Source organism: Empedobacter sp. UBA6305 (assembly GCF_002440405.1).
Lineage (GTDB): Bacteria > Bacteroidota > Bacteroidia > Flavobacteriales > Weeksellaceae > Empedobacter > Empedobacter falsenii_B.
This window is the reverse complement of the sequence record NZ_DJTP01000032.1, coordinates 1-52,670: the sequence shown is the minus strand read 5'-3', so window position 1 is coordinate 52,670 and position 52,670 is coordinate 1. Positions and strand designations below refer to the sequence as shown.

General features: G+C 30.5%; 49 protein-coding genes. 24 read left to right on the top strand and 25 right to left on the bottom strand.

The genetic code is table 11. The features are described 5' to 3' along the window. Nucleotides 1-36 precede the first annotated feature (36 nt). Complete coding sequence (locus B3M86_RS08265; protein ID WP_286495783.1) at nt 37-564, bottom strand: GNAT family N-acetyltransferase; 528 nt, start codon at nt 562-564, stop codon at nt 37-39. A 221-nt stretch (nt 565-785) separates the two neighbouring features. On the opposite strand from B3M86_RS08265, the gene B3M86_RS08260 reads away from it, so the two are divergent. The 3 genes from B3M86_RS08260 (at nt 786) to B3M86_RS08250 (ending at nt 3,807) form a co-directional block, all read left to right on the top strand. Then, nucleotides 786-2,066: a UDP-N-acetylmuramoyl-tripeptide--D-alanyl-D-alanine ligase gene (locus tag B3M86_RS08260; protein ID WP_291048912.1), complete on the top strand. Its 1,281-nt coding sequence runs from the start codon at nt 786-788 to the stop codon at nt 2,064-2,066. Between the two features lie 111 nt (nt 2,067-2,177). Continuing rightward, nucleotides 2,178-2,612 (top strand): hypothetical protein, encoded by a 435-nt coding sequence (locus tag B3M86_RS08255; RefSeq protein WP_291048915.1) that lies wholly within the window; start codon nt 2,178-2,180, stop codon nt 2,610-2,612. Between the two features lie 85 nt (nt 2,613-2,697). Then, a complete protein-coding gene (locus tag B3M86_RS08250; protein ID WP_291052384.1) occupies nt 2,698-3,807 on the top strand; it encodes an endonuclease in 1,110 nt (369 codons plus the stop codon). Nucleotides 3,808-4,193: 386 nt separating this feature from the next. Here the strand turns inward: B3M86_RS08250 and fsa are convergent, their stop codons facing one another. Next, nucleotides 4,194-4,850, bottom strand: coding sequence for a fructose-6-phosphate aldolase (gene fsa, locus B3M86_RS08245; RefSeq protein WP_125349844.1), 657 nt, complete (start codon nt 4,848-4,850; stop codon nt 4,194-4,196). An 83-nt stretch (nt 4,851-4,933) separates the two neighbouring features. Beyond that, entirely contained in the window at nt 4,934-5,686 is a 753-nt protein-coding gene (locus B3M86_RS08240) for an SDR family NAD(P)-dependent oxidoreductase (RefSeq protein WP_291048923.1), read from the bottom strand. 188 nt (nt 5,687-5,874) lie between these two features. Between B3M86_RS08240 and B3M86_RS08235 the strand changes: the two genes are divergently transcribed. The 3 genes from B3M86_RS08235 to B3M86_RS08225 are packed head-to-tail and all read left to right on the top strand — an operon-like array spanning nt 5,875 to nt 9,481. Next, on the top strand, nt 5,875-6,633 hold the full coding sequence (locus B3M86_RS08235) for a hypothetical protein (protein WP_291048926.1): 759 nt from the start codon (nt 5,875-5,877) through the stop codon (nt 6,631-6,633). Nucleotides 6,634-6,640: 7 nt separating this feature from the next. After that, the gene (locus tag B3M86_RS08230; RefSeq protein ID WP_291048929.1) at nt 6,641-7,402 is read left to right on the top strand and encodes a hypothetical protein; all 762 of its coding nucleotides are present in this window, start codon (nt 6,641-6,643) and stop codon (nt 7,400-7,402) included. Nucleotides 7,403-7,438: 36 nt separating this feature from the next. Then, on the top strand, nt 7,439-9,481 hold the full coding sequence (locus B3M86_RS08225; protein WP_291048932.1) for a S9 family peptidase: 2,043 nt from the start codon (nt 7,439-7,441) through the stop codon (nt 9,479-9,481). Between the two features lie 95 nt (nt 9,482-9,576). On the opposite strand, the gene B3M86_RS08220 is transcribed toward B3M86_RS08225, so the two are convergent. Together B3M86_RS08220 and B3M86_RS08215 are read right to left on the bottom strand one after the other, a co-directional pair. Beyond that, on the bottom strand, nt 9,577-9,882 hold the full coding sequence (locus B3M86_RS08220; protein ID WP_291048935.1) for a hypothetical protein: 306 nt from the start codon (nt 9,880-9,882) through the stop codon (nt 9,577-9,579). Next, nucleotides 9,860-10,408, bottom strand: coding sequence for a hypothetical protein (locus tag B3M86_RS08215; RefSeq protein ID WP_291048938.1), 549 nt, complete (start codon nt 10,406-10,408; stop codon nt 9,860-9,862). The genes B3M86_RS08220 and B3M86_RS08215 overlap by 23 nt, the downstream gene beginning before the upstream one ends. A 68-nt stretch (nt 10,409-10,476) precedes the next feature. Between B3M86_RS08215 and B3M86_RS08210 the strand changes: the two genes are divergently transcribed. From B3M86_RS08210 to B3M86_RS08200, 3 genes are all read left to right on the top strand, one after another. Continuing rightward, nucleotides 10,477-12,339 (top strand): RecQ family ATP-dependent DNA helicase, encoded by a 1,863-nt coding sequence (locus tag B3M86_RS08210; RefSeq protein WP_291079008.1) that lies wholly within the window; start codon nt 10,477-10,479, stop codon nt 12,337-12,339. A gap of 2 nt (nt 12,340-12,341) precedes the next feature. After that, nucleotides 12,342-13,283, top strand: coding sequence for a methionyl-tRNA formyltransferase (gene fmt / locus B3M86_RS08205; protein WP_257468211.1), 942 nt, complete (start codon nt 12,342-12,344; stop codon nt 13,281-13,283). A 132-nt stretch (nt 13,284-13,415) separates the two neighbouring features. Next, nucleotides 13,416-13,703: an HU family DNA-binding protein gene (locus B3M86_RS08200; RefSeq protein WP_019975917.1), complete on the top strand. Its 288-nt coding sequence runs from the start codon at nt 13,416-13,418 to the stop codon at nt 13,701-13,703. Nucleotides 13,704-13,828: 125 nt separating this feature from the next. Here B3M86_RS08200 and B3M86_RS08195 read toward each other — a convergent pair whose 3' ends face one another. Genes B3M86_RS08195 through B3M86_RS08185 form a run of 3 tightly spaced genes read right to left on the bottom strand, consistent with a single transcriptional unit; the run spans nt 13,829 to nt 16,552 of the window. Further along, entirely contained in the window at nt 13,829-15,211 is a 1,383-nt protein-coding gene (locus B3M86_RS08195) for an MFS transporter (RefSeq protein WP_291061634.1), read from the bottom strand. 15 nt (nt 15,212-15,226) lie between these two features. Continuing rightward, nucleotides 15,227-16,060, bottom strand: a complete 834-nt coding sequence (locus B3M86_RS08190; protein WP_291069439.1) for a hypothetical protein — start codon at nt 16,058-16,060, stop codon at nt 15,227-15,229. A 45-nt stretch (nt 16,061-16,105) separates the two neighbouring features. After that, entirely contained in the window at nt 16,106-16,552 is a 447-nt protein-coding gene (locus B3M86_RS08185) for a hypothetical protein (protein WP_291069441.1), read from the bottom strand. 588 nt (nt 16,553-17,140) lie between these two features. Between B3M86_RS08185 and B3M86_RS08180 the strand changes: the two genes are divergently transcribed. Beyond that, nucleotides 17,141-17,980, top strand: coding sequence for a GNAT family N-acetyltransferase (locus B3M86_RS08180; RefSeq protein ID WP_291076172.1), 840 nt, complete (start codon nt 17,141-17,143; stop codon nt 17,978-17,980). 51 nt (nt 17,981-18,031) lie between these two features. On the opposite strand, the gene B3M86_RS08175 is transcribed toward B3M86_RS08180, so the two are convergent. Continuing rightward, nucleotides 18,032-19,840 carry a chloride channel protein gene (locus B3M86_RS08175; protein ID WP_125349835.1) on the bottom strand — a complete coding sequence of 603 codons (1,809 nt, stop codon included), beginning with the start codon at nt 19,838-19,840 and terminating at the stop codon, nt 18,032-18,034. A 163-nt stretch (nt 19,841-20,003) separates the two neighbouring features. Between B3M86_RS08175 and B3M86_RS08170 the strand changes: the two genes are divergently transcribed. Continuing rightward, entirely contained in the window at nt 20,004-20,471 is a 468-nt protein-coding gene (locus tag B3M86_RS08170) for a DUF6265 family protein (protein ID WP_219034918.1), read from the top strand. On the opposite strand, the gene B3M86_RS08165 is transcribed toward B3M86_RS08170, so the two are convergent. Then, on the bottom strand, nt 20,472-21,665 hold the full coding sequence (locus B3M86_RS08165; RefSeq protein ID WP_219034917.1) for a Pycsar system effector family protein: 1,194 nt from the start codon (nt 21,663-21,665) through the stop codon (nt 20,472-20,474). Between the two features lie 24 nt (nt 21,666-21,689). On the opposite strand from B3M86_RS08165, the gene B3M86_RS08160 reads away from it, so the two are divergent. Next, a complete protein-coding gene (locus B3M86_RS08160; RefSeq protein WP_291076174.1) occupies nt 21,690-25,412 on the top strand; it encodes a metallophosphoesterase in 3,723 nt (1,240 codons plus the stop codon). 33 nt (nt 25,413-25,445) lie between these two features. Here B3M86_RS08160 and B3M86_RS08155 read toward each other — a convergent pair whose 3' ends face one another. The 9 genes from B3M86_RS08155 to B3M86_RS08115 form a co-directional block, all read right to left on the bottom strand. After that, the gene (locus B3M86_RS08155) at nt 25,446-25,859 is read right to left on the bottom strand and encodes an SRPBCC family protein (RefSeq protein WP_286495774.1); all 414 of its coding nucleotides are present in this window, start codon (nt 25,857-25,859) and stop codon (nt 25,446-25,448) included. A gap of 3 nt (nt 25,860-25,862) precedes the next feature. Continuing rightward, nucleotides 25,863-28,181 carry a hypothetical protein gene (locus B3M86_RS08150; RefSeq protein ID WP_291048954.1) on the bottom strand — a complete coding sequence of 773 codons (2,319 nt, stop codon included), beginning with the start codon at nt 28,179-28,181 and terminating at the stop codon, nt 25,863-25,865. A gap of 66 nt (nt 28,182-28,247) precedes the next feature. Further along, nucleotides 28,248-29,003 carry a peroxide stress protein YaaA gene (gene yaaA / locus B3M86_RS08145; protein ID WP_038336050.1) on the bottom strand — a complete coding sequence of 252 codons (756 nt, stop codon included), beginning with the start codon at nt 29,001-29,003 and terminating at the stop codon, nt 28,248-28,250. A 268-nt stretch (nt 29,004-29,271) separates the two neighbouring features. Beyond that, nucleotides 29,272-30,021, bottom strand: a complete 750-nt coding sequence (locus tag B3M86_RS08140; RefSeq protein WP_291048958.1) for a GLPGLI family protein — start codon at nt 30,019-30,021, stop codon at nt 29,272-29,274. Between the two features lie 14 nt (nt 30,022-30,035). Further along, nucleotides 30,036-30,761: a GLPGLI family protein gene (locus tag B3M86_RS08135; RefSeq protein ID WP_291076176.1), complete on the bottom strand. Its 726-nt coding sequence runs from the start codon at nt 30,759-30,761 to the stop codon at nt 30,036-30,038. Nucleotides 30,762-30,767: 6 nt separating this feature from the next. Next, the gene (locus tag B3M86_RS08130; RefSeq protein WP_291048962.1) at nt 30,768-31,520 is read right to left on the bottom strand and encodes a GLPGLI family protein; all 753 of its coding nucleotides are present in this window, start codon (nt 31,518-31,520) and stop codon (nt 30,768-30,770) included. Nucleotides 31,521-31,664: 144 nt separating this feature from the next. Then, nucleotides 31,665-32,444, bottom strand: a complete 780-nt coding sequence (locus B3M86_RS08125; RefSeq protein WP_291048964.1) for an HAD family hydrolase — start codon at nt 32,442-32,444, stop codon at nt 31,665-31,667. 60 nt (nt 32,445-32,504) lie between these two features. Continuing rightward, entirely contained in the window at nt 32,505-33,794 is a 1,290-nt protein-coding gene (gene lat, locus B3M86_RS08120) for an L-lysine 6-transaminase (RefSeq protein ID WP_291052399.1), read from the bottom strand. 12 nt (nt 33,795-33,806) lie between these two features. Further along, the gene (locus B3M86_RS08115; RefSeq protein ID WP_115000947.1) at nt 33,807-35,336 is read right to left on the bottom strand and encodes an aldehyde dehydrogenase family protein; all 1,530 of its coding nucleotides are present in this window, start codon (nt 35,334-35,336) and stop codon (nt 33,807-33,809) included. A gap of 141 nt (nt 35,337-35,477) precedes the next feature. Here B3M86_RS08115 and B3M86_RS08110 point away from each other — a divergent pair, with 141 nt between their 5' ends. Both B3M86_RS08110 and B3M86_RS08105 read left to right on the top strand, forming a co-directional pair. After that, nucleotides 35,478-36,644, top strand: coding sequence for an acyl-CoA dehydrogenase family protein (locus B3M86_RS08110; RefSeq protein WP_115000948.1), 1,167 nt, complete (start codon nt 35,478-35,480; stop codon nt 36,642-36,644). A gap of 73 nt (nt 36,645-36,717) precedes the next feature. Next, nucleotides 36,718-38,394, top strand: a complete 1,677-nt coding sequence (locus B3M86_RS08105; RefSeq protein WP_291076178.1) for a PNGase F N-terminal domain-containing protein — start codon at nt 36,718-36,720, stop codon at nt 38,392-38,394. 24 nt (nt 38,395-38,418) lie between these two features. Here B3M86_RS08105 and B3M86_RS08100 read toward each other — a convergent pair whose 3' ends face one another. Next, nucleotides 38,419-39,345: an alpha/beta fold hydrolase gene (locus tag B3M86_RS08100; RefSeq protein WP_291076180.1), complete on the bottom strand. Its 927-nt coding sequence runs from the start codon at nt 39,343-39,345 to the stop codon at nt 38,419-38,421. 188 nt (nt 39,346-39,533) lie between these two features. Beyond that, the gene (locus B3M86_RS08095; protein ID WP_286495762.1) at nt 39,534-39,731 is read right to left on the bottom strand and encodes a hypothetical protein; all 198 of its coding nucleotides are present in this window, start codon (nt 39,729-39,731) and stop codon (nt 39,534-39,536) included. A gap of 26 nt (nt 39,732-39,757) precedes the next feature. On the opposite strand from B3M86_RS08095, the gene B3M86_RS08090 reads away from it, so the two are divergent. Then, a complete protein-coding gene (locus B3M86_RS08090) occupies nt 39,758-40,174 on the top strand; it encodes a hypothetical protein (protein ID WP_291048981.1) in 417 nt (138 codons plus the stop codon). On the opposite strand, the gene B3M86_RS08085 is transcribed toward B3M86_RS08090, so the two are convergent. Next, entirely contained in the window at nt 40,086-40,865 is a 780-nt protein-coding gene (locus B3M86_RS08085; protein WP_286495760.1) for an amidohydrolase family protein, read from the bottom strand. The genes B3M86_RS08090 and B3M86_RS08085 overlap by 89 nt on opposite strands. A 359-nt stretch (nt 40,866-41,224) precedes the next feature. Between B3M86_RS08085 and B3M86_RS08080 the strand changes: the two genes are divergently transcribed. Genes B3M86_RS08080 through ribD form a run of 6 tightly spaced genes read left to right on the top strand, consistent with a single transcriptional unit; the run spans nt 41,225 to nt 47,698 of the window. Next, nucleotides 41,225-41,962: a DUF4290 domain-containing protein gene (locus B3M86_RS08080; protein ID WP_038336666.1), complete on the top strand. Its 738-nt coding sequence runs from the start codon at nt 41,225-41,227 to the stop codon at nt 41,960-41,962. 24 nt (nt 41,963-41,986) lie between these two features. Next, nucleotides 41,987-43,297 (top strand): UDP-N-acetylglucosamine 1-carboxyvinyltransferase, encoded by a 1,311-nt coding sequence (gene murA / locus B3M86_RS08075; protein WP_115000020.1) that lies wholly within the window; start codon nt 41,987-41,989, stop codon nt 43,295-43,297. 10 nt (nt 43,298-43,307) lie between these two features. Then, nucleotides 43,308-43,985 (top strand): VTT domain-containing protein, encoded by a 678-nt coding sequence (locus tag B3M86_RS08070; protein ID WP_291048985.1) that lies wholly within the window; start codon nt 43,308-43,310, stop codon nt 43,983-43,985. Continuing rightward, complete coding sequence (locus tag B3M86_RS08065) at nt 43,982-44,719, top strand: shikimate dehydrogenase family protein (RefSeq protein ID WP_219034901.1); 738 nt, start codon at nt 43,982-43,984, stop codon at nt 44,717-44,719. Before B3M86_RS08070 ends, B3M86_RS08065 begins: the two co-directional genes overlap by 4 nt. Before the next feature lie 54 nt (nt 44,720-44,773). Next, nucleotides 44,774-46,636 (top strand): DUF349 domain-containing protein, encoded by a 1,863-nt coding sequence (locus tag B3M86_RS08060; RefSeq protein ID WP_286495758.1) that lies wholly within the window; start codon nt 44,774-44,776, stop codon nt 46,634-46,636. 9 nt (nt 46,637-46,645) lie between these two features. Beyond that, nucleotides 46,646-47,698, top strand: coding sequence for a bifunctional diaminohydroxyphosphoribosylaminopyrimidine deaminase/5-amino-6-(5-phosphoribosylamino)uracil reductase RibD (gene ribD / locus B3M86_RS08055; protein ID WP_219034899.1), 1,053 nt, complete (start codon nt 46,646-46,648; stop codon nt 47,696-47,698). A gap of 41 nt (nt 47,699-47,739) precedes the next feature. Here ribD and B3M86_RS08050 read toward each other — a convergent pair whose 3' ends face one another. Continuing rightward, nucleotides 47,740-48,108 (bottom strand): hypothetical protein, encoded by a 369-nt coding sequence (locus B3M86_RS08050; RefSeq protein ID WP_219034898.1) that lies wholly within the window; start codon nt 48,106-48,108, stop codon nt 47,740-47,742. A 190-nt stretch (nt 48,109-48,298) separates the two neighbouring features. Between B3M86_RS08050 and B3M86_RS08045 the strand changes: the two genes are divergently transcribed. Beyond that, on the top strand, nt 48,299-48,904 hold the full coding sequence (locus B3M86_RS08045) for an IMPACT family protein (RefSeq protein WP_219034897.1): 606 nt from the start codon (nt 48,299-48,301) through the stop codon (nt 48,902-48,904). After that, nucleotides 48,904-49,953 (top strand): acyltransferase family protein, encoded by a 1,050-nt coding sequence (locus B3M86_RS08040; RefSeq protein ID WP_291076182.1) that lies wholly within the window; start codon nt 48,904-48,906, stop codon nt 49,951-49,953. Before B3M86_RS08045 ends, B3M86_RS08040 begins: the two co-directional genes overlap by 1 nt. A gap of 246 nt (nt 49,954-50,199) precedes the next feature. On the opposite strand, the gene B3M86_RS08035 is transcribed toward B3M86_RS08040, so the two are convergent. After that, entirely contained in the window at nt 50,200-50,697 is a 498-nt protein-coding gene (locus B3M86_RS08035) for a hypothetical protein (protein ID WP_244957947.1), read from the bottom strand. Between the two features lie 29 nt (nt 50,698-50,726). Beyond that, nucleotides 50,727-51,254, bottom strand: coding sequence for a hypothetical protein (locus B3M86_RS08030; RefSeq protein ID WP_180904659.1), 528 nt, complete (start codon nt 51,252-51,254; stop codon nt 50,727-50,729). 173 nt (nt 51,255-51,427) lie between these two features. Here B3M86_RS08030 and B3M86_RS08025 point away from each other — a divergent pair, with 173 nt between their 5' ends. Beyond that, the gene (locus B3M86_RS08025) at nt 51,428-52,645 is read left to right on the top strand and encodes a LuxR C-terminal-related transcriptional regulator (protein WP_180904660.1); all 1,218 of its coding nucleotides are present in this window, start codon (nt 51,428-51,430) and stop codon (nt 52,643-52,645) included. Nucleotides 52,646-52,670: the final 25 nt, after the last annotated feature.

The window sequence follows — 52,670 nt, the reverse complement described above, 5'->3', positions numbered from 1 at the left end:
ATTTTTTCAGGACGTTACATTAAATTCTTTCTGTTCTCAAGATTGGATCAATGACCAATACACAAATTCTTTGTATTCAAAAATCTTTTCAAAACCAAGCTTTTTCAATAAATTAATCGATTTGACATTATCTGAAAAAGATTTGGCTGTTATTTCTTTTACTATTTCTTGAGAAAATGCCCATTTTATAAGACCTCTACACGCCTCTTCTGCAAATCCTTTTCTTCTTTCTTTACGGATGATTCCATAACCAATGTCTACACTTTGTTCCTCCGCATTATACCCTTTAAATCCTACATCACCTATTATTTCTTTCGTATCCTTTCTTATAATCATCCAGGATTCGAAGCCTGTCACGTAATTATGAATTAATAATTTCTGAATAATTTTAGGCACTGTATCCATCATATCTTTATCCGGCCAGTCTTTGCTTTTTACAAAACCTTTGTCATACAACATATTAAAATCATTATACAGCATATTTTCACAAATATCAATCGTAAAAGGAACAAGAATCAATCGTTCAGTTTCTAATTCGTTAATGGTAATTTCTTTTATTTTCATACTTTTATCAAAGTCCTAGAGATATTTTTTTAATATAATAAATAAAATAGAGAAACTTGTGCTACCAAGATTAATCTCATCTAATTTATTTGCAATTATCGTAAATTACTTCGTTAAATGTCAAAAATAGAATCATAAAATTTTATATTTGTACGAAATAAAAAGAATAATTTCTTTCTATTTTTTTTAAAACAGAATCTCATCTATTTTATTTAGATAACATGAATACAACAGAAATATTCGATCAATTTCTTAAATCGAAAATCGTTACGACTGATACACGCAACATCTCACAAAATTGTATCTTTTTTGCTTTAAAAGGAGCTAATTTTAATGGAAATACTTTCGCTCAAGAAGCGATCAATCAAGGAGCTGCAATGGCAATTGTTGACGAGAAAGAATTTGAAAATACATCTCAAAATATTTTTTTGGTTAATGATGCTTTAGAAACTTTACAAGATTTAGCGAGAACTTATCGTAATTATCTTAAAATACCATTTATTGGATTGACTGGTTCTAATGGGAAAACAACGACAAAAGAATTGATTTCAGCTGTTTTAAAAGAGAAATTCAAAACGCATTATACTTTCGGAAATCTGAATAATCACATTGGGGTTCCTTTAACTATACTATCTATTCCAGAAGATACAGAAATGGCTGTGATCGAAATGGGTGCGAATCATCAAAAAGAAATCGAGTTATTAGCTTCTATTTCTCAACCAGATTTTGGATATATCACTAATTTTGGTAAAGCTCATTTAGAAGGTTTCGGAGGAATTAAAGGTGTGATTAAAGGTAAATCTGAGTTATATGATTTTTTGAGAGCAAGTAACAGAACTGCTTTTGTTAATTTTAATGATCCAATTCAAGTTGAAAAAACTGAGGATATTAATCGAATTACATTTTCTGATCAACATAATGCTAATGTTCAAATCGAATTGATAGAAAATGAAACTGAATATTTGGCGGTTAAATACCAAGATTTAGAAATTCAATCACATTTAACAGGAAACTATAATTTTAGCAATATTTCGTGTGCAATTGCAATTGGACAACATTTCGGGATTGACGCTAAATCTATTCAAAACGGAATCGAAAATTATTTTCCATCAAATAATCGTTCACAAATTATCAATAAAGAAAATTACAAAATTGTGATGGATGCGTACAACGCAAACCCAAGTAGTATGGAAGCTTCGTTAAATAATTTTGCAAAATTTGAAGGTTCTAAAACAATTATTATTGGTGATATGTTTGAGCTTGGAGAAGAATCCAAAGCTGAGCATCAACGTATTTTAGATTTAGCTGAAAGTTTAGATTTTGATCAAATTTATATTCTAGGACATAATTTTGGTGAAACAATTACGAATAATCCGAAAGTACAAAAATTTGAAAACCGCGTTGCATTTGAAGAATGTTTAAAAGAAAATCCAATCAAAACTCGAAATATTTTGATAAAAGGTTCTCATGGCATGAGACTTGATTTGTTAGAAAATATTTAAAATCAACACCTTGATTATCTGATGAATAAATCAATATTTTTTTTTATTATAATTACTCTTTTCACTTCTCATTCTCTTCAGGCTCAATCTGTAATTGAATGGAAAAAAGATATGAAACTTAATTACGAAAACTTTAAAAAGAAACCTATTCAAACAAAGGTTCCTCAAGGATTTTTAGATTCAAAATTAGGTTGGCAAATTGCAGAATCTACTGGAGAACTTCCTGAACTTTGGGTTACCAATAAATTTGATGAAAGTAATTCGTGGCTATCTATGCAACATGCAGAAATTTTAAAAGAAATGCAGTTGCAATTTGACTTATCTGAATTATATGCACGAAAAATCAGAAAAGATTTTAAAGATTTACAAGCCAAAAAAGTCATGGATAAAGATTCTTATCGAGCAAAATTTTTGTCAGGTTCTAAGAATTTTCAGAAAAAATTGAAATCGATAGCTGGAGTTTCATTAAATCAACCAGATTTATATAAATTATTAAATAAACAAATTCAAGATTCATTGGTGATTTATCAAAATTACAGTAAGTAATTTAACAATTAGTAAACTTTAAATTTCATAAATTTATACAAAATAAAAGCTGTGAAAATCACAGCTTTTTTTAACTAAATTGTTTATGAAAAAAATCTTATACACTTTATCCATATTTACAGTAAGTATTTTAGCCTCAGCTCAAGCTCCAAGTAACTATTACGAAAATGCAACTGGTAGCAGCTTTACCTTAAAAACACAGCTATATGAAATAATAAAAAACCACACAGATTTAACGTATGGAGGATTATGGACGCTTTATAATAGAACAGATTCTGATAATGGTTTTTTAGATAAATATGATGAAAAAGATAATTCTATTTATGATATTTATTCAGAGATACCGAAAAAAATTGATCCTTATAATTTTATAAAATCTTCAGATCAATGTGGCAGTTCTGGTTATAAAAATGAAGGAGACTGCTACAACAGAGAGCATATTATTCCTCAAAGTGTTTTTAATAAAAACTCTCCTATGGTTGCAGATGCATTCCATATCTGGCCAACTGATGGTTATGTTAATAATAAAAGAGATAATTTTCCTTATGGAGTTGTTGAAAGTGCAACATACACTTCTTTAAATGGCTCTAAATTAGGAAGTAATAAAAACTCTGGATACTCTGCGGGATTTTCTGGAACAGTTTTCGAACCAATTGATGAGTTTAAAGGTGATATAGCTCGTGCTTATTTTTATTTTGCTACTCGTTATCAAGAAAATGGTATTCAGAGTTGGTCTTATGCTATGTTTAATAAAACAAAAGATAAAGTTTTTACAGATACTTTCTTGAAAATATTAATGACTTGGCATTTAAATGATCCTGTTTCTGATCGTGAAAAAGATATTAATAATTTAGTCTACAGATACCAAAAAAACAGAAACCCATTTATTGATCATCCTGAATATGCAGAAAAAATTTGGGGTTCGAATTTAGGAACTGGAGATTTCGAATATCAAAAGCGTGATGATATTTCAGTTTACAATGTAACAAATCGTTCGATTAAAATTAAACTTGAAAATAATTCGAAATCAATTCAGAAAGTTTCTGTTTTTAATTTCAATGGACAATTAATTAATGAAGTTTCAAATTCGTCAAATCAAAAAGAAGTTGAAGTTAATTTCAAAAACCCAGGTATTTATATCATCAAAGTTGTTGGAAAACAAATGGAAATCAACAAAAGAGTTGTAATAAAATAATCATTAATCAAACCATCATAAAAAAATCCTTCGCTCATACAAGTGAAGGATTTTTTAATTTAGTAAATGGAAAAAATTATTAGTCATTATTGATATTTTTCTTAAAAAATGTGCTTCCATAAAGAAACATGATTAATACAAAAGGGATACCAAGCGTGACTGATAATAAAATAAATGTTTTTAACATACTAATAAAAAATATTTTAGTTTCTAATACTTTTATCAATTTACAATTAATAATTTTATATTATTCATAATAAAACATCTTTTTTTATTTATTAACACTATTTTTATCAACTTGATAATTAAAAGCTTTTCATTAATATAAATTCATAAAAAAAGTCGCTTAAAATTAAGCGACTCATATATAGAAAATTCTATTCAATTTATTGATTTCCTTTAGCGTAATCAGCTAAGAATTGTGCTAATCCAGAATCTGTTAATGGGTGTTTTAACAATCCTAAGATTGATGATAAAGGTCCTGTCATAACATCAGCACCAATTTTTGCACAATTAACAATATGCATTGTATTACGAACTGAAGCTGCTAAAATTTGAGTTTCGTACAAATAGTTATCATAAACCAAACGAATTTCTTCGATTAAGTTTAAACCATCTGTCGAAATATCGTCTAAACGTCCGATGAATGGAGAAACGTAAGTTGCACCAGCTTTTGCAGCTAATAATGCTTGTCCTACAGAGAAAACTAAAGTAACGTTAGTTCTGATTCCTTTTGTAGAAAAGTATTTACACGCTTTTACACCATCTTTCGTCATAGGAATTTTAACTACGATTTGAGGATTTAAAGCTGCTAAAGCTTCACCTTCTTTTACCATTCCTTCGAAATCAGTAGAAATTACCTCAGCAGAAACATCTCCGTCAACTAATTCGCAAATTGCTTTGTAGTGATTCAAAATATTTTCTTGACCTGTAATTCCTTCTTTTGCCATTAAAGATGGATTTGTTGTTACACCATCTAAAACTCCTAAATCTTGGGCTTCTTTAATGTCAGCTAAGTTAGCTGTATCGATAAAAAATTTCATTGTTTGTTTGTATTTCGTTCAGGCAAAATTAAGGATTAAATTATAGAAAACCATTTAATCTTAAAGATTCGATCAAAAATATTTTAAACCGCTGTATATCCTCCATCAACAAGGTAATAACCGCCTGTCATAAAGGATGCTTTGTCCGAACTTAAGAATAAAACCAACTCCGCAACTTCTTCTGGCTGTCCCAAACGACCCATTGGATGTTTTGTAACAAGCAACTCTAAATGATCTGCACTCAAATTATTCGACAACAAAGGCGTCATAATATAACCTGGTCCAACTGCATTACAACGAATATTTTTTGGTCCGTATTCCGCTCCAATGTTTTTCGTCAAACCTACAACTCCATGCTTTGCAGAAGTATAAGCCGAACTCATTGGCGCAGCGACAGTACCATGAATAGAAGCCATATTAACAATAGAACCTCCTCCATTCTTTTCCATTGCTTGTAATTGATATTTACATCCGTAAAAAACACCATTAAAATTGATATCTATTACTTTTTTCCAACCATCTAACGGATAATTTTCAGTCAGCTCGGCAGGACCACCAATTCCAGCATTGTTACAAGCTATATCAAGTTTTCCATAAACTTCAAGCGTTTTATTTACTAATGCTTCATTATCTTCTGGCGAAGAAGTATCAACTTTGAAAAATATCGCTTCTCCTCCATTCTTTTTGATAATTTCTACTACTTCATTTCCACCTTCTTCATTAATATCCGAAACCACAACTTTCGCACCCTCTTTGGCATATAATTCAGCAACAGCTTTCCCAATTCCAGAGCTAGCTCCAGTTACAATCGCAACTTTATCTTTTAAACTTGACATAATTTTATGATTTTAATTTAAATAAAGTTAATCATTTATAATCAGATCTATAAATCATTTCTTACAAATAATATTATTTTAAATGATTCAATTTTATTAACTATTTTGGAATGAAAAATTCAGCATAACAAATATATTTAGGTTAAAACAATTCTATTTTTTTATATTTGATACAAATAACTTTTTAAATGAAAAATTTAATAGCTGCTATACTTTTATGTAGTTTTTCTACGATAAATGCACAAGAAACAAGTGATTATAAGTACATCAATATTCCTGAAAAATTTTCTAGTTTTGATAAAGATGAATATCAATTAAATAATCGATTAAGATATATTTTGACGCAGAAAAAATATGAAGTTTTACCTTCTGATAAATCTTCTTGGCCACAAGAAGTTGTGCAAAATCCTTGTTTAGCTTTGAATGCGGATATTTTAAAAGTTAAAAGTTTTTTGAATAATAAATTAGAGGTAAGTTTTACAGATTGTTCTAATAAAAGTATTCAAAAATTTGAAGGAACTTCTAAGATTAAAGAATATGACAAAGGTTACCAAGAAGCTATAAAACTAGCTTTAAATCCTTTAAAATCTCAAAATGCGAAAGCTTCTGTTCCGATGGTAAAATTAGATAAATCCCAAACAGAAACAACAACTGCATATATACCAGAACCAAAAGGAACTCAGGTAACAGCTACTAATTTGCTGACAGATGGAACAACTACGTATCAAAAAATAGAACTGCAAAATGGTGGTTTTATGTTGATGTCCGAAAATGGAAATCAAGTTGTTGCAAAATTTGAACCGACCCTAAAAAATGGAATTTACAGAGTAATTGTTACTAAAGGAAATTCGAATTATTTTTCGGTAGGATACATCAGTGGAAATACGATTTCCTATGAGGTTTCTGAAAATAATAGTTGGAAAGAAGTTAAATTATCGGCTAAATAATCTTATAATGAAAACTATATTATCAAGTTTATTTCTTATTGCTTTATCGTCATTACAAGCACAAAATGTAGCTGATTATAAATATGTTATCGTTCCTCAACTCTTTAAAGATTTCGTAAAAGAAGATTATCAATTGAATACAGGATTGAAAACTGCTTTGAGAAAAAAAGAATATGAAATAGTAAATGAAAATTCTATTCCGTTAGATGTGCAAATCAATCCTTGTTTAGCTACAAAAGCAAATATTGAAAATACTTCTGTTGCTTTTAAAAATAAATTAAAAGTAACGTTTACAGACTGTAATAATAATGTGATTTCAACTTATGAAGGTTCGTCAAAGGAAAAAGATTTTACAAAAGGTTATCAAGAAGCCTTAACATTTGCTATGAATCAGGTTGGAAAACAAAATGCGAAAGATTTACCTGTAACTAAAACAGAAAATACAACAACTACAACCGTTAAAGAAACAACGAATAAAGTCGTTACGCAAGTGTCAAAAAAAACTGTAGAAAACAAAAACGTTTACAAATCGAACGGAAAAAATTACACAACAGCAAGTACAAATAACAACGTATTTGTATTAATCGACCAAGAAAATTCACAAGTTATTGCACAATTTTATCCAGCTGCTCAACAAAATATTTTCCATGTGACAGTGATTTCTCAAAACGGAAATTATCAAACAATTGGTTATTTAAACGAAAATAATATCATCATCGAATATAAAACAGGTGATAAATCTTGGTCAACTACAACTTATTCAAAGTAAGTTTTTATAGTACATTTGCACCTTAAATTTTAGAAAATGCAAGCACCTATTGCGAAAAAAATAGAACAAAAATTAGAAAAACACGGAGATATCCGCATCGATAATTATTATTGGTTGAATGATCGTGAAAACTCTGAAGTTATCAATTATTTGAACCAAGAAAACGAATACACAAAAGCTATTCTACAACCAACAGAAGCTTTACAAACCAAACTTTTTGAGGAAATGAAAGCGCGAATCAAAGAAGATGATTCGTCTGTTCCGTACAAATTGAATGGTTATTGGTATTTGACGGAATATCAAAAAGGAAAAGAATATCCGATTCACAAACGTCGTAAAGATAGTTTAGAGAATCCAGATGAAATTCTTTTTGATGTCAACACAATGGCTGAAGGTCATTCGTACTATCAATTGGGTGGAATTTCGATGGCACCAAATAATCAATTGGTTTCCTTTGGAGTTGATAATGTTTCGCGAAGAATTTATACGATTCAGATCAAAGATTTAACAACTGGAGAAATTCTTTCTGATAAAATAGAAAACACAACTGGAGGTTCTGTTTGGGCCGCTGATAATCAGACTTTGTTTTATACAAGAAAAGATGAAACATTGCGTGCTTATCAAATTTGGAAACACAAATTAGGTACAAAACAAGAAGATGATATTTTAGTTTTTGAAGAAGTAGATGATACGTTTAATGCGTTTGTTTACAAATCAAAATCTAGAGATTACATCATTATTGGATCTTCAAGTACTGTTTCTGACGAGTTTAGATATATTCCTTCTAATCAACCAGATGCTGAGTTTAAAATCTTTCAAAAAAGAGAACGTGATTTAGAATATTCAATCGAACATTTTGGTGATTCATTTTATATTCAAACCAATAAAGATGATGCATTTAACTTCAAATTAATGAAAACTTCTGTCGAAAAAACAGAACAAGAAAATTGGATTGATGTAATTCCTCATCGCGAAGAAACATTGATTGAAGGTTTCGAAATTTTCAAGAATTATTTGGTTATCGAAGAGCGTACAAATGGTTTATTGCAGATGAATATCAAAGCGTGGGACAATTCAACTGATTATTATTTGCCATTTAATGAAGAAACCTATACAGCAAATGTTGGAACAAATCCAGATTTTGATACTGACATATTGCGTTACGGATATACATCATTGACAACTCCTTCTTCTGTGATTGATTTTAACATGAATGATAAAACATTCGAAATCAAAAAAGAGCAAGTTGTTATAGGTGATTTTGATAAAGAAAATTATATTTCTGAACGTATTTGGGCAGAAGCTCGCGATGGCGAAATGGTTCCAATCTCATTAGTTCGTCGAAAAGATACGCCTCTTTCTGCCGAAACCCCTCTTCTACTTTACGCCTATGGTTCATATGGTTACACGATCGAGCCTTATTTTAGTTCGGTTCGATTAAGTCTTTTGGATAGAGGTTTTATCTATGCGATTGCGCATATTCGTGGTGGCCAATATCTTGGTCGCGAATGGTATGAAGATGGAAAAATGTTAGAAAAGAAAAATACATTTTTTGATTATATTGATGCAGCAAAATATTTGATTCAACAAAATTATACTTCATCAAAACACTTGTACGCGATGGGTGGTTCTGCTGGTGGATTGTTGATGGGAGCTGTGATTAATTACGAGCCAACATTATTCAATGGGGTAATTGCGCAAGTTCCTTTTGTGGATGTTGTGACAACAATGTTAGACGATTCTATTCCATTGACAACAGGGGAATATGATGAATGGGGAAATCCGAACGAAAAAGAATATTACGATTACATGAAATCGTATTCGCCATACGATAAGGTGGAAGCAAAAGCTTATCCAAACCTTTATGTTTCGACAGGTTTGCACGATTCTCAAGTACAATATTGGGAACCTGCAAAATGGGTAGCGAAATTAAGAGATTTAAAAACAGATAATAACATTCTACTTTTAGATACAAATATGGATACAGGACACGGTGGTGCTTCTGGCCGATTTGAATCGTTGAAAGAAGATGCAAAAGAAGATGCTTTCTTATTTATGTTAGAAGGGATTACAGAATAAATTTCAATACAAAAAGTCAACAAATTTGTTGGCTTTTTGTATTTTTTAATGAATGAAATTCCACTTTTTGTAAAATACAGAAAAGGTATAATCGACTAAGGTGAAATTACTTTTCCTGGTGCATAATATTTCTCTTTTTCAATAAATTCTCCATTTGGCGAATATTTATAAAGATATTTTTCGCCATCAATATTCTTAATTACTTCTTTTCTTATAAACTTATCATGATCATAAACAAGCGTTATCTCTTCCTTATCTTTCGTTTCATATTGTTTAGACGATAGTTTTCCTTTGTAATAATTCTCAATATAAAAAACACCTTCTTTCCTATATTGTTTTGTTTCTAAAGTTCCATCTTCATTATATTTCTCATAACTTTTACCATAAACTTCCATTTTCATAGTATCTCGTATTTATTCCTAAAATTGAATTCTCCACAGAAGCTAATACTCCACTTTTATAATACGATTTTGTAATTCCTTTTTTATAATGCGCTTGGCGATTCAAAGAAACAAAACCTTCATTGGTAAGTCTATTTTGATCATTATAACTCTTGAAATTTAATTTATCATTTGCTCTAAATGTATCAGTTTCTAACAAATCATTATGATATATTTTTAATGTTATAATTTTAGAATTCTGAATCGCATACTCTTTTCTATAACTTTCTCCTTCATACAAAACAATATCTCCATTAATTAATTCATTTTTTATTTCAAATTTTCCTTTCTGAAAAGAATTTTCAAGAATATAAAATCCATCTTTAAGCATTTTTCTTTGTTGAGATTCAAGGTCTTTTACATAAACATTCTCAAAAAAATCTTTTGAATTTCCAATAGAAAGTTCAATATTATTAATTTTTTCTTGTGCAAAAATCAATGATGAAACCATCAACAATATAAATAAAATTAGATTTTTTGACTTCATAGGTTTTAAATATATAATTTTTGAAGAATAACACTATTTTACTTAAATTTACAACAAAGCTTTGTAATTTGACACCAAAAGAAATTCTTTTTAAGTATTGGAATTATTCTTCTTTCAAAACGCCGCAAGAGGAAATCATCGCAAGTGTTTTGGAAGGGAAAGATACATTAGCAATTTTGCCGACTGGTGGCGGAAAATCTATCTGTTATCAAGTTCCTGCGATTATTTTTGATGGATTAACATTGGTCATTTCGCCGCTTATTGCGTTGATGAAAGATCAAGTTCAGAATTTACAATCCAAAGGAATTTCTACGGCATATATTACCAATGAAATTGACCAAAATACGATTGGAAAAATTTTGGACGATTGTCAAAACAATAAAATCAAATTATTATATGTTTCGCCAGAGCGTTTGCAAAGTAGAATTTTTGTCGAGCGATTGAAACAAATCAATATTAGTTTGCTAGCTGTTGACGAAGCACATTGCGTTTCTGAATGGGGACATGATTTTCGACCTGCATATCATCGAATTTCAAGATTAAAAACTATTCTTCCTAAAGTTCCAATCTTAGCTTTGACTGCAACAGCGACAGAGAAAATTCAGCAAGAAATTGTTGAAAAATTAGAGCTAAATAATCCTGAAGTTTTCAAATCTTCTTTAAAAAGAGAAAACCTTTCGTACAATGTTTTCCTTTCTGCTGACAAGAAAAATGATTTGATTTATTATTTAAAAAAATATCCTGGTTCGAGTATTATTTTTGTTCGAAATCGAAAATTAACCTACGAGATTGCAAGTTTTTTAAGTCAAAATGGATTTGATGCCGATTTTTTTCACGCCAAATTAACCAAAGACGAAAAAGAGCAAAAACAGCAAGATTGGATGTTAAGTAATTCGCGAATTATGGTTTCGACAAATGCGTTTGGAATGGGAATAGACAAACCAAATGTTCGTACCGTTTTTCATATCGATTTGCCACAAGGAATAGAAGCGTATTACCAAGAAGTTGGGCGCGCTGGACGTGATGAACAGGAATCGTATGGAATTTATTTGTACAATCCTGATGATCGAATTCAAGCAGAAAATATTTTCAAAGCGAATTTACCTTCGCAACAAGATTTTATCAAAATTGGGAATTGTTTGTTTAGTCAATTGCAATTAGCGGAAGGCGAATTAACGGAAATGAATTATCAATTGGATCTTCCAAAATTTGCCGAAAAATTTGGTTTAAATCTTAAAATGGTTCTTCAATTTTTAGAGTTTTTAAATACGAAAGAAATCATTCAGCAAAAAAATTATTCACAAAATAGTAGCATTCAAATTTTGGCGTCACCACATTCGATTAATTTGAATGAAAACCGAATTTTTGATTATTTACAACGTCATTACCCTGGAATTTACACTTATAATAGAGAAATTTCGGAAAGTAAAATGGCGTTTGAATTGCATATGAGTATTGGCGACATTAGGAATAGCTTACACGAATATGCAAAAAATGGTTCTATTGATTATTCGGATCGATTTTTAGCGCGATTTAGATTTCTTGTTCCGCGCGATTCTAATGCGTTTAAAAATAAATTGTGGAAAGATTTCGAAGCAATTCAAGTGAATAATTGGAAACGTTTGCAAGCTATGGCTTATTATGCCGAACAAAATACAATTTGTAGAGAACGTTTATTATTTGGATATTTTAATCAAAAATCTGATCAAAATTGTGGTAAATGCGATGTTTGTCAATCCAAAAAACAAAATGAAAACTTTAATTCAACCGATTTAATTGAATATTTGAAAGAAGGTACAAAAACGCAAGCCGAAATCCTTTCAAAATTCATAAATTCGCCAAAAGATAAAATCGTCGAAGAATTGCAATATTTGATAGACGAAATGCGAGTTCAACCAATTGGATTCGATTCTTATAAACTAATAGAATAAAAATGCGAGTAGTCTTTATGGGTACGCCCGAATTTGCGGCGACATCTTTGAATGAAATCAATACAAATAGTCATCACGAAATAGTTGGAGTTGTTACTGTTCCAGATAAACCGTCTGGTAGAGGACAAAAAATGAATATTTCTGATGTCAAAAAATATGCAGTTGAACATAATTTGCCTTTGGCTCAACCAGAAAAATTACGAGACGAAGCTTTTATCGAAACATTAAAAAGCTGGAATGCTGATGTTTTTGTTGTTGTAGCTTTTCGTATGTTGCCACAAGTTGTTTGGTCAATTCCGTCGAAAGGAACATTCAATTTACACGGTTCACTTCTTCCTCAGTATCGCGGAGCTGCACCAATTAATTGGGCTGTGATGAATGGTGATCAGGAAACTGGAGTAACAACTTTCTTAATTGATGAAAAAATTGATACCGGAAATATCTTAATTTCTGATAAAGTAGAAATTGGAGAAAATGATAATGTTGGTAAAATTCATGACGAATTGATGCATATCGGTGCGAAATTAGTCGTGAAAACGTTGGATGGTTTAGAAAATGATTCATTAAAACCTCATCCGCAAGATGAAACAACAGAATTAAAACATGCTCCAAAAATCTTTAAGGAAGATTGTAAAATAGATTGGAACGATTCAATCAATACTATTCACAATAAGATTAGAGGACTTTCTCCTTATCCATGTGCATGGACAACTTTTGGAAATGGCGAAAATTATAAATCGTTAAAAATATATGCAGGTCTAAAAACGGATATTGTTGTTGAAGGAGAAGATTATCAATTAATTTTACAAAAAAATAACCTTTATATCAATCTACCTCAAGGAGTTTACGAAATTTTAGAACTTCAACCGGAAGGAAAGCGTCGTATGACAGCCAAAGATTTCATCAATGGACATCAAAACGAGGATACCTTATTCGTAAAATAAGTACTTATTTACTGATTTTTGACACAGATTTCATAAAATTTTGCATTTTTCTTGAAATTTTTTGCGTTGAAACTTGCACAAATAAAGGGAAAGAGTATATTTGTGTATAAATTAATTTAAAAAGTTACAACTATGAACAAATCAGAACTTATCGATGCGATTGCAGCTGACGCTGGAATTTCTAAAGAAGCTGCTAAAAAAGCCTTAAACTCATTTACAGAAAATGTAACTAAAGCTTTAGCAAAAGGAGACAAAGTTGCTTTAGTAGGATTCGGTACTTTCTCAACTTCTGAGAGAGCTGCAAGAACAGGTATCAACCCACAAACTAAAAAAGAAATTAAAATTGCTGCTAAAACAGTAGCTAAATTTAAAGCTGGATCTGAATTATCAGGAGCAGTTGATACAAAAAAGAAAAAATAATATTTCTGATACAATAAAAAAATCCATTCGTTTGAGTGGATTTTTTTTGCATTGAAATTTAATTCCTCTAAAAAAATCCTCCAAGAATTGCTTGAAGGATTTTTACATTTTGTCTATTATTGATTTTAATTATCTTCTGTTAAATCTGTTTTGTATGTTTCTGGAATTGTAAAGTAATTCACTAAAATCGCAATAAAGATTAATATCAATGGATAAGCTAATCCGATATAAGGCGACATAGCAGCCGTAACGATAATCGTACTTTTGATTAATTCCGTTACAAAAGTCGTTGCTCCACCAATAAATCCATTTCCCATATTTTGTGCAAATCCCATACTTGTATAACGGATTTTAGTTGGGAAAATTTCTAACATAAATGCGCCAAGTGGTCCGTAAGTTGCTGCTCCTGCAATTGAAGTAATTAAACTTACAATAACAATTCCGAAAACTGCTAAATTCGAAATATCATGAACTTCTTTCAATCCTTCTGGATTTCCTAATTTCATGTACAAGAAAAATGATAATGGAATTAAGATAAAACTACAAATCATTCCGCCTAACATAACTGGTTTACGCCCGATTTTATCGCTTAATGCACCAAACCATTGATAGAAAAATGAACTAAATAATGTAGAACATAAAACAACAATTAAAACTGTTTCGTAAGGTAAATTAACCGCTCTTTGCAAGAAGAAAAGTGTTACGAATAATGTTGTTTGCATAATTGTACTTTGCGCAGCATTTCCTCCAAAAATAGCCTTTAACATTAACTTTACATTTCCTGGAGTTGTAAAAGCATCTTTAATTGGAGTTTTAGATGTTTTTCCTTCTTTTTTTAGTTGTTCAAAAATTGGACTTTCATGTAAACGTTGACGAATAAAGTAACTCAAAATCACTAATATTCCACTAAATAAGAATGGAATTCTCCATCCGAAACTTGCAAAAGCCTCTTCTGATAAAAATGATTGTGTTAAGAAAACAATTGTTAAACATAATAATAATCCAATTGGAACAGTTGCTTGAATAAACCCTGTATAAAATCCTCGTTTCTCTGCTGGAGCATGTTCTGCTACATAAATTACCGCACCTGCATATTCTCCACTAATTGCAAGTCCTTGCATAATGCGGCAAAACAATAATAAAACAGGAGCAAACCAACCTACACTATCAAAAGTTGGAATACAACCAATCAAGAATGTAGCTGCTCCCATCATAATTAAAGAAACTAAGAATGAATATTTTCTACCAATACGATCTCCAATACTTCCAAAAATTAATGAACCAATCGGACGAAACATAAATGATGAAACCACTACTGCAAGTGTTTCTAAGAAATGTGACGAACCATCGTTAGGAAATAATTGTGTTGATAATACACTAGCTAAGATGATTGCCAAGAACATATCGTACCATTCGATTAAGGTTCCGACAGATGATGCTAAAATAATTTGGAAAATATTATCCTTCTTCGCTACTGTTTGCGAAGTATCTAAAGTATTTGTACTCATGTTTTTTGTGTGATATTAGAAGTTAAATAATGTGGTAAGTTGAAATCTATTGTTATTTGCTAAATATTTGTTTTCGGTTCCCGTACCTTTTATCGTCGCATCTGCCCATTGTGCTGTACTACGATCATATTCGAATCTAAATTTTAAGGCTTTGCTTAAGGTAAGATCTAAACGAGGAACTACTTTGTACAAATAATTTACAGTTCGTGTACCTGGAGTTGCCGAAATTGCGCCCCAATTTGTCGTTACACCATAAGATGTTGATGCAATTGCTTCTTCTACAGGATCTTTAACACCATTATTTCTAACATAACCTGCAAATAATCCGAACGAAAATTTTCCTGTTGAGTTTTGTTGCAAATCAATCCACATACTATGTGTATTCATCGGTTTGTATGTTTCAACAGCTATCGGACTTGTTTGATAACCTACAATTCCACCAAGTTGTACAAAAGACGACGCATCTTGCATCAAATATCCAGCAAAAGTTACTTGTAAAGGTTTTGTATTTAACTTTGAATAAGCCATAAACGAAACATTTTCAACTCGTTCATTAGACTTAACAGGTGGATTTCCTGAAGATAATTTTGGCTTCAAGTTTTCATATTGAGCACCAATTCCGGCAGTAAAAACTTGTGATTTATATTGAAATTGAAGATGAGCCGCTGGCATTCCACTATTTCGGAAAGGCTCTGTATTTGGAGTAAAATCTCTTTGAGAATGTAAAGCAGCAATAACTTTAAATTTGTCAGTAAATTTATGCGTTAAACGAACTTGAGGATTACGATTTAAAGCATAAACAGGCGCACCAGTTCCATAATTTGCAACATTTGGCAAAGCTTCTAACACAACGAAAGGATGCCAATATTGTCCAATCCATAATTGCGTTTTCTCTCAATCCAACATCACATATGCGTGACGCAAACGAAACTCGTTGATTCCTCCTTCTGTTGCTCCAAAAAATTCTCCCTCTAAAATACCAGAAGTTTTAGCTCCAAGTAATTCTGGACCTTTCAAATTAACACCAGCTCTCGAAACAATCGATAACATGTGAAATTTAGAAGCTGCATTGATATCAGCACCGTTTACATCCGATAAACGATCTTTTGGATAAAGCGGCACCAAAGCCTCTCCTGCTCCAATCATTTGACGCGTATCCATAAAAATATCATTCCTGATAAATCCATAAAACTGCACATCAACTTTGTCTTTGTTTTCTCTTGGTTGTATTAATTCTACTTTTTCTACAACCACACTATCTGTCGTTTTCTGTTGAGCAGAGACATAGCTATAGCTGCAAAATATAGCTAGACAAGCCAATTTTGTTAAATTTTTACTCATTTTTTTTGTGATAATTTGAACGACTAAAATAATCAAAAGAAAAAAACTAACAAATGTTCGTTAATCATTTTTTAATAATTTTTCAAAGCTTTATTAAATTCATCATATGTTTAAATATTTTTTGAGAAATAGATATTTTGAAATAAGTTTTGGAAAGAAATTTTGAGAATTTGGCAATTTAATTAGTGTACGAAATACACTTTACTAGATTTCTTTAGGGAGTATTTTTTTAAAAAATCGAGAGAAGAATAGTTGTTTCAACAAATGAGGAGAAAGTTAGACTTCTCTCGTAGTTTTAGTTTTAAAAATGTATGCAAATTTATTGATTACAGAATTTTCTTCAGTATAATTAACAATAAGCTTATGTTAAATTATAAAAAAAGAATTTTTCTTAATTATATTTGCTATCCTCTACACTATTTTTAAATTTAATGTAGAATTATTCAGTCAATCATATTAAATAAATTATATTTTTATCAAAATCGGATTACATTGTTCAAATAAAATTTAATTTTTTAAGATTTTTTAAGATTTTTTTTTAGAAAAATCTTAAATGTTGGGGCTATTTTTGCTTTGCAAATTACAGCTATGCAAACAAACATTAAAATACACTCATTAACTTATGTTGATTTGGAAGAAATATCATCTTTATATAATCTTTCTTATCAAAATTATTACGTTTCTATCAACCTTTCGACTGAACAATTTCAGGGAAAATTAAAAATGGAAGATATCAATCTTGATTATTCTATAGGTGCTAGTATTGATGGAAAATTAATTGGCTTTTTACTTTACGGAATTCGAAATTATAACGATGTAAAAACAGCCTATATTGGTGGAACAGGAGTTTCTCCTGAACATCGCGGAAAAAAAATAACACAACAAATGTTAGATTTTAGTTTTCCCAAATTGAAAGAACATCAAGTGAAAAACATATTTTTAGAGGTAAATACTAAAAATGATTTTGCAATTAACGCTTACGAAGCTTGTGGTTTTGAAAAAACAAGAACCTTAAATAGTTACAAAGGAATTCCTATTTTGGTCGTAAATCCGTTACATGAAATTGTAGAATTTAGTGATTTAGATTTGATTACAAGTGAAAACTTTTGGGACATAAAACCTACTTGGAAAAATGATATTCAAAGTGTAAAAAATATCATCGAAGATTGTCAAATAAATGGAATTTATGAAGATGGAATTTTAGTTGCTTACAAAATTATCAACAAAAATAATACACGTATTTATCAATTTGGTGTTCATCACGATTATAGAAATCGTTATTTAGCTTCCATCCTTTTCAGCGATTTGAAGAACAAAGAAATTAAAATGATTAATGTTGACGAAAGAGAAATCTCTACAAATGATTTTATTCAATCAATGGGATTAGAATTGTACGACAAACAATACGAAATGAAAAAAGAATTATAAATCAAAGCCTCTATTTTAGAGGCTTTTTTTGTATATTATATTCAAATATTTCTACTCAATTCTCAACTTATTCAAATTACTTCGATAACTTTCTAATAATAAACTTTCGGTTACATAACCTTCAAATTTACCTTTTTTAGTGAGTAAAATATAATCTATTTTTTTTGCTTCCATCATTTTCATCACGTTAGCAGCATTCGTAAAAATAGATGTCGAAGTTGCTTCTGTTATACATTCTAAGTAACTTTTATCAATATTATCATTAAAAATAAATGATCGAATATTATCTAAAACTATAATTCCATGAATCGATTTATCTTCATTGAGGACTGGAATAAAATCTTGTGTTGTAGTAGAAAAAATTTCTTTTATATCTTCAATTGAATTGTAAACCGTCAATGTTTTGATATTCTTGATATAAATCGAAAACAAATCAATTTTATTAAACAAATTTCGGTCTTTATCAGATGTAAAAACAATTCCTTTTTCTGCTATTGCGTATATATCCATCGAATATTTGTCGTATCGTTTTGAAATTGCAAAACTTATCGAAGAAACAATCATTAAGGGAATAATTAATCCATAACCTCCCGTAATTTCGGCAATTAGGAAAATTGCTGTTAATGGCGCATGAAATAACCCACTTAAAACAGCTGCCATTCCAACAACAGTAAAATTACCGACTGGAACTTCTTTGAAACCGATTAAATTAAAGAATTTTGCAACGAAAAAACCAAGATATGACCCAACAAATAACGAAGGCGCGAAGTTTCCTCCGTTTCCTCCACTTCCTAAAGTTAAACCTGTTGCAATAGATTTGATTAAAATTGTGACAAAAACAAATCCTAAAACTATCCATTGATTCGTTCTAAAACTCTCTAACAATGAATTATTTAAAATAAAACCAGCTTCATCATTTGCTAAATATTTTATACTCTCATAACCTTCACCAAATAATGTTGGGAAAAAGAAAATCAATATTGCTAAACTTCCCGCTCCAACAATCGCTCGCCAATATACATTATCCGAATAATTCCCTATCAAATGTTCAACTTTACGAAATAATCGAGCATGGTAAACTGAAACAAACCCCGCTAAAACACCCAAAATCACATAGAAAATAACATTATGATAATCAAATCCTAACGCATAACGAAAGGATAATAACATATTGCTTTTTAATGTTAAATTGGCAATTAAAGCTCCTGTTGCAGAAGATAACAATAAAGGAATAAAAGCAGTAACACTCATATCCGCTAATACAATCTCTATCGCGAACAAAACACCTGCAATTGGTGCATTGAATGCAGTCGCAATACCAGCTGCAACACCACAAGCCAACAAAAGTGTTCTTTCTTTGTATTTGAATCTGTAATATTGTGCATAATTAGAACCAAAAGCTGCACCAGTAATTGTAATTGGAGATTCTAAACCAGCCGAACCACCCATACCAACTGTTAAGGAACTCGTTAAAATCTGAGCATACATCTGTTTTTTAGGCATTATTCCAGACTTTTTAGCTACAGCAATCATAATTTGAGAAGTTCCCTTTTCTATCGAACCATCCAAAAATTTCTGCACAACAAAAACCGTCAACAAAATACCTATAATTGGCAATATACTATTGATATAAGGTAGTTTGACTAAATTATTAATATAAATAGTAAATTGAAAAACATTGTGCGCAAAAGTTTTTAGCACAATCACTGCAAAAGCAGATGAAATAGCTACTAAAATACACGATAAATACAAAAATTGTCGCTCTGATAAAACCAATTTTAACAGGTTCAACAAGTTTTGAAAAAAATTAAATGATTTTTTAATGTATTGAAAAAACTTTTGTTTTGTAGAAAGTCGCATACTTCAAAAATAGTGTACCTTTTGTTTATTGCCTAATTTAACTGCCACGAATTACACAAAAAGTAAACCAATAATACATAAAAGAATAAAATTTTTGAGAAAAAATCATTTCTATCATTTTAACTATTTCAAATTGATTATTTTTACTATTAAGCACACTAATATGAAACTATTTACTTTTCTTCTTTTATTTATTTTTTTGTTGAATTCTTGCGAATCAACTAAAACTTCTGCTGATAAACCAAGTTTTGATTTTTTGGTTGGAGAATGGATTAGAACAAATGAAAAATCGGATCGAAAAACGTATGAAAACTGGAAAAAAGTTGATAAAAACACTTTTTTAGGTTGCGGGTTTACAATCAAAAATAATGATACAATTTCGCAGGAACATCTTACTATCACAAAGATTGATGATAAATGGATATTGAAAGTTAATTTGGACAAAACTAAAAAAGAGACAACTGATTTTGAGTTAATCAATTCTGATAGAAATTCGTTTACATTAGAAAATCAAGAGAATGATTTTCCTAAACTTATCAAATATTGGAAAATTGGTCATCAGTTAAAAGCTGAAATTAGCAATGATGAATCAAGTAAAATTGCTTTTACTTTTGAAAAAGTAAAAAAATAATTAAGCAACATTTGTGATCATCGCGTAAGCAAACGTTAGAACAGATAAAATAGTTCCAATCATAAAAATTGTGTAGGTTATGCTTAACAAACGATATTTTCGTTCCAAAACTTTTCCTAAATAATACAAATCCCTTGTCAAAGAAGTATATACATAATCTCTGTCTTTCATCAACTCTTGCATAGCATCATCGTAGGCTTCAAGTGACATTTGATAAAAATTACCAAAGAAAAGCAAATTCACTTTTTTGTTTTTGACATCTTCTTCGTTAAAACTTTCGTATGTTACATTTGGTTTAGTTGCTAAAATTGCAAAAATAATTGAAACAACACTTGATAAAAGCATTACAATTGAAGGTAAAAGTAAATACTCATTCTTTGGACTTCCTAACTTTGGAACCAAAGTAGAAAGTGCAATCGAAATCACGATCGCGTTTACAGACAATAAAATATTGGCTTTACTATCAGCAATATCACTTAAACGAGTATGATTGTTCAACGTTACACGAAAAAGTGTATCAACACCACGATCTGGTTGTTGAATCTTATCGTTTTTCTTTTTCTTGATTTCATACTTATTGGGAATATCACCAATCAACTCTATCTCTTTGATTTTATTTTGGGTAAAGATCAAATTTTCTTCTTTTCCTTTCTGCCAAAGCTTTTTTGCGGCATCCGTATAAAAATGATGTATGTTTAGAAAAAAATTTCTATTCTCTACATGCCATTCATAATCAGAAAATTCTTTGTGACATATTTTAGCTATTTCATCACGTAATAACTCAGAAATTTTAGGATATTCAGTTTGTCCTAAATGATAGTTATCTGCATCTTTTACAATTGCTTCACCTATATTTTTTGGAACATTATTTAGCGCTGTGATTAAAATATAATCTTGGACTTCTTTGATGTAATTTTCGTCAAAATTATGCTCAATCAAATACTCTTTTGCAATGTTTGCACTCTCACTTTCATGCCCTTGCACGATTTTTGTGTAACCCGTATCATGAAACCAACCCGCTATTAATAATTTTTCTCGTAAATCTGTAGATATTTGCTCATCAGTAGACAACGTTTTTATTGCTTCTACAACTTTTACGGTATGCATAAAATTATGATACGTAAAATCTAAAGAAAGATTATCTTTGAACAGATTGAAAACATAGTTTTCTATATTTAATAACAATTGGTTCATCACAAGTTTTTAACGCTTAAATGTATGAAATTATTACCAACACTAAACAACAAAAAATTGAATTATCCTTTTTTGGCTTTAGTAGGTTCTTGCCTTTATATGACATCTTGCGCTACGCAACATCCTCAATATGGGAAAAACATTAAGACAGAAAAAGTACAAAATGTAAAAGGAAATAAAATTCAATCTATCTATTTAATAGGCGATGCAGGAGATCTTGATCAACCAAAAAATAAACAAAATTTAGAAATTTTAAAGAATCAATTAGCGAAAGCTGACTCTTCTTCTTATCTTTTCTTTTTAGGTGATAATGTTTACGAAAATGGAATTGTAACGGATTCTACAAAAGCTGAATATACAACAAGTAGAGAGAAACTTCAATTTCAGATTGATTTAGCGAAAGAATTTAAAGGAAAAACCCTTTTTATTCCAGGAAATCATGATTGGCGAAATGGTGTAAAAGGATTAAAAGAACAAGAAAAATTAGTCAAAAAACAATTGGGTAATAAAAAATCATTTTTACCAAAAGATGCGTGTCCAATTGATAAAATAAATGTAAATGATAGTATCGGAATTATTGCGATAGATTCTGAATGGTATTTGCAAGATTGGGACAAACATCCTGGTCTAAATGAAAAATGTGATATCAAATCGCGAGAAGCTTTCTTCGAAGAATTAGAATCGCAGTTGAACAAATATCAAAACAGAACAACTGTTATCACAATGCATCATCCGCTATATTCGAACGGAACACATGGTGGACAATTTGATTTCAAAAAACAGTTTTATCCATTAGGAGATAATTTCAAAGTTCCATTACCGGTAATCGGATCTTTTATTAATTTATTAAGAAGTACAACAGGTCTTAGTCCTCAAGATGTTAATAATTTCAAATACAGAGAAATGGCTTCTCGTATTGCAACACTTATCGAAAATAGAAATAATGTAATTGTTGTTTCTGGACACGATCACAACTTGCAATATATTCAACAAAACAATGTCAAACAAATTATCAGCGGTTCTGGTTCTAAAAAAGAATCTGCAAAAGCGGTTGGTAAAAACGATTTTTCTTACGGAGATAATGGTTTTGTTGTACTAGATTTATATGATAATGGCGCTTCTAAAGCTAATTTCTATGGTTTTAAAGACGATGGAATCGAATTATTATTAACAAAACAAATTACAGAAAAGAAAAAGGAATATTTGGCACAAGTTTATGATGATAAAAAAATGCCAAAAACGAAAGAAACAAGTGTATATCCATTAGACGTTACACGTAAATCTGATCCGTATAAATTCTTTTTTGGTCGTCATTATCGTCGAACATATGGACAAACAATTACTGCTAATACTGTTAATTTAAGTCAACTAAATGGAGGTTTAACCCCTGTTAGAATGGGTGGTGGACATCAAACGCAAAGTTTACGATTGGCAAATGCAAAAGGTGAAGAATACAATATGCGCTCGGTGAAGAAAAGTGCCACGCAATTCATTCAGCAAGTAGCATTTAAAAATAAATATGTTGCAGATGAATTTGAAGATTCTTTCACAGAGAAATTTTTGATGGATTTCTATACAACCAATCATCCATATTATCCATTAACAGTTGCTAATTTGATGAAACCAATCAATATTATGCATTCTACGCCAAAATTATATTACGTTCCAAAACAAGAAGCCTTGAAAGCATATAATGAGAATTTTGGTGATGAATTATACATGATAGAAGAACGACCAATGTCCGGATATCAAGACGGTGTTTTCGGAAAACCAAAAGATATTGTTAGCACAGATGATATGTTGGCTGCGATTCACAAAAACAAAGATGTTGTCGTGGATAAGCAAGCCTACATTCGTGCACGACTTTTTGATATGTTAGTTGGAGATTGGGATCGACATTCTGACCAATGGCGTTGGGACGTTTACAAAGAGAATAAACAAACTGTTTATAAACCAATTCCACGCGATAGAGATCAAGCATTTCCACGTTATGATGGACTTTTCTTTCATTTAATTATGAAAATTCCTCCTTTGAGACATATGCAAGATTATAAAGATGACATCAAAAATGTAAAATGGTTCAATAGAGAACCTTATCCATTGGATTTAGCCATTTTAGAATCATCCGATCTTGAATTATGGATAAAAGAAGCAAAATATATTCAAGATAATTTGAGTGATGATTATATCAAACAATCATTTGAATTAATTCCTGAAGAAACAAAACAAGAATACGATCAAGAAGTAATCAATAATCTTATTGCCCGAAAATCTAAATTAGAAAAATTTGCAGAAGAATATAATAAAGTTCTTCGCAAATTAATCATTCTGAAAGGAACAAACGAAGATGAAGATTTTGTGATCACTCGTTTACCAAAGGGAAAAACAAATGTAAAAATCTATTCAGGACAAGATCGAACTTTAATTCTTGATGAAGATTTTGATAAAAAAGAAACGAAAGAAATTCGTTTATATGGATTAAACGGAAAAGATAAATTCAAGGTTGAAGGAAAGCCAAATAACGCTATTTTAGTTCGTATTATTGGTGGAATAGATGACGATATATACGAAGTAAAGCGTTCTGCAAAAGTAAAAGTATATGATTACGCAAACGGAAGTGATGCATCAGAATCTACCTTTTTAACATCGAAAAATTTTGTCAACGATTACGAGGTTAATACATACGATTACAAACAACCGATGTATAATTTCTTTACTATGTTACCTAATATTGGCTACAATCCTGATGACGGAATAAAAATTGGTTTATCGCCAACCTACACTGTCAACGGTTTTGATCGTAAACCATATTCGCAACGTCACAATTTGCAATTAAGTTATTATTTTGCGACAGGCGGTTGGGATGCCAAATATAAAGGAACGTTTACAAAAGCGTTGGGTAAGTGGAATTTAGATCTTAATGCAGCTTACACGAGCCCGACTTATAGTACAAATTTCTTTGGTTTAGGAAACGAGACCGTGAATAATCAAGAAGAAATTGGAATGGATTATAACCGTGTTCGATTAGAAAGTTATAGCATTGGACCGTCTATTTTCAAGATTATGAATAACAATGGTCGTTTAGATTTTTCTGCAATTTATAGTTACAAAAAGATTGAAGAGAATAAAGATCGTATCGTCGAAGATTTCCCATCAATTAATAGAGACGTTTTCAAAGGACAACATTTCGGAGAAATTGGAGCTAAATATTTGTTCAAAAATTACGATAACGAATCATTGCCAAAATTAGGCATGACATTTTTAGCAAATGCAAAGTGGATTTCTAATTTGACAGATTTTGAACGTAATCATTTTTATACCGAACTTAATTTAGGTTTCACACATAAAATTTCTGCAAATGGAAGATTAACAGTTGCTTCTATGCTAAAAGGTAAAGCAGTTTGGGGTAATTTTATGGAATTCTATCAAATGGCTAATTTAGGTGGAGATCAGGATTTACGTGGTTATCGATTAGGTCGTTTTGCAGGAGACAAAGTTTTCTTACAAACATCTGATTTACGATTTGATGCTTTACGTTTCAAAGCTGTTGTTCCACTTCGATTAGGTCTTTTTGTTGGAGCTGATTATGGACGAGTTTGGTTAAACGGAGAAGACTCAAATAAATGGCATTCATCTATGGGTGGTGGACTTTGGATAAACGGAGCACAATCTATTACCGCAACAGTTTCATACTTTAAAGGTGAAGATCCAGGGCGAATCGTTTTTGGTTTGAATTTCGGATTTTAACATATAAAAAAATAACCTTCAAAAATTTGAAGGTTATTTTTTTTGTACATATTTCTTGATTGCTTGCATCATATTTATCCACGCATTCTCTGAATGTGAGCGTTCAAAATCATCCGCAAAATCTTTTCCTTCAATTGATAGATAAGTAAAATTACCTGAAGATTTTAGATTAAAAATTACTTCAATCTCATGGTCTGTATTTTGTTTTTTATAATTATATCGCAAACGTTCATTCTCCATAATAGATGTAATCAAGGCTTCATCTACCAACGTTTCATTATTTTTTTGCGTTACAAACTTTATCCTCTCTCCTACTTTCCATTCGTTACAAGTCATTTTTATGTTTTCAAAACATTCATTAAACGCTTGTTCATCTGTCAAAACTTTCCAAATATTTTCGGCAGTACTATCTATCGAAATATTAAGCAATACATCATCTTTTTCCATTCTTTATTCTTCTATTTTAGTATATTTTTCGAGTTTATTTTTATAATTAATCGAAACTCTAATTGCTTGCAAACCGCTTATACCCTGCAAATCATCAATTTCCAAATATTCAACATCTTTTTTCAAAAATTTCTTATCAATTAATAAATTGATATAATTTGAGTATTCTTCTTTTAGGATATCTTCGGTATAAATAATACAAATTTTGTGTGGCAAATTGATTCGTTCATTTGTTCCTTTCACAAAAGCTTTACTCAATCTTTTCTTAATTATTTCATATTTTGCATTGTTGTATCCATTAACATCAAAACGTTTCTCATCTAATTTGAACAAAATATCTATAGTGGTATTCGTTGCAAAAATCAACGAAGCAACCTCTACTTTTAGCGGTGTTTTTTTCTGAATTTCTTTATACGATTGCTCCATCGAAATCATCGCCTGTAATTGCCAATATCTAATTTCACGAATATTTTGATAGGAGAATTTTTTGAACGGCGCAATACTTCGTCCAACATACAAATTATAATCAATTCCATCTGTCTTGAAACGTTCGTAATAATGCGGAAATACACCTTGAGCATCTTTCTGAAAAGTATCTAATTTGTTCGACAAAAGTGAATTTGTCATTACAATTGTTTGGTCAAATTTTTTGCGATCTACATAAAATAATCCCGTTGTAGAATCTAATTTTTTTAGATATTCTTCAATAATTGATTTCTCATTGTCCTTTACATATTTGGGAATTTCAGGATGAATATGCAACGTAATGTAATCAAATAATTCGCTTTCGAAATAGATTTTATCTACATTATCTATTCGTTGCAAAAAATCAGTCAAATCGTCAATATAATCCAAAAATTTATTCTTTTTTGTACGATTATATAACTCGTTACAAATCAAAATCAAGTAATTAATCTGATTAGTATAATCCATTTTTAAACATTGATTTCGAATCACTGACGAATTTCTCACATCCAATTCACCATAAATTGGATATACATTTTGAAAAGAGATCTGCAATTTTTGTTTTGTATTTCCCGGATGCAATATATGTTCGCGAGCTTTTTCTCTAAATTTCCAATCTACACTTGGATGCAACGACGTATATTCGGTTTGTATATAAGCATTGATTTGATTCTCAAACTCTACCGTATAGCGATAAATAGATTCTTCTAAAAGAGGCGTGATTTCGCGCAAAAGGTTTGCATTAATTCGATTGAAAACTCCAGCTTCTTTCGAGCCTATTTCTAAAATACCTAAATGAGATTTTCCGTTTTTCAATGGATAAAGAATCAAACTTTTCAGACCAGATTCATTTGCCATTCTCAACATTTTATCTTGCGGAAACTTCTCCAAAGCTGCGTCAATATTAGAAACAACATAATAATCTGATTTCGATATTTTGTTCTCTAAATCAGCACAAAAAATTTCATTCAGTTTTATTTTTTTATGATTATCAATCAATAAACTATCATTCAATTGTAATAAATGACTAATTTCCAATTGATTTTTATCCGAATTATAAGCCGAAAAACCAACTTCTAAATTATTGATTCTAAAAATAGATTTTAATGCAGAAATAATATCATTTCGAACAATATTAAAAGGTTCTCCATAAGATAATAATTTAGATTTTAAGTTAGAAAGTGCAATTTCAGTCGTATTATCAAAAAATGAAACAAGATTAAACCCTTTTGCAATCCAAGATCCAATTGGAATTTTTCTCATCCACAAAGCTGTATCTTCATAATTATTCAACAACTCTTCAATTTCATCTTCAGTCAATTTAAATTTATCTTCGGATGGATAAATACGAAAATAATCATGGTTTATATCAGTCCCAAGATAAATTCTGTAGCCATTTTGATTGTCTATCACCAACTGATTTGATAGATTAAAATCTAAATATTTATGATAATATTTCGATAAGATGAAGCAACAACAAAACTTATATAATGTATCATAATCTAAATCTTCAAAATTGAATTTTAGTCGTGATTCATTATTATCAATCAACTCTTTAAGTCGATCTGTTGCAAAAATAAATTTGTCAGAAAAAGGAAAAGTTATCGCTTTTAAATTATATTTTACAAATGGTTTAGGAATAATTTTCTCAATAATTGGCTCAACATCTTTAATAATTTTCTGAAAATCTTCAAATGTTTCAACACCATCAATCAACTCTGGTCGAGTAGCTTTCAGATATTCTAAAAAAGCTTTAAACTCTCCAAAGTTGTATTCAGATCGTTCTAATTCTTCAATCAGCGATTGGAACGAGTAAATAATTTTGATGGGTAATTTATCGATAAAATTTTCTTTCATATATGATTTAAAAATAACAAAAGACTACTAATAAAGCAGTCTTCAAGTTATTATTTTTTTTAGTCATTATCTTGTAAATACCAAAGTTTCTTCGGTAGAAAGGTTCTCATCAAAACGATAACCATCCACGTCAAATGCTTTCACTTGATCCAAAGTTTCAACTTTATTTTCTGCACAATAACGCGCCATTGCACCACGAGCATGTTTAAAATACATCATGATTTTTTTCAATTCACCGTTTTTGTAATCTTGAAACTCTACATCAATCATCGGAACTTTTAACGATTTTTTATCCAAAACTTTAGCATATTCATTACTTGCTAAATTTAAGATAAATTCTCCTTTTTTTAGTTTCGAATTTAGAAAAGGTGTCAAAATTTCTTTCCAAAAACCATACAAATTTTTCGAACCATGAACATCTAATTTCGAACCCATTTCCAAGCGATACAACATTACTTTATCCGAAGGACGCAACATTCCATAAAGCCCAGATAACAAAAATGCATGTTTATTGAAATAATCAAGTGCTTCGTCGTTTAACGTCTCAGCATTCAAACCTCTATACACTTCACCTTTGAAAGCTAAAGCTGCTGGAATAGCTTGTTTCGCAGTAGGTTTAACATTCCAAACCTGATTACGCTCCACATTCATTTCTGCAATATCTTTCGAAATTTTCATTAATTTTTCAAGATCAGTTGTACTCATCTCTTTCATAACATCCATAATTTTTTGCGAATGTTCTAAAAATTGAGGTGTTGTTGCTCTCCATTTAGCATTCGTTTCCAAATTCATCATCTTCGCTGGCGAAAGTAATATTTTCATGTATCAAAAAATCTTAATTAATAAAAAAAGTATTCTGTTAGAATAAAATCTAATTCAACTCTTCTTTAACAAAGATAAGAATTGTTTGCTTTAGAAAAAGTGTAATTATATTGATTAAAAATATTCACAGATTATAAATAACTATTAATTAATATCAAAAAGGATTTAATTAAATTTTCGGTTTTCTTCGTCAATCATTTTTTCGAAATCTGACTGACTTATCTGTTTTCCTTTGGTTGATTTATTTATTGTTCTCTATACTATAAACTTAATCTTTATCTACTCCTTGGCTATTCATTTCTTGTTGTTTCTTAAAAAAAGCATCCATTTCTGCTTTATACGTTTTGAAATCAACAATTTTCCCTTTCTTTGGTTGATTTATTGTTACATTTTTCTTAGCTTCTTTTACAGATGTTGCATTATAAGTAATAACCATATCAGCATCGTCGTTCGTTTTTCTTTCTAATTCTAAAATCAAACCAGGTAATCCCATATACTTATCAGGTCCCGAAGGAAAAGACAAAGAAGTAGCAAACCAAGCTGTAAACTCTTCTTTATTGATTTTTGCAGTTGCTTTACGAACATCAAAGCCTAAGACTTTTCTCTTGTCGCGCGTTATAGTCCAATTAATTTTAGGAATAGAATCTTTGATAATTCGATCCATCCCAAAGCCAACCGATTCGTGCATATAAAAGTTTTCAAGTAAGTTTTTGTAATATAATCCATTTCCTTGATTACTACTGTAGCTTACTGAATTTCCACTATTTAGTGTTGGTTTTTGATTATAATTAGAAGCCGTTTTATTTGTTATTAAAATATAAGGTTTAGGAATTTTCATTTGTTCAGTAAAGTATCTAATCGTTTCATCTCTACTTAATTTTCGGTTGTCAATTGTAACTGAACCTTGAGTTTTACTTGCGTCATATACTGTATATACATCATATTCTACCTCTAAAACATCTTGCGCATTTGCAAAATAACATAAGCTGCTTAATACAATCAATAATAATTTTTTCATAATTTTTATTTAGGTTAATCTTTATCTACACCTTGGTGTTCATTCGAACTTTGTTGGTTATAATCAGCTTTCAGCTTTTCAAATTCGGCTTTAGAAATTTCCTTAGCCTTGAATAATTTCTTAAATTCTAAATGATCTTTTGTTGTAACAGAAGTTGCTTTCAAAGAATAAGATGGATCAATAATTCCATTTCGAATAGATTCTATTTTTAATACCAGACCTGGAAGATTAATAAATTCTTTTGGACCAAAACGTTTGGGTAAACTTGGTGCGTACCAAATGATTGATTTATTATTGTCATTATATTTTACAACTGCTTGTTTAACATCAAAACCCAAATAAGTCGATTTTTCTTGCGTTAATTCGTATTTATAATGTGTCGAAATGGTATCAGTTACAAGGTATTTTTTATTCTCTATCATCCATTCTTGTTTCATTTTATTTTGATTGAAATCTTGTTCAAAATTATACGAAAAAATACCATACATCGTAACTAACGCATTCCCTTGAGAATTATTAATTTTCTCAATCTTAGAAAAAACACTTTTTCCTTTTTCTATTTGTAGTACATAATTTTTTGGAACAGAAAGTGCTTTTATAAAATCATCACCCAATTTTTCTTCCTTTCCATCCTTCCCAAAAAGACGAGAAATAGAAACCTCCTCGTATTCAATTTCTAATGCATCTTGTGCTTGTAACACAATAGAAAAAAGGCTTATAAAAATTACTAAATATTTCATTCAAAATTATTTTTTATCCACTCCTATTGAAAAAGATTCTCTCATTTTTTGACGAGATTCATCTTGCAATTTTTTAAAATCTTCTTGTGTTATTTCTTCACCTTTCATAGGTTTAGTTTTAGACATTTTCTTAGGATTTAAGGTAATTTTATCCGCTTCATAAGTCATAATCGAACCAAATTTACCACCCGTTTCGCTCACCGTTTTCAGAATCAAACCTGGCAATCCATTCACTTGATTTGGTCCTGCATCAACCTTAATATCTGGTGCAAACCAAGCTGCTATTTGCTTGCCTTTATCATTACCAATAGCTTTTTTTACTTTGTGACCCAAAATCGTATCTTCAATATCTGTAATTTTCCATTCATAGTCTTTATATGGCGTAACCACAATAAAATTCTGTTTATCTAAAACGACTTCTTGACGAAACTCTTTCTTACTTGTTTCATTAATCAAAGCTTTATATTCTCCTCCAATATTAATTGAAAAAGCCCCCATAGAGCTACCATTTTGATCATTATTAATGGTTTCTATTTTTTTGTAAACGGACTGATGATCACTATATTCTAATTGATAATAAATATTTGGAGACCCTCCAATTTTTATTGTACCTCCTCCTTTTTGTGCTTGCTCTCTTTCAAACTCCTTTATTTTTTCTTCATCATGCTTTATATCATATTTATAATCGACAATAAGCTTTTCTTGCCCAAAACCAAAATTCGAAAAAAGTAAAAATCCAGCTAGTAATAATTGTTTCATTATATTGTAGTTTTTAATTAATACTCTAAAATAATTTTTATTTTTTAATTCTACAACAATAGAATGCGTAATTAACACAACATTGTGAAAAGAAAAAAAATCCAACTTAGGCTGGATTTTTTTTCTAAAAATTAAAATAAGTTTCTAAATTACCTCAAAATGTTTCAGTGCATTCCATATTCCGTGATTATCTGCAGAAGTTGTATAATAATCAGCCGCTTCACGAACATTCTCTTTCGCATCGCCCATTGCTACGCCTATTTTACAACCTTTCAACATACTAATATCGTTACCACCATCACCAAAAGCCATTGTTTTAGTTAAATCTAAATTATCGCGTTCAGCCATTCGCTCTATTCCACGCATTTTACTAATATTTTTCGGATTTATATCAGCAAAATATTCTATCCAACGTGTTCCTACACTGTTTGTCAACACATTTTTCATCAAATAATCTTCTTGTTCTTCGTTCACAAAAAAATTCATTTGCATAATATTATCTTTCGGCAAAGTTCGAGGATCAACCACTTCTGGAAGTTCCATTCCAAAATAAGCAAACGATTTTTCTACATTCTCATTCACACGATTGATACTAAACGCTTCTTTCGTCATATACGAAAATGAGAAAGGATTTTCATCATCATATTGTAACAAAGCCTCTATATCATTAGGGTTGATGTAATCTACAAAAAATGATTGACGGTTTTCGTCGGAGCACATTCCTCCATTATTATTGATGTAACCATCAAAACCATAATCAAAAATATGCTCAGGCATATCCACCATATTTCGTCCTGTTGCGATGTATATTTTTTTGTTTTTTTGTTTCAATAATTTCAACGCTTCGATTGTCGAATCACTGATTTCATGGTTTTCAAAACCTTGTAATGTTCCGTCAAAATCGAAGAAAAAAGAATCTATCATACTTTAGTTTTATCTTTTACAAAATTAAAAAAGCAACCTTTGTTTGGTTGCTTTTGCTGTTTATTTTAATGCTAATTTAATAATTTCTATTGCTTTATTGGTATCTTCTTCGGAAATATTGAGATGAGGACGCATTCGCACCGAGTTTTCACCACAAGGAAGAATAATCATATGATTTTCGAAACATGTTTTGATGAATTCTGAACGATCCAAATCTGATGAAAAATCAAACGCAATGAACAATCCTAATCCACGAATCGAATGAATTTTCTTCGTTTCTTTTGCGATTTCATTCAATTTTGATAAAATATATTTTCCTTTCTCTTCCGCATTTTCAACTAATTTTTCTTGTTCAATCACTTCTAAAATTAATTTGAAACGCAACATATCGATATAATTTCCACCAAAAGTCGAATTAATACGGCTTGATTCCTTGAAAACATTATTCGGAATTTGATCTAACTTTTCTTTATTCGCTAAAATTCCACAAACTTGTGTTTTCTTTCCAAACGAAATCACATCAGGAATCACATCATAATGCTGAAAAGCCCACATTTTACCAGTCATTCCCATTCCTGTTTGTACCTCATCAAAAATCAATAAAATCTCTTCTCTATCACAAATTTCTCTCAATTTCTGAAAGAATTCTTTTCGAAAATAATTATCTCCTCCTTCACCTTGAATCGGCTCAATAATAATACAAGCAACTTTATTTTTGCGTGTTTCTAAAGCATTTTCAATTTGTTCAATCGCACGTTTTTCAGCCTCAACAACCTTGCATAAATTATCTTCTGTAACAGGATAAATTCGTTTTGGATTTTCAATTCTTGGCCAATCAAACTTTGGAAAATATTCGTATTTACGAGGATCTTTCGTATTCGTTAGCGATAATGTATAACCAGAACGCCCATGAAAAGCTTGTTTAAAATGAATAACATCACTTGCTTCTTTCTCAATTCCTCTCGAAAAGTTTAATCTTGTTTTCCAATCAAAAGCCGTTTTCAATGCATTTTCTACTGCCAATGTTCCACCAGAAATAAAAAATAAATATTGCAATTCTTTCGGCATCGCTACACGCTCAAATGTATCAATTAAATCGGCGTAATCTTTTGTATAAATGTCTGACATCGCAGGTTTATTGACTGCATTTCGACCTAAAAAATCTATTTTCGCCATCAAATGTGGATGATTATAACCAATCGCAGTCGAAGCAAACATTGAAAATAAATCCAAATATTCAATGCCATTTTCGTCTACAACATAGGATCCATGCGACTTATCCATATCCATTACAATCGGATATCCATCTGCCAATATATGTTTTGCTAATCTTTCGTGTACTGTACTCATCTCTGTAAATTTTTAAAAATCAAACTTAATTCCTTGCGCCAATGGCACTTCTGTCGAATAATTAATTGTATTCGTTTGTCGTCGCATATACGCTTTCCAAGCATCCGAACCTGACTCACGCCCACCTCCAGTTTCCTTTTCTCCACCGAAAGCGCCGCCAATTTCAGCTCCAGAAGTTCCGATATTTACATTTGCAATTCCACAATCAGAGCCTTGCTGACTCAAGAATAATTCAGCTTCACGAAGATTATTTGTCATAATAGAAGACGATAAACCTTGTGCCACATTATTCTGAATTTCAATTGCATTTAACACATCTCCAAAATATTTGATTAAATATAAAATTGGAGCAAAAGTTTCATGTTGAACAATATCAAAATGATTCTCAACCTCAGCAATAACAGGCTTTACATAGCAACCGCTTTCAAAACCATTTCCTTCTAAAATTCCTCCTTCAACGATAATCTTTCCTCCTTCTTCATTAATTTTTTCTAATGCTTTTGAATACATTTCAACCGCATGTTTATCAATCAACGGTCCAACATGATTTGCTATATCCAACGGATTACCTATTTTTATCTGTTTGTAAGCATTTACTAACGATTCTTTTACTTTATCATAAATCGATTCATGAACAATCAAACGCCTTGTTGTTGTACAACGCTGTCCAGCCGTACCAACTGCACCAAAAACAGCCGAAGTCAACATAATTTTTAGATCAGCATCTGGTGTAACAATAATCGCATTATTTCCACCTAATTCTAAAATTGTTTTACCCAAACGAGCTGCAACAACTTTATTCACTTCAATTCCCATTCGCGTAGAACCTGTTGCAGAAACCAAAGCCACACGGGAATCTTGTGCAATCAATTCTCCAATTGTTTTATCGCCCATCACCAAAGAAGAAACTCCTTCTGAAATATTATTTGCTTTTAAAACTTCTGCTAAAATATGCTGACATGCAACTGCACATAAAGGCGTTTTTTCACTTGGTTTCCAAACAACAACATCACCGCAAACCATCGCTAAACACGTATTCCAAGACCAAACAGCAACTGGAAAGTTGAAGGCAGAAATAACGCCGACAACTCCAAGCGGATGATATTGATCGTACATGCGATGCAAAGGTCTTTCCGAATGAATTGTCGAACCATATAATTGACGCGATAATCCAACTGCAAAATCACAGATGTCAATCATTTCTTGCACTTCACCCAAACCTTCTTGATAGGATTTTCCCATTTCGTACGAAACCAATTTTCCCAAGGAAGCTTTTTTCTCACGAAGTTTATCTCCAAATTGACGCACAATTTCTCCACGTTTCGGAGCAGGAACCATTCGCCATTCTTTGAAAGCAACTTGTGCCTCTTTTATCACTTCTTCATAATCATCTTTTGTTGATGATTTTACTTTTCCAATCAATTTTCCATCTACTGGCGAGTAAGAAGAAAGCTCTTCACCTTTTCCAAACCAAGTATTTCCTGTTGATGTTCCAAGATTTTCGGAAGAAATACCTAATTCTTTTAATTCGTTTTCTATCATTTTTTTGTGTTATTTTGTGTTTTTAACTTTTACCTAAATTAGTCAAAAGTTTCATAAATTAAAATTTTTAATAAATATTATTCAGAATAATTTTTAATTTAATGAATAATCGTTAGATTTAATAAAATAAAACCGCATAAAATGAATTCAACTACAGATTATTTTAAGATTGATGATTTATTAACCGAAGAACATAAATTAATTCGTCAATCTGTTCGAGATTTTGTGGATAACGAAATAAAACCTGTGATAGATGATGCCGCGCAACATCATAAAGATATTCCAGATTTAATGAAAAAATTAGGTGCAATTGGTGCTTTAGGACCTTATATTCCTGAAGAATATGGAGGTGCAGGCTTGGATCAAATGTCGTACGGATTAATCATGCAAGAATTAGAACGCGGCGATTCGGCTGTTCGTTCTGCTGCATCAGTACAATCTTCGTTAGTGATGTATCCAATTTTTTCTTTTGGATCAGAAGAACAAAAACGCAAATATTTACCAAAATTAGCTTCAGGAGAATTCGTTGGAAGTTTTGGATTAACTGAACCAAATCATGGTTCAAATCCAGGCGGAATGGAAACTCGTTTAACAAAAAATGGTGATCATTATATCTTAAATGGAGCAAAAATGTGGATTACAAATTCACCAATTTGTGATATTGCAGTTGTTTGGGCAAGAGATGAAGAAGGAAAAATTCGTGGTGTAATTGTAGAACGCGGTATGCAAGGTTTTACAACACCAGAAACTTTGAATAAATGGTCATTAAGAGCTTCAAAAACAGGTGAATTAGTTTTCGAAAATGTGAAGATTGAAGAATCTCAAATTTTACCAGAAGTGAGTAGTTTACGCGGACCATTATCTTGTTTAAATTCTGCTAGATACGGAATTTCTTGGGGTGTAATTGGTGCTGCAATTGATTGTTACGAATCAGCTTTAAAATATTCATTAGAACGAACACAATTTGGAAAACCGATTGCTTCTTATCAATTACAGCAGAAAAAATTAGCTGAATTTATTACAGAAATAACGAAAGCTCAGTTGTTATGTTGGCGATTAGGAACACTGAAAAACGAAAATAAAGCAACGCCTGAACAAATATCAATGGCAAAACGAAATAATGTAAAAATGGCTATCGATATTGCGAGAGAGTCACGACAAATCATTGGTGCAATGGGAATTGTAGGCGATTTCCCTATGATGCGACATGCTGCAAATCTTGAGTCTGTAATCACTTACGAAGGAACACATGATGTCCATTTACTAATAACTGGCGCAGATGTGACAGGAATTAATGCTTTTGTGTAAGATATTTTTCCATACAATCAGATAATTTTATAGGTTTACAATTCGTTTGTAAACCTTTTTTATTTTATCACACATGAAATTGAAATCAATTCTACTTATTATTTTTTGTATTCAGGCTATTATTCTTGATGCGCAGGAAACCTACAAAATTACGTATGAACGCTTTTCGAATGGAAAAAAAGTCGAAGAAAATAACCCCATACAAGTTATTGCTAATACAAAAGAAACAGTTATTGGAAAGCAACAAAGTTTTAGTTATTCATCAAATTATCCTGATGAAATGTTTTATTATACCAAAACAAATCCATCAATTATTTCCTTGATTACACAATTTGATCCGACTAATTCTATCATTACAAATGATTCGGTTGCGTTTAATAAATCTGTTTTCACAATTTCTAAAGAAACGAAACGAATTTTAGGTTTACGTTGTAAAAAGGCGACGACAAATATCAATTCGAATACAATAGACGTTTGGTTTGTTGACAATATGGATTTGAATGCCTCACCAACAATGGTTGGAATGAATTTGGGGTTTGTTTTAGAACTTACTCGAAATAATAATTCAACCATTCGAGCTTCAAAAATAGAACGTGAAAAAGATTTGATTCCAAGTCAATTTATTCAAAAAGAATTGCATCAAAATCGAGTTGATTTATTGACATATAAAGATATTATTTGGAAAAGTAAATTTGTCGATATTCCGCTTTTATCACATCAACAAGTTAATTTTAGTAAAGATTTTTCGTCAAATGATTCAATTTATCGCTTTGCAAATGGAACTGTTGTAATTCGAAAAATTAAAATTCCTCAAATTAAAGTAGGAAGCCAAGTTTTCTTAAATGTTTCGCAACAATCAAATGGTGATGCTTACGATAGAACAGGTTCTGTATTTTTGATTCCACGTGATTCTAAAATTACATTTATGGATGGTTTACAAAAAGGAATCAATCAATTACCAATTTATACATCAGCAAATAATAAAAAATATCAAGGTTATTTTTTAACTGAAAATTATTCACCAACGATAGAATTAATGCGATTTTTCACACCTTTTGGAATCAAAAAATTCAATCATATTCAATTAAAAAATCAAACTTGGGAAACCGAAGCAAAATATCGTCAAGAAATCACAGAATTCCAAGGTTTATTATCTAATCAAGAGGTTTTAATCGGTTTCTTTATTGGAAATTATGATCAAGGCGGACATATTATTTCTGCCAATATTTCTGTTCATCCATCAGGTTCTACAACAATGCCAATTAAAAAGGCTTTACCAATTTTCAACACTGCAAATGTGATGGAAATGGCTGGACAAGAATACCCTACTTTATTCGAAAATCCGAATGGTTTTACGGTAGAATTCACGCTGAAAGAAGATTACAACAATGCTAAATTAAGATTTACAACAACTGGACATGGCGGTTGGGAAAATGGAGATGAGTTTGTTCCAAAAGAAAATAGTATTTTTCTTGATGGACAAAAAGTATTTAATATAGTTCCTTGGAGACAAGATTGTGGTTCTTATCGCGCTTACAATCCAGCTTCTGGTAATTTTGATAATGGTTTGTCATCATCCGATTATAGCCGTTCTAATTGGTGTCCAGGAACAATTACAAATCCATATTTTATTAATTTAGGAGATTTGAAAGCTGGAAAACATAGCATACAAGTGAAAATTCCGCAAGGAAAACCTGAAGGAAATAGTTTCAGTTATTGGAATGTTTCTGGTGTTCTTTTAGGAGAATAGTTTTTTTTAGAGCAAAAAGATTTATTAAACGTCTTTTTGCTCTATTTTTTTATGATTTATCAAAACCGTTAACCAATCTACAATATCTTGATATACTTCATCTTTGATAGATTCATTCAATATTTCATGTCTCAAGTTTGGATATAATTTCATTGTTACATGTTGAAATCCATTTTGCTTTAAATCTTTATACGATTGCAAAACTCCTTTACCAAAATCACCAATTGGATCATCTGCTCCACTCACAAAATAAATAGGTAAAGATTGCGGTATAGCTTTTGCCCAATTCTTTTTTGTTGCTTGTATATTTAAATTAATCAAAGTATAAAAACCGTTAACAGTGAAAGGTATTCCGCAAAGAGGATCTTTCAGAAAATTTAAACGATTTAACTCATCTAAACTAAGCCAATTAGTCTCATGAAAATTTTCTTCATTTTGAAAATGTTTATTATTCGATTTTGAAAAAATAGTATTAAGTAATTGACTTCTTTTATGAGGAATCAATTTATTTAGAAGACTTAAAAAACTACTCAATAATTTAATTCCAGGAATTCTACCTCCTGTTCCCATAATTATAGCACCATCAAAGTGGTCTCCATATTCTTGAAGTAGGCAACGTGTTATAAACGATCCCATTGAATGCCCCAAAATAAAATGTGGTAATAAAGGGTATTCATTCTCTAACAAATTAGCTAACTCTTTTGCCGTATTTATTAAATTTTCTTTTGGATTATCTAAGCAGAAAAAACTGTAATCTTCTTCTATTTTAGCTGTTTTTCCATGTCCTAAATGATCATATAACAAAACTAGAATTCCTTTGTCAGCCAAATACTTTGCAAAATTTTCATATCGCCCACTATGTTCTTGCATACCATGGACAATAAGAAACGTAGCTTTAATCTCATTTTCTGGAAGAATTACTCTATAATAAATATTTTCTAGTATTGACATTTTTATTAAGATTTAATTATTAATTTACAGTTTTACTCATTCAAAATCAATATTTTTTATAAATAAACCATTGACTTTTTCAACAAATTTCAAGCTAATAAATAAGATCTAAAATTTCTAATTTTTACAACTAAAAAAACGAGGTAAAATAAAAATTAACCTCGTTTTTTTTATGATGTACGATAATTTTACTTTTTAGTTTTAATTGTATTCTTATAGATCTGTCCATCTTTAATAATCACTAAAAAATTTTTATCAGGATTAGCAATTAATGATAAATCTTTCAACGGATTTCCATCAACCAAAATCAAATCGGCTAAAGCTTGTTCTTCAACAACGCCTAATTTCCCTGGATATGGACTTCTTAAACCAGATAATTGCAACAATGGTACATGCCTATACGCCGAGAGCTATGCAACGTGCTGTGGAAGCAGGAGTGAAGTCAATTGAGCATGGTCAAATGTTAGATGAAGAAACATTAAAAATTCTTGCCAAAAAAGGAGTTTGGTTAAGCCTTCAAAATTTGATGGATAATAATGAAAACATGGACGAGCAGCGAAAAGAAAAACGTAAACCAGTTTTGGATGGTCAAGATAAAGTTTGGCCTTTAGCAAAAAAACTTGGTGTGAAGCTTGCATGGGGAACGGATTTCTTGTTTGAACCTGAGTTGAATGATGATCAAAATAGTTACATATTACGTCTTCAAAAATGGTTTACAAATGCCGAAATTTTAAAGATGGTTACGCAAGATAATGGAGAATTACATACGTTCCCCAATCTTCAGCAGCATCAACTGCAGCTTTCATTTCGTCAAAAGTATATTGTGTAACATCAATCGGATCATAAGCAGAAGACGTTCCTCCACCTGCCATTAATTTGATTTGACTCGCACCAAAACGTAAATTCTCTCTTGTTGCAGTCAAAACTTCATCTCTTCCATCAGCAATAAAAGTAGCTCCTAATTCCTCTGCACGAGATGCTTTACCAAAAAAACGACGCGAACGTTCATCAGGAGTTCTAAAATCTCCGTGACCAGCTGTTTGACTAATCGTTGCACCCGAAGGCCAAATTCTAGGCCCTGCAACTTTACCTTTATCGATGGCTAATTTCAAGGGAAAAATTGGCCCACCAGCATCACGAACACTCGTAAAACCACGCATCAACATTTTGTGGGAAGCTTCGCCAACCTTATTCATTAACATTTCTTCGGACATATCTGGCGACATCATTTGCGCCATCGTCAATGAACCAAATACCATGTGTACATGAACATCTATCAAACCTGGCATCAACGTTTTTCCTCCTCCATTAATTTTTACAACGTCTTGATTAGGTGAAGAAATTTTTGCAGAACTAATTTTTTCAATTTTTTGCCCAGAAACCAAAACATTCATCGGCGATGTTAATGCTTGAGTTTGATGATCTAAAATTCTAACATTTTCAATTAAAATCTGTTTTGTTTGAGCAAAAGTAAAAGTGGTAGCGAGAAAAAAAAGTGCTATTATCGACTTTATTTTCATAATTTATTGTTTAATTGCCCTAAAGATACGTTGAATGCGTGTAATTTGAGGATAAAGTTTAAATTAAAAATATATTCATTTAAATCATTCAAACAAAAACCCAAATTTACTTTTTATTAAAAGAAAATACTATATTTGTTGACAACCAAAAGGTTTTAACTTAATTTTCCTTGGTGATAAAGATTTTTAACTGTTTTGAATTAAATAGACAAAATCTTGTTTTACGGCTTATCTTCTTCCGACTATAATCGTTTTTTAAGGAATAAAATTTAATAAAAAATTAGCAATCAATACACCTTTTCTACCCAAATAATCGGATAGAATTTTGTAAATTTGTAACCAATACATTAGAAAATTTAATGGAATATAATACACTTCGTTCGCAATTGATTATTCCAGAATATGGTCGTCATATTCAAGAAATGGTAAATCATTGTAAAACAATAACAGACGAAACAGAACGCAACGGATTTGCCGAAATTATAATTGAAGTAATGGGAGAATTAAATCCTCACTTGCGCGATGTACCAGATTTTCAACATAAACTTTGGGATCAACTTTTTATCATGGCAGAATTTGATTTGGATGTAAAATCTCCTTATCCAATTCCGACAAAAAAAGATACGGTAAATAGTAAACCAAATAAAGTAGAATATCCAAAAAGCATCTATAAATACAGATATTACGGAAACAATATTCGTAAAATGATTGATGTTGCTGTAACGTGGGAAGAAGGCGAAAAACGCGAAGGTTTGTACTTTGCGATTGCCAATCACATGAAAAAATGTTATTTACTTTGGAATAAAGATACTGTTGATGATCAAGTTATTTTTAATCATTTGTACGAATTATCTGATGGTAAAATTGATTTGAGAAAAGTTGATGATCATTTGGTTTCTCCTGATCGTTTAAATTCGAATAATAATCATTCAAACAACAATCAAAACAATAGAAGTTACCAAAACAATAATCGTAATCATCAAAATAACAACAATCGAAATAATAACCAAAATTCGAATAATCGTCAAAACAACAATAACCGAAATAATCAAAATAACAACAATCGAAACCAAAACGTTCGAAACAATAAAGGTTAAATCAAAACTATTTAATACAACTAAATGGCTACATTTCAAATAAAGGGAGGGAAACCTTTGAAAGGAGAAATTACTCCGCAAGGTGCTAAAAATGAAGTACTACAAATTTTATGTGCGGTTTTATTAACCAATGAACAAGTTCGTGTTAAAAATATTCCAGACATCCGAGATGTCAATCGTTTGATTGAAATTTTGGGTGATTTAGGCGTAAAAACACAAAAAAATGGAAAAGGAGATTTTACTTTCCAAGCCGACGAATTACGATTAGATTATTTAAAAGGAAAACAATTTCGTAAAGATGGTGCTGCATTACGTGGATCAATCATGTTAATGGGACCACTTTTAGCTCGTTTCGGAGAAGCTTTTATGCCGAAACCTGGAGGAGATAAAATTGGGCGTCGTCGTTTAGATACGCACTTCGAAGGTTTCTTTGCGTTAGGAGCAAAATATCGCTTCAATCCAGACGAAGATTTCTACGGTGTAGAAGTAGACGAAAACGGATTGCAAGGTTCTTATATGTTATTGGAAGAAGCTTCTGTAACAGGAACTGCAAATATTATTATGGCTGCAGTTTTAGCAAAAGGAACAACAACTATTTACAACGCTGCATGTGAGCCTTACATTCAACAATTGTGTAAAATGTTGAACCGAATGGGTGCTAAAATTTCTGGAATATCTTCGAATCTTTTAACGATTGAAGGAGTTGAGAAGTTAGGCGGAACTGAACATACATGTTTACCAGATATGATTGAAATTGGATCATGGATTGGTTTAGCTGCCATGACAAAATCTGAATTAACAATCAAAAATGTTTCGTGGGAGAATTTAGGTGTTATTCCAGATGTGTTCAAAAAATTAGGAATCAAATTAGAGCGTCGTGATGACGACATCTATATTCCAGCACAAGAACATTACGAAATCGAGCGTTTTATTGACGGTTCTATCTTAACAATTTCTGATGCGCCTTGGCCAGGATTTACACCAGATTTATTATCAATTATCTTGGTAATTGCCACTCAAGCAAAAGGAAGCGTTTTGATCCACCAAAAAATGTTCGAGTCTCGTTTATTCTTCGTGGATAAATTAATTGATATGGGAGCGCAAATTATTTTATGTGATCCACATCGCGCAACTGTTATTGGTCTTAATCACGAAACTCCTTTAAAAGGAGCCGAATTAACTTCTCCAGATATTCGTGCTGGTATGTCTTTATTGATAGCTGCCCTTTCTGCAAAAGGAAAAACTGTTATTCATAATATCGATCAAATTGACCGTGGTTATGAAGATATCGATGTACGTTTACGTGCTATTGGAGCTGATATAATTAGAGCTTAAAAAATAAAAAATGCAATCTATTATTGAGTTTATCACTAATTTTGTTCAACGCCCAGACAAGGTATTAATGGACATTATCAATAATTACGGTTATTGGATATATGCTATTTTATTCTTGATAATTTTTGCTGAAACAGGCTTAATTATCATGTCATTTTTAATGCCTTTTTTACCTGGAGATGCACTAATCTTTTCGATTGGAATGATTGCAGCAAGCGATGATCAAAACCATTTGCATATCGAATATATTATTCCATTACTGATGGTTGCAGCAATTCTTGGTGATAACGTAAATTATTATGTTGGACGAAAATTTGGTGGCTGGATTTTAGGACGAAAAGACTCGTGGTTTCTTAAAAAGAAACATATCGAAAAAGCAACAGAATTTTTTAACGAAAATGGTAAAAAAGCAATTATTATCGCTCGTTTTATGCCTGTTGTTCGTACAATAATTCCATTTATTTGCGGTATTACAAACCTTAATTATCGCACATTTATTACCTATAGTTTTATAGGCGCGGTACTTTGGGTTGGTGTTATTTCTCTTTTGGGACACACATTAGGTCAGTTTGACATTGTAAAAAATAATTTAGAGAAATTCATTTTCGGAATTATATTATTGGCGAATATGCCGTTGATTATCCGAATTGTGAAAGCTCAATTCAATAAAAATAAAACAGAAGAATGAGACAATTTGGATTAATCGGAAGAAATATTTCCTATTCATTTTCTAAATCTTATTTTGCTGAAAAATTTAAAAACGAAAACATTGTAGACGCTGTCTACAATGTTTTTGATTTACAGCAAATCGATGAAGTAGAAAAAGTATTCGAAACCGAAGGTTTAGTGGGCTTTAATGTTACAATTCCTTACAAACAAGAAATCATTCCATTTTTGGACGAATTATCACCAGAAGCTAAAGCAATTGGTGCGGTTAATACAGTTTTGATACAAGATGGAAAACGAATCGGGCATAATACAGATTGTTATGGTTTTCATCATTCGATAGAACCTATTTTAGAACCTCATCATAAAAAAGCATTGGTGTTAGGAAATGGAGGTGCTGCAAAAGCGGTTTTTTATATTCTTGATTTATTGAAAATTGAATATAAAATAGTTTCAAGAACAAAAACTGAAAATCATTATTCATATGATGAATTAAATAAAGAAATCATTCATAATCATCAAATTATTGTGAATTGTTCGCCAGCTGGTACTTTTCCAAATACTGAAATCGCTCCACTTCTACCCTACCAATTTATCAACGAAAATCATTTATTGTACGACTTGATTTACAATCCACCATTGACAAAATTTTTAGAAAATGGTCAACAAAATGGAGCCAAAATAAAAAATGGTCACGAAATGTTGGTTCTACAAGCCGAAAAAGCTTGGGAAATTTGGAATAATCGTACAAAATAGACTTGATATTGTCCTCAAATTTTATTAGATTTGAGAAACAAAACTTAATTTCTTATGAATACTGAAATGGATAACCTGCAAAATGCAGACGGAGAACAATTACCTAAACCTGCAAATACAAACGACTCTAACACGGAATCTTACAAAACGGTAGAGTTAACGAACCAAGAAAAAATAAGCGATATTTCGTTCAAAGATTACGAAAAATTTAGTTTTGATGTTTTGATTAACGAAGCAAAAAATCTATTAAGCAAATATGATGTTCAAGAGATTCGCGAGCATTTTAATCAAATTCGTGATGCATTCAAAACTAAATTAGAAGAAGATGAAGCTGCAAAAAAAGAAGCTTTCTTAAGTGAAGGTGGTGATGAATTAGATTTTAAATACGAAACATCTTTTAGAGCAAAATTTAACGCTGTTTACAACGATTTTAAAAATCAATTAGCAGTTTTTCATAAAGAAAACGAAAAAAAGGAATCTGATAATTTAAAGGAACGTTTAGAAATTATTGACGAATTGAAAGCCTTGTATCAAGAACCAAGTGATTCTTCGGCGGCAATGTTCAAGAAATTTCGTGAGTTAAAAACTCGTTGGCACAATGCAGGAAGAATTCCGAGCAAAAATGCTGAAAATGTATTCAAAAATTATTTTTTCCACTTAGATAATTTCTACACATATTTGGATATGAATAAGGAATTGCAAACATTGGATTATGCACATAATCTGGAAGTTCGTCAATCGATTATTAAACGTGCAGAAGAATTAATTGGAGAGCAAAACGTGCAAAAAGCTTTGAATGAATTGCAATATTTGCATCGTTTATGGAAAGAAGAAGCCGTCCCTGTACAAGAAGATTTGCGCGAACCAACGTGGCAAAAATTCAAAGAATTAACAAATAAAATTCATGACCGTAAAGGGGAATTGAATGAAAAAATAAAACAAGAGCAAAAAGATAATTTAGAAAAGAAGAATCAAATTATCGCTCGTATCAAAGAAATTTCTGAGCAAGCAACAACAAAATCGCATGGCGATTGGCAAAAAGCTATTTCTGAAATAAACTCTTTGCGTGAGAACTTTATCACAATTGGACGTGTTCCGAAAGATAAAAATTCTGCAACTTGGGAAGCTTTCAAAGAAGTGACAAGACAATTTAATCACATCAAAAATGATTTCTATAAAAATCTAAAATCAGAGCAACAACTGAATCTTGAAAAGAAATTGGCTTTGTTAGAAATTGCAAAACAACATACGGAAAGCACGGATTGGAATGCTTCTGTACAAGTGATTAAAAAAATCCAAAATGATTGGAAAAAAATTGGACATGTTCCAAGAAAAAATTCAGACAAAATCTGGAAAGAATTCAAAGATACATGTAATCAATTCTTTGATCGTTACAAAAAACGTCACGAACAAGCGAATCAAAAAATGGAACAAAATTTAGAAAAGAAACAAGCTTTCTTAGACGATTTCAAAAATCAAACGATTTCTGAAAACAAAGAAGAGGCGTTGAAACAACTAGAAGAAATCCAACATAATTGGACAAGTTTAGGAAAAGTTCCATCAGAAAAAACTTCAATCAATCAAGAATTTACAGATGTTTACCACAAAAAATTAGATGCTTTAAATCTTTCTAAAAATGAATTGAACGATTATAAGTTGAAATCATTTGTCAATAAAGTAAAATCTGGAAATAATGGAAATTTATTGGATGACGAGATTAGAAAAACACGTAAAATAATTGAGGATTTAGAAAAAGAAATCAATCAATTGGATAATAATGTACATTTCTTTTCGAATGCAAATGAGAATAATCCTTTATTAAAAGACGTTTACAAACAAATTGACGATAAACGTAAAAAATTAATTGAAGCAGAAATCAAACTGAAAACATTATTCAATATTGATTTTAATGCATAATTTTTAGGCATGACACAACAATCTATCGATGAGCAATATATGGCTCGTTGTATACAAATTGCAACAAACGGGTTAGGAACAACATATCCTAATCCGTTTGTTGGTTCTATTATTGTACATAACAACAAAATTATAGGCGAAGGTTTTACGTCAGAATATGGCGGACCGCACGCCGAAGTGAACGCTATTAATTCGGTTAAAAATCAAGAATTATTAAAAGAATCTACGTTATATGTTACGTTAGAGCCTTGTTCGCATCACGGAAAAACGCCTCCTTGTGCGGATTTGATTATAGAAAAAGAAATTCCAAAAGTCATAATTGGAACTTTAGATCCTTTTGCGAAAGTAAATGGGCAAGGTTATTTACGTTTGTTGAAAAATGGTGTTGATGTAACGCTTGGTGTTTTGGAAAAAGAATGTATCAAACTCAATAAGCGTTTTATAACATTTCATCAGAAAAAACGTCCATATATTATCTTAAAATGGGCGCAAACAGAAGACGGATACATGGGGCGTGATGATGTACAATTGTGGATTACAAACCAATATACAAAACAGTTAGTACATAAATGGCGAACGGAAGAACAAGCTATTTTGGTTGGAAAAAACACCGCTTTGATTGATAATCCACAACTTAACACACGATTATGGAAAGGAAATAATCCGTTGAGAATTGCGATTGACAAAAACTTAGCGATTCCGAGAAGTTTCCATTTGTTTGATCAAACACAACCTACTGTAATTTTCAATTCGATTGAAAATTGTTCTGAAGAAAATTTAGAACTTGTTCAATTAGATTTTACGCAAAAAATATTGCCACAAGTGATGGATTATTTATACGAAAACAATGTTCAATCCTTAATTATTGAAGGTGGAAGTGATACCATACGACATTTTATTGATGCTGATTTGTGGGATGAAGCACGAATTTTGAGCTCGGATACTATTTGGAATGAAGGAATTTTAGCTCCTCGACTCAAAGGAACACGAACTGAAAAACATCGTTTTCTGAATGATGAATTAAATATTTTCGAAAATAGAATAGAAATTGAAGAGCCTTAGATTTTAAGGTTCTTTTTTTATTTATGATTTATTTGAATTTATTAAAATTTTCGTTTAATAATTATTTCAGAAAATTTATTCTTCTCAAATTCTATGTTATTTATTGATTCAACAAGAAAACTCATTTTATAAAATTTATTTTGTAGCTTAAATATTAATTTCCCACCAACATTATCAATTTTATAATTAAAAATATTTTGTTTTTTTGTTACATAGCAAAATGATGGTTCATTACAATTTTGGCAATCAATTAAATTTACTTTATTATTTTTCAAAAATCTAAATTCTATTGTACGACGAAATTGAAATTTAGATTTTCCAATTGAACTATTATAAATCTTCAGATTTTCAGTTTTGTAAAACATACTATCTTGATTATCTGTAATAATTCTATAATTATAATCTATCATTGAATTATTAATGATCCTTTTAAATTCCTTCTTTGAAATACTCTGGCAAAAAGAATACTCGAACACATTAGTATGAATAAAAATAAATAAGCTTTCATTTATATTAAATTTTTTCATCATTCATAAATATAAAACCTTTTTTCTTTAAAAGTACTATTTAAACTATCTTTGCGCTACTTTTCAATACAACATGACGGACAATTATCGTACAATCGAGAAAGCGGTGGAAGATGTAATTTTCAAAGAATTGGGTAGTAAGTTTATTAATTTTGCTTATCCAATTGAAAATGAAGATGACATCAAAATTTATTTGGATCAATTACGCGAAATTCATCCCGATGCAAATCATCATTGTTACGCGTACGCTCTTGGTATAGATGGTAAAAATCATCGTGCAAATGATGACGGTGAGCCAAATGGTTCGGCTGGTTTACCAATTTATAATCAAATTTTATCAAGCGAAATCACCAATGTTTTAATTGTTTCTGTACGTTATTTTGGTGGAACAAAATTAGGAATTCCTGGTTTGGTAAAAGCCTATAAATATGCGGCACAAGTTGTGTTAGAAGAAGCAAATATTGTAGAAAAATTTGTTTCAAAACGTGTGAAAATGGTTTTTAACTATGATCAACAAGGAATTGTAGAACGCAATGTCTATCGGATTTCTGGAGAAATTAAAGACAAACATTTTTCTGATAAATGTATGTTTACAATTTCAGTAAGAGAAAGTAAATTGGAAGAATTTATTCGCATGTTTGACGAATATTATCAAATGGAAATTAAAATTATTGACTAATGCTAAATAGCTTAACTTCTTTACGTTTTTTCTTTGCTTTTGTCGTTTTCTTAAGCCATTTAACGTTTGTAAAAACTGATTTAGCTTGGTATAATTATCTAAAAAATAACGTCTTTTTCGAAGGTTATCTTGGTGTTGGTTTTTTCTTTATTTTAAGCGGATTTGTTATAGCGCTTAATTACGAAAAGAAAGTCATCGACAATCCAAATTTTGATAAAAAGAAGTTTTATATCGCGCGAATTGCTCGAATTTATCCACTTCATGTCCTAACCTTTTGTGTCATGTTACCATTTGTTATCATCAATGTTTGGCAAGGTTATTTTCATTGGGATATTGCAGGTGCGAACTTATTTTTATTGCAATCTTATATTCCGGTAAAAGATTTTTATTTCTCTATTAATAACGTTTCCTGGAGTATTTCGACCGAATTATTTTTCTATTTGATGTTTCCTTTTTATGTGATTTGGTTGCATAAATTCCCGAAACTGAAATATATTTTATTACTAATTATTCCGATTATTATTTTTGCAGAACCTTATTTCAGAACAAATATGAAATTGGAAAAAGCGATTTTTTACATCAATCCAATTGTTCGCAGTTTCGATTTTATTTTAGGAATTATTACCTGTCAAATCTATAAAAAGATAAAAGATACGCCTATCAATTTTTCGAAAGGAACTTTAATAGAGATCGCTGCAATTACAGTTTTGGCAATCTTTTTTTACTTCCACAATGATGTTGCGAGAGCTTTTCGTTACGGAATTTATTATTGGATTCCGATGGTTGGAATTGTCTTAGTTTTTGCATTACAAAAAGGTTTATTTTCGAGAATACTTCAACATAAAACATTGGTTTATTTAGGTGAAATCAGTTTTGCGTTTTACATGATTCATATGATTGTGATAAAATATGGAAATCAATATTTACCTAAAATCAATGATTTCCAGAAAATTGGAATTTATTTTGTAATTGCTTTAATTCTAAGTGCATTAACGTTTGAATATTTTGAGAAACCCGTTGCGAAGTGGATCAAAAATAAAGTGAAGTAGTAGCGAGCATTTCTAGAAAATTAATTCAAATAGTTGATTATAATTGAAATTGTAACAACGATAATTGAAACAACAATCAAAATATCTAAGTAATTTATTTTTTTCGAACCAAAATTTGTTGTTCGTTTGCGTTTTCGTGAATACACTATTTCTTTGTTCATTTTTTTAAAAGAAAATAAGCCGCGAGCTACCACGACTTATTTGTCAAATAATTAATAGTACATTATATAGTTTATAGTAATCCTATTATTGGTACTTGTAACAGCTTCCTGTTTTCTTTGCCGATTTACCTGTCATTTTATCAGATAATAATAGAATAAATGGACATCTAACTTCTGCAGCTTGTTGTTTCAAAACTTTTTCTGCACGTTCATCTTTTCCATTTCCAGTTCTGAAGTTAATCATACCTGTTTTAGATTTTAAATCATCTCCTTTTTTCAAACCTGCAACCAAAGATTTATCTTCCAAAATAATCACTTTCCCCCAATCTTTATCGTCAGTAATTTCAATTTTATCAGAAACATCTTCAATACGTGTACTTTTCCCGTAAAATACTTTATTAACAGAATATTTACTCAAAGACTGTATAGCATCTTCTCCATCATACGTATATTCTACCGTAAATTCTCCTACACGCTTAATCTGACCTTCGATAATCTCACCAGAATGTTTGTAAATTTTATCTACTTGTCCAAATGCTAGCGAAGCCATAAGACCTAATCCTAAAATAAAAATGTTTTTCATTGTTAATTGTTTTAAATATTGACTTAATTTTAATTGATCTCTAAAATACTTTCAGTTTCGTTGATTGTAATTGTGGTTTTTAGAGGACTAGATTCCAGTAAACCATAATTTTCTTTTAGATTGGTGGTCGGTTTTTTCAATAAATCAATTAATTGATCAATTGATTCTTGATAGATTTTCTTTTTTGTTGAGCTCTTAACTAAAGAAATATAATACGTCTTATAGTTTTTCTTAATTGGAGCTTCTTTTTCTATTTCTTCTGCAATATTTTTAAAGAAACTAGTTCTATTTTCAGAATTTTTGACCACAATACGTTTTATATTTTTACCTTCAGTTTCTACCTCAATATTCAACGTATATGGTTCAATTTTTACTGAGTTGTACATTACTTTTTGATTTCCAAAATTATCTTCAACAGATGTAGAAGAAACTTTATAAAAATCCTCTAACTCATTTACTCGATTTCCAATAAATTGTTTTAAATTTTTGTAATCCAAATTTTGAGAGAAACCCATACTACACAACAATAGTAATAAAGTAGATAAAATAATCTTCATTTTTATAAATAATTAGCTATTAACACTAGATTTATGTGTTAAATAAATTCTTTGCAAATTTTAGGATTCAGTACTTAAATTCCTACTTTTGCAGGAGTAGTTATGAGGTAGTTTAATGATTACTACCTATGGGTAGTTGAGTTACTTTACTAAATATCAGTCATATAATAAAAATGAATAACAAAACACTTTTAATATTCTTTACTCTATTTTTCACCCAGGTAGGGATAGGAAATACAATAAATTCCGAAATTCTAAAAAAAGAAATTTCATCTTATAATGAAATTGGTTCATTTGATAAATCAATTATCAAATTGGATAGTATTATACATTCTAAAAACGTAACGAATTACGATTTATATAATCTGTATTTGTTAAAATATCTTACATATAAAACATTATTAAATTATCCAGAAGCAGAAGAAAATTTAAACGTTGCTGAAAAATATGGTTTAAAGAGTGCTAAATACAAATCCGAAGTTGAGACAAGAGTTTTGATTGAACGAATCTTTATCCAATTTGATTATTTAAAATATGATAAGGTTGAGGAATTGCTCGAAAAAGTAAATAAATCTAATTTAAAATATTTGGATGCCGAAACGTTTGGCTTTTATATTTCTGTTATAGGCACAATGAATAGTATAAATAAAAATTATATTCAGGCAGAAAAAGATTATTTGGAAGGGATAAAAATTTTGAAGCAAAAATCTCCCAAACATTTACCTAATATTTATAGAAAGCTTTTACACTTATATACAGAAACAAAAGACAATAAGAAGGCTTTAGAAGCTTTTAACAAAGGGTTATATTATGCAAAACATTATGGTATAAAACTTTATATTTTGAATATGTACGAATCTCTTACTTGGTATTATGCTCAGAATGAAGATTGGGAAAAAGCATATAAAACAAGATTAATTGTGAATGATCTTGCAACCGATTATGATGCAATTAATCAAAGTGGAAAATTACAAAATTTAGAAAGAGAAATCATTAACAAACGAAATGATTTAGAAGTTCGAAATCAGAAAAATATCCGACTATTTCTGGTTATTATTTCTGCAATTTTGATCATATTATTAATTGTTCTTTATAAATTCTACAAGATAAACATCGAAAAAAGAAAACTTGTTGAAAATGAAAATGAACGGATGAGAAATAAACTTTCTAATTTGATTAATCATTCAAATAATGCAAATCAAGTTGAAAAGAAAATCATTTTAAGTGATTATAATCTTTCGGAAAGGCAATTGGATATCATCGAATTAGTAAAAAAAGGATTTACAAATAAAGAAATTGCAACTGAACTCTATATTTCTGAGAATACAGTGAAATATCATTTGAAGGTTATTTACAATACTTTAGGAATAGAGAGTCGTAATTCGTTGTAAATAAAGGCAATATCCAAAAAACTGT

What these genes read in the sequence shown, in the direction of transcription:
- B3M86_RS08265 (WP_286495783.1), bottom strand. Translation starts at nt 564, where the DNA reads ATGAAAATAAAAGAAATTACCATTAACGAATTAGAAACTGAACGATTG.
- B3M86_RS08260 (WP_291048912.1), top strand. Translation starts at nt 786, where the DNA reads ATGAATACAACAGAAATATTCGATCAATTTCTTAAATCGAAAATCGTT.
- B3M86_RS08255 (WP_291048915.1), top strand. Translation starts at nt 2,178, where the DNA reads ATGAAACTTAATTACGAAAACTTTAAAAAGAAACCTATTCAAACAAAG.
- B3M86_RS08250 (WP_291052384.1), top strand. Translation starts at nt 2,698, where the DNA reads ATGAAAAAAATCTTATACACTTTATCCATATTTACAGTAAGTATTTTA.
- fsa (WP_125349844.1), bottom strand. Translation starts at nt 4,850, where the DNA reads ATGAAATTTTTTATCGATACAGCTAACTTAGCTGACATTAAAGAAGCC.
- B3M86_RS08240 (WP_291048923.1), bottom strand. Translation starts at nt 5,686, where the DNA reads ATGTCAAGTTTAAAAGATAAAGTTGCGATTGTAACTGGAGCTAGCTCT.
- B3M86_RS08235 (WP_291048926.1), top strand. Translation starts at nt 5,875, where the DNA reads ATGAAAAATTTAATAGCTGCTATACTTTTATGTAGTTTTTCTACGATA.
- B3M86_RS08230 (WP_291048929.1), top strand. Translation starts at nt 6,641, where the DNA reads ATGAAAACTATATTATCAAGTTTATTTCTTATTGCTTTATCGTCATTA.
- B3M86_RS08225 (WP_291048932.1), top strand. Translation starts at nt 7,439, where the DNA reads ATGCAAGCACCTATTGCGAAAAAAATAGAACAAAAATTAGAAAAACAC.
- B3M86_RS08220 (WP_291048935.1), bottom strand. Translation starts at nt 9,882, where the DNA reads ATGAAAATGGAAGTTTATGGTAAAAGTTATGAGAAATATAATGAAGAT.
- B3M86_RS08215 (WP_291048938.1), bottom strand. Translation starts at nt 10,408, where the DNA reads ATGAAGTCAAAAAATCTAATTTTATTTATATTGTTGATGGTTTCATCA.
- fmt (WP_257468211.1), top strand. Translation starts at nt 12,342, where the DNA reads ATGCGAGTAGTCTTTATGGGTACGCCCGAATTTGCGGCGACATCTTTG.
- B3M86_RS08200 (WP_019975917.1), top strand. Translation starts at nt 13,416, where the DNA reads ATGAACAAATCAGAACTTATCGATGCGATTGCAGCTGACGCTGGAATT.
- B3M86_RS08195 (WP_291061634.1), bottom strand. Translation starts at nt 15,211, where the DNA reads ATGAGTACAAATACTTTAGATACTTCGCAAACAGTAGCGAAGAAGGAT.
- B3M86_RS08185 (WP_291069441.1), bottom strand. Translation starts at nt 16,552, where the DNA reads ATGAGTAAAAATTTAACAAAATTGGCTTGTCTAGCTATATTTTGCAGC.
- B3M86_RS08180 (WP_291076172.1), top strand. Translation starts at nt 17,141, where the DNA reads ATGCAAACAAACATTAAAATACACTCATTAACTTATGTTGATTTGGAA.
- B3M86_RS08175 (WP_125349835.1), bottom strand. Translation starts at nt 19,840, where the DNA reads ATGCGACTTTCTACAAAACAAAAGTTTTTTCAATACATTAAAAAATCA.
- B3M86_RS08170 (WP_219034918.1), top strand. Translation starts at nt 20,004, where the DNA reads ATGAAACTATTTACTTTTCTTCTTTTATTTATTTTTTTGTTGAATTCT.
- B3M86_RS08165 (WP_219034917.1), bottom strand. Translation starts at nt 21,665, where the DNA reads ATGAACCAATTGTTATTAAATATAGAAAACTATGTTTTCAATCTGTTC.
- B3M86_RS08160 (WP_291076174.1), top strand. Translation starts at nt 21,690, where the DNA reads ATGAAATTATTACCAACACTAAACAACAAAAAATTGAATTATCCTTTT.
- B3M86_RS08155 (WP_286495774.1), bottom strand. Translation starts at nt 25,859, where the DNA reads ATGGAAAAAGATGATGTATTGCTTAATATTTCGATAGATAGTACTGCC.
- B3M86_RS08150 (WP_291048954.1), bottom strand. Translation starts at nt 28,181, where the DNA reads ATGAAAGAAAATTTTATCGATAAATTACCCATCAAAATTATTTACTCG.
- yaaA (WP_038336050.1), bottom strand. Translation starts at nt 29,003, where the DNA reads ATGAAAATATTACTTTCGCCAGCGAAGATGATGAATTTGGAAACGAAT.
- B3M86_RS08140 (WP_291048958.1), bottom strand. Translation starts at nt 30,021, where the DNA reads ATGAAAAAATTATTATTGATTGTATTAAGCAGCTTATGTTATTTTGCA.
- B3M86_RS08135 (WP_291076176.1), bottom strand. Translation starts at nt 30,761, where the DNA reads ATGAAATATTTAGTAATTTTTATAAGCCTTTTTTCTATTGTGTTACAA.
- B3M86_RS08130 (WP_291048962.1), bottom strand. Translation starts at nt 31,520, where the DNA reads ATGAAACAATTATTACTAGCTGGATTTTTACTTTTTTCGAATTTTGGT.
- B3M86_RS08125 (WP_291048964.1), bottom strand. Translation starts at nt 32,444, where the DNA reads ATGATAGATTCTTTTTTCTTCGATTTTGACGGAACATTACAAGGTTTT.
- lat (WP_291052399.1), bottom strand. Translation starts at nt 33,794, where the DNA reads ATGAGTACAGTACACGAAAGATTAGCAAAACATATATTGGCAGATGGA.
- B3M86_RS08115 (WP_115000947.1), bottom strand. Translation starts at nt 35,336, where the DNA reads ATGATAGAAAACGAATTAAAAGAATTAGGTATTTCTTCCGAAAATCTT.
- B3M86_RS08110 (WP_115000948.1), top strand. Translation starts at nt 35,478, where the DNA reads ATGAATTCAACTACAGATTATTTTAAGATTGATGATTTATTAACCGAA.
- B3M86_RS08105 (WP_291076178.1), top strand. Translation starts at nt 36,718, where the DNA reads ATGAAATTGAAATCAATTCTACTTATTATTTTTTGTATTCAGGCTATT.
- B3M86_RS08100 (WP_291076180.1), bottom strand. Translation starts at nt 39,345, where the DNA reads ATGTCAATACTAGAAAATATTTATTATAGAGTAATTCTTCCAGAAAAT.
- B3M86_RS08090 (WP_291048981.1), top strand. Translation starts at nt 39,758, where the DNA reads ATGCAACGTGCTGTGGAAGCAGGAGTGAAGTCAATTGAGCATGGTCAA.
- B3M86_RS08085 (WP_286495760.1), bottom strand. Translation starts at nt 40,865, where the DNA reads ATGAAAATAAAGTCGATAATAGCACTTTTTTTTCTCGCTACCACTTTT.
- B3M86_RS08080 (WP_038336666.1), top strand. Translation starts at nt 41,225, where the DNA reads ATGGAATATAATACACTTCGTTCGCAATTGATTATTCCAGAATATGGT.
- murA (WP_115000020.1), top strand. Translation starts at nt 41,987, where the DNA reads ATGGCTACATTTCAAATAAAGGGAGGGAAACCTTTGAAAGGAGAAATT.
- B3M86_RS08070 (WP_291048985.1), top strand. Translation starts at nt 43,308, where the DNA reads ATGCAATCTATTATTGAGTTTATCACTAATTTTGTTCAACGCCCAGAC.
- B3M86_RS08065 (WP_219034901.1), top strand. Translation starts at nt 43,982, where the DNA reads ATGAGACAATTTGGATTAATCGGAAGAAATATTTCCTATTCATTTTCT.
- B3M86_RS08060 (WP_286495758.1), top strand. Translation starts at nt 44,774, where the DNA reads ATGAATACTGAAATGGATAACCTGCAAAATGCAGACGGAGAACAATTA.
- ribD (WP_219034899.1), top strand. Translation starts at nt 46,646, where the DNA reads ATGACACAACAATCTATCGATGAGCAATATATGGCTCGTTGTATACAA.
- B3M86_RS08050 (WP_219034898.1), bottom strand. Translation starts at nt 48,108, where the DNA reads ATGATAGATTATAATTATAGAATTATTACAGATAATCAAGATAGTATG.
- B3M86_RS08045 (WP_219034897.1), top strand. Translation starts at nt 48,299, where the DNA reads ATGACGGACAATTATCGTACAATCGAGAAAGCGGTGGAAGATGTAATT.
- B3M86_RS08040 (WP_291076182.1), top strand. Translation starts at nt 48,904, where the DNA reads ATGCTAAATAGCTTAACTTCTTTACGTTTTTTCTTTGCTTTTGTCGTT.
- B3M86_RS08035 (WP_244957947.1), bottom strand. Translation starts at nt 50,697, where the DNA reads ATGAAAAACATTTTTATTTTAGGATTAGGTCTTATGGCTTCGCTAGCA.
- B3M86_RS08030 (WP_180904659.1), bottom strand. Translation starts at nt 51,254, where the DNA reads ATGAAGATTATTTTATCTACTTTATTACTATTGTTGTGTAGTATGGGT.
- B3M86_RS08025 (WP_180904660.1), top strand. Translation starts at nt 51,428, where the DNA reads ATGAATAACAAAACACTTTTAATATTCTTTACTCTATTTTTCACCCAG.